Source organism: Sulfodiicoccus acidiphilus (assembly GCF_003967175.1).
GTDB classification, from domain to species: Archaea; Thermoproteota; Thermoprotei_A; order Sulfolobales; family Sulfolobaceae; genus Sulfodiicoccus; species Sulfodiicoccus acidiphilus.
Genome location: NZ_AP018553.1, coordinates 916,296 through 971,514 on the forward strand (window position 1 = coordinate 916,296; position 55,219 = coordinate 971,514).

61 protein-coding genes, 4 tRNA genes and 7 pseudogenes (2 of these 72 only partly in view) are annotated in these 55,219 nt (G+C 47.5%); 39 read left to right on the forward strand and 33 right to left on the reverse strand.

Annotated features, from left to right (window positions below; all coding sequences use genetic code 11):
• The 3 genes and pseudogenes from HS1genome_RS13300 to moaC all read left to right on the forward strand — a co-directional run.
• Nucleotides 1-15: pseudogene (locus tag HS1genome_RS13300) on the forward strand (ORC1-type DNA replication protein) (it extends 1,226 nt beyond the left edge of the window).
• Nucleotides 12-257 carry a helix-turn-helix domain-containing protein gene (locus tag HS1genome_RS04905; protein WP_126449853.1) on the forward strand — a complete coding sequence of 82 codons (246 nt, stop codon included), beginning with the start codon at nucleotides 12-14 and terminating at the stop codon, nucleotides 255-257. Before HS1genome_RS13300 ends, HS1genome_RS04905 begins: the two are co-directional and overlap by 4 nt.
• Nucleotides 258-477: 220 nt before the next feature.
• On the forward strand, nucleotides 478-915 hold the full coding sequence (moaC, locus tag HS1genome_RS04910) for a cyclic pyranopterin monophosphate synthase MoaC (protein ID WP_197721540.1): 438 nt from the start codon (nucleotides 478-480) through the stop codon (nucleotides 913-915).
• On the opposite strand, the gene HS1genome_RS04915 is transcribed toward moaC, so the two are convergent.
• Genes HS1genome_RS04915 through HS1genome_RS04945 form a run of 7 tightly spaced genes read right to left on the reverse strand, consistent with a single transcriptional unit; the run spans nucleotide 893 to nucleotide 5,234 of the window.
• Nucleotides 893-2,119, reverse strand: a complete 1,227-nt coding sequence (locus tag HS1genome_RS04915) for a replication factor C large subunit (protein WP_126449855.1) — start codon at nucleotides 2,117-2,119, stop codon at nucleotides 893-895. The two genes, moaC and HS1genome_RS04915, sit on opposite strands and share 23 nt — an antisense overlap.
• A complete protein-coding gene (locus tag HS1genome_RS04920) occupies nucleotides 2,116-3,096 on the reverse strand; it encodes a replication factor C small subunit (RefSeq protein WP_229768161.1) in 981 nt (326 codons plus the stop codon). The genes HS1genome_RS04915 and HS1genome_RS04920 overlap by 4 nt, the downstream gene beginning before the upstream one ends.
• Nucleotides 3,093-3,542, reverse strand: a complete 450-nt coding sequence (locus HS1genome_RS04925; RefSeq protein ID WP_126449856.1) for a YbhB/YbcL family Raf kinase inhibitor-like protein — start codon at nucleotides 3,540-3,542, stop codon at nucleotides 3,093-3,095. The genes HS1genome_RS04920 and HS1genome_RS04925 overlap by 4 nt, the downstream gene beginning before the upstream one ends.
• A gap of 31 nt (nucleotides 3,543-3,573) precedes the next feature.
• Nucleotides 3,574-3,804 carry a hypothetical protein gene (locus HS1genome_RS04930; protein WP_126449857.1) on the reverse strand — a complete coding sequence of 77 codons (231 nt, stop codon included), beginning with the start codon at nucleotides 3,802-3,804 and terminating at the stop codon, nucleotides 3,574-3,576.
• A 12-nt stretch (nucleotides 3,805-3,816) separates the two neighbouring features.
• Nucleotides 3,817-4,152, reverse strand: a complete 336-nt coding sequence (locus HS1genome_RS04935; RefSeq protein WP_126449858.1) for a hypothetical protein — start codon at nucleotides 4,150-4,152, stop codon at nucleotides 3,817-3,819.
• Between the two features lie 8 nt (nucleotides 4,153-4,160).
• Nucleotides 4,161-4,658 carry a CDP-2,3-bis-(O-geranylgeranyl)-sn-glycerol synthase gene (locus HS1genome_RS04940; RefSeq protein WP_126449859.1) on the reverse strand — a complete coding sequence of 166 codons (498 nt, stop codon included), beginning with the start codon at nucleotides 4,656-4,658 and terminating at the stop codon, nucleotides 4,161-4,163.
• Between the two features lie 30 nt (nucleotides 4,659-4,688).
• Nucleotides 4,689-5,234: a hypothetical protein gene (locus HS1genome_RS04945; RefSeq protein WP_126449860.1), complete on the reverse strand. Its 546-nt coding sequence runs from the start codon at nucleotides 5,232-5,234 to the stop codon at nucleotides 4,689-4,691.
• Nucleotides 5,235-5,294: 60 nt separating this feature from the next.
• Between HS1genome_RS04945 and HS1genome_RS04950 the strand changes: the two genes are divergently transcribed.
• Both HS1genome_RS04950 and HS1genome_RS04960 read left to right on the forward strand, forming a co-directional pair.
• Nucleotides 5,295-5,912 carry a LysE family translocator gene (locus tag HS1genome_RS04950; protein ID WP_373286768.1) on the forward strand — a complete coding sequence of 206 codons (618 nt, stop codon included), beginning with the start codon at nucleotides 5,295-5,297 and terminating at the stop codon, nucleotides 5,910-5,912.
• 687 nt (nucleotides 5,913-6,599) lie between these two features.
• Nucleotides 6,600-6,696 (forward strand) — tRNA-Pro (locus tag HS1genome_RS04960).
• Here HS1genome_RS04960 and HS1genome_RS04965 read toward each other — a convergent pair.
• From HS1genome_RS04965 to thpR, 5 genes are all read right to left on the reverse strand, one after another.
• Nucleotides 6,678-7,313: an ABC transporter permease subunit gene (locus HS1genome_RS04965; protein ID WP_338067372.1), complete on the reverse strand. Its 636-nt coding sequence runs from the start codon at nucleotides 7,311-7,313 to the stop codon at nucleotides 6,678-6,680. The two genes, HS1genome_RS04960 and HS1genome_RS04965, sit on opposite strands and share 19 nt — an antisense overlap.
• Nucleotides 7,314-7,452: 139 nt before the next feature.
• The gene (locus tag HS1genome_RS04970) at nucleotides 7,453-8,490 is read right to left on the reverse strand and encodes an extracellular solute-binding protein (RefSeq protein ID WP_126449861.1); all 1,038 of its coding nucleotides are present in this window, start codon (nucleotides 8,488-8,490) and stop codon (nucleotides 7,453-7,455) included.
• Nucleotides 8,491-8,511: 21 nt separating this feature from the next.
• Nucleotides 8,512-9,108 (reverse strand): serine/threonine protein kinase, encoded by a 597-nt coding sequence (locus HS1genome_RS04975; RefSeq protein WP_126449862.1) that lies wholly within the window; start codon nucleotides 9,106-9,108, stop codon nucleotides 8,512-8,514.
• On the reverse strand, nucleotides 9,063-10,319 hold the full coding sequence (gene cca / locus HS1genome_RS04980; RefSeq protein ID WP_338067373.1) for a CCA tRNA nucleotidyltransferase: 1,257 nt from the start codon (nucleotides 10,317-10,319) through the stop codon (nucleotides 9,063-9,065). Before cca ends, HS1genome_RS04975 begins: the two co-directional genes overlap by 46 nt.
• Complete coding sequence (gene thpR, locus HS1genome_RS04985) at nucleotides 10,286-10,822, reverse strand: RNA 2',3'-cyclic phosphodiesterase (RefSeq protein WP_126449864.1); 537 nt, start codon at nucleotides 10,820-10,822, stop codon at nucleotides 10,286-10,288. Before thpR ends, cca begins: the two co-directional genes overlap by 34 nt.
• Nucleotides 10,823-10,861: 39 nt before the next feature.
• Here thpR and HS1genome_RS04990 point away from each other — a divergent pair, with 39 nt between their 5' ends.
• Genes HS1genome_RS04990 through HS1genome_RS05000 form a run of 3 tightly spaced genes read left to right on the forward strand, consistent with a single transcriptional unit; the run spans nucleotide 10,862 to nucleotide 11,821 of the window.
• Nucleotides 10,862-11,230, forward strand: coding sequence for an AAA family ATPase (locus tag HS1genome_RS04990; protein WP_126449865.1), 369 nt, complete (start codon nucleotides 10,862-10,864; stop codon nucleotides 11,228-11,230).
• Complete coding sequence (locus HS1genome_RS04995) at nucleotides 11,227-11,424, forward strand: nucleoside/nucleotide kinase family protein (protein ID WP_126449866.1); 198 nt, start codon at nucleotides 11,227-11,229, stop codon at nucleotides 11,422-11,424. Before HS1genome_RS04990 ends, HS1genome_RS04995 begins: the two co-directional genes overlap by 4 nt.
• Nucleotides 11,393-11,821, forward strand: coding sequence for an RNA-binding domain-containing protein (locus tag HS1genome_RS05000; RefSeq protein ID WP_126449867.1), 429 nt, complete (start codon nucleotides 11,393-11,395; stop codon nucleotides 11,819-11,821). Before HS1genome_RS04995 ends, HS1genome_RS05000 begins: the two co-directional genes overlap by 32 nt.
• Here HS1genome_RS05000 and rnz read toward each other — a convergent pair.
• From rnz to HS1genome_RS05015, 3 genes are read right to left on the reverse strand one after another with little or no spacing between them, the layout of a single operon-like run.
• Complete coding sequence (gene rnz / locus HS1genome_RS05005; protein WP_126449868.1) at nucleotides 11,811-12,686, reverse strand: ribonuclease Z; 876 nt, start codon at nucleotides 12,684-12,686, stop codon at nucleotides 11,811-11,813. The two genes, HS1genome_RS05000 and rnz, sit on opposite strands and share 11 nt — an antisense overlap.
• Complete coding sequence (locus HS1genome_RS05010) at nucleotides 12,683-13,606, reverse strand: TRM11 family SAM-dependent methyltransferase (protein ID WP_126449869.1); 924 nt, start codon at nucleotides 13,604-13,606, stop codon at nucleotides 12,683-12,685. Before HS1genome_RS05010 ends, rnz begins: the two co-directional genes overlap by 4 nt.
• The gene (locus HS1genome_RS05015) at nucleotides 13,603-14,469 is read right to left on the reverse strand and encodes a ribose-phosphate diphosphokinase (RefSeq protein ID WP_126449870.1); all 867 of its coding nucleotides are present in this window, start codon (nucleotides 14,467-14,469) and stop codon (nucleotides 13,603-13,605) included. Before HS1genome_RS05015 ends, HS1genome_RS05010 begins: the two co-directional genes overlap by 4 nt.
• Before the next feature lie 58 nt (nucleotides 14,470-14,527).
• On the opposite strand from HS1genome_RS05015, the pseudogene HS1genome_RS05020 reads away from it, so the two are divergent.
• From HS1genome_RS05020 to HS1genome_RS05055, 8 genes and pseudogenes are all read left to right on the forward strand, one after another.
• A pseudogene (locus HS1genome_RS05020) lies at nucleotides 14,528-15,291 on the forward strand (ATP/GTP-binding protein).
• A gap of 26 nt (nucleotides 15,292-15,317) precedes the next feature.
• Entirely contained in the window at nucleotides 15,318-16,055 is a 738-nt protein-coding gene (locus HS1genome_RS05025) for a beta clamp domain-containing protein (RefSeq protein ID WP_126449871.1), read from the forward strand.
• Nucleotides 16,021-16,935: pseudogene (locus HS1genome_RS05030) on the forward strand (DNA primase small subunit domain-containing protein); the annotation flags it as partial. The gene HS1genome_RS05025 and the pseudogene HS1genome_RS05030, both read left to right, overlap by 35 nt.
• Nucleotides 16,925-17,368 carry a DNA replication protein Gins15 gene (gene gins15, locus HS1genome_RS05035; protein ID WP_126449873.1) on the forward strand — a complete coding sequence of 148 codons (444 nt, stop codon included), beginning with the start codon at nucleotides 16,925-16,927 and terminating at the stop codon, nucleotides 17,366-17,368. The pseudogene HS1genome_RS05030 and the gene gins15, both read left to right, overlap by 11 nt.
• Before the next feature lie 2 nt (nucleotides 17,369-17,370).
• Nucleotides 17,371-17,658 carry a 50S ribosomal protein L44e gene (locus HS1genome_RS05040; protein WP_126449874.1) on the forward strand — a complete coding sequence of 96 codons (288 nt, stop codon included), beginning with the start codon at nucleotides 17,371-17,373 and terminating at the stop codon, nucleotides 17,656-17,658.
• On the forward strand, nucleotides 17,658-17,855 hold the full coding sequence (locus HS1genome_RS05045; RefSeq protein ID WP_126449875.1) for a 30S ribosomal protein S27e: 198 nt from the start codon (nucleotides 17,658-17,660) through the stop codon (nucleotides 17,853-17,855). Before HS1genome_RS05040 ends, HS1genome_RS05045 begins: the two co-directional genes overlap by 1 nt.
• Nucleotides 17,856-18,632, forward strand: a complete 777-nt coding sequence (locus HS1genome_RS05050; RefSeq protein ID WP_126449876.1) for a translation initiation factor IF-2 subunit alpha — start codon at nucleotides 17,856-17,858, stop codon at nucleotides 18,630-18,632.
• An 11-nt stretch (nucleotides 18,633-18,643) separates the two neighbouring features.
• Nucleotides 18,644-18,790 (forward strand): nucleolar RNA-binding Nop10p family protein, encoded by a 147-nt coding sequence (locus tag HS1genome_RS05055; RefSeq protein WP_197721541.1) that lies wholly within the window; start codon nucleotides 18,644-18,646, stop codon nucleotides 18,788-18,790.
• Nucleotides 18,791-19,146: 356 nt separating this feature from the next.
• On the opposite strand, the gene HS1genome_RS05060 is transcribed toward HS1genome_RS05055, so the two are convergent.
• Complete coding sequence (locus tag HS1genome_RS05060) at nucleotides 19,147-21,417, reverse strand: STT3 domain-containing protein (protein WP_373286767.1); 2,271 nt, start codon at nucleotides 21,415-21,417, stop codon at nucleotides 19,147-19,149.
• Nucleotides 21,418-21,653: 236 nt separating this feature from the next.
• Between HS1genome_RS05060 and HS1genome_RS05065 the strand changes: the two genes are divergently transcribed.
• Together HS1genome_RS05065 and HS1genome_RS05070 are read left to right on the forward strand one after the other, a co-directional pair.
• Nucleotides 21,654-22,160 (forward strand): hypothetical protein, encoded by a 507-nt coding sequence (locus HS1genome_RS05065; protein WP_126449878.1) that lies wholly within the window; start codon nucleotides 21,654-21,656, stop codon nucleotides 22,158-22,160.
• The gene (locus tag HS1genome_RS05070) at nucleotides 22,093-22,704 is read left to right on the forward strand and encodes an N-glycosylase/DNA lyase (protein WP_126449879.1); all 612 of its coding nucleotides are present in this window, start codon (nucleotides 22,093-22,095) and stop codon (nucleotides 22,702-22,704) included. The genes HS1genome_RS05065 and HS1genome_RS05070 overlap by 68 nt, the downstream gene beginning before the upstream one ends.
• A gap of 1,274 nt (nucleotides 22,705-23,978) precedes the next feature.
• Here the strand turns inward: HS1genome_RS05070 and HS1genome_RS05080 are convergent.
• Together HS1genome_RS05080 and HS1genome_RS05085 are read right to left on the reverse strand one after the other, a co-directional pair.
• A tRNA-Arg gene (locus HS1genome_RS05080) sits at nucleotides 23,979-24,055 on the reverse strand.
• Nucleotides 24,056-24,062: 7 nt separating this feature from the next.
• Nucleotides 24,063-24,135, reverse strand: a tRNA-Gln gene (locus HS1genome_RS05085).
• Nucleotides 24,136-24,203: 68 nt separating this feature from the next.
• Here HS1genome_RS05085 and HS1genome_RS05090 point away from each other — a divergent pair.
• From HS1genome_RS05090 to HS1genome_RS11990, 5 genes are all read left to right on the forward strand, one after another.
• A complete protein-coding gene (locus tag HS1genome_RS05090) occupies nucleotides 24,204-24,950 on the forward strand; it encodes a hypothetical protein (protein WP_126449880.1) in 747 nt (248 codons plus the stop codon).
• A gap of 660 nt (nucleotides 24,951-25,610) precedes the next feature.
• Entirely contained in the window at nucleotides 25,611-26,837 is a 1,227-nt protein-coding gene (locus tag HS1genome_RS05095) for a phosphoglycerate kinase (protein WP_126449881.1), read from the forward strand.
• Nucleotides 26,834-27,838: a phosphorylating glyceraldehyde-3-phosphate dehydrogenase gene (locus HS1genome_RS05100; protein ID WP_126449882.1), complete on the forward strand. Its 1,005-nt coding sequence runs from the start codon at nucleotides 26,834-26,836 to the stop codon at nucleotides 27,836-27,838. Before HS1genome_RS05095 ends, HS1genome_RS05100 begins: the two co-directional genes overlap by 4 nt.
• Entirely contained in the window at nucleotides 27,838-28,236 is a 399-nt protein-coding gene (locus HS1genome_RS05105) for a universal stress protein (RefSeq protein ID WP_126449883.1), read from the forward strand. The genes HS1genome_RS05100 and HS1genome_RS05105 overlap by 1 nt, the downstream gene beginning before the upstream one ends.
• Nucleotides 28,237-28,428: 192 nt before the next feature.
• Complete coding sequence (locus HS1genome_RS11990; RefSeq protein WP_179950433.1) at nucleotides 28,429-28,671, forward strand: hypothetical protein; 243 nt, start codon at nucleotides 28,429-28,431, stop codon at nucleotides 28,669-28,671.
• 253 nt (nucleotides 28,672-28,924) lie between these two features.
• Here the strand turns inward: HS1genome_RS11990 and HS1genome_RS05115 are convergent, their stop codons facing one another.
• Nucleotides 28,925-30,106: a pyridoxal-phosphate-dependent aminotransferase family protein gene (locus tag HS1genome_RS05115; protein ID WP_229768159.1), complete on the reverse strand. Its 1,182-nt coding sequence runs from the start codon at nucleotides 30,104-30,106 to the stop codon at nucleotides 28,925-28,927.
• 131 nt (nucleotides 30,107-30,237) lie between these two features.
• Here HS1genome_RS05115 and HS1genome_RS05120 point away from each other — a divergent pair, with 131 nt between their 5' ends.
• Both HS1genome_RS05120 and HS1genome_RS05125 read left to right on the forward strand, forming a co-directional pair.
• Entirely contained in the window at nucleotides 30,238-30,558 is a 321-nt protein-coding gene (locus HS1genome_RS05120; RefSeq protein ID WP_126449884.1) for a hypothetical protein, read from the forward strand.
• Between the two features lie 119 nt (nucleotides 30,559-30,677).
• Nucleotides 30,678-30,986, forward strand: a complete 309-nt coding sequence (locus HS1genome_RS05125) for a MarR family transcriptional regulator (RefSeq protein WP_126449885.1) — start codon at nucleotides 30,678-30,680, stop codon at nucleotides 30,984-30,986.
• Nucleotides 30,987-31,030: 44 nt separating this feature from the next.
• Here HS1genome_RS05125 and HS1genome_RS12570 read toward each other — a convergent pair.
• The 3 genes and pseudogenes from HS1genome_RS12570 to HS1genome_RS05140 all read right to left on the reverse strand — a co-directional run bounded on the left by HS1genome_RS12570 (nucleotide 31,031) and on the right by HS1genome_RS05140 (nucleotide 33,372).
• A pseudogene (locus HS1genome_RS12570) lies at nucleotides 31,031-31,248 on the reverse strand (hypothetical protein).
• Between the two features lie 175 nt (nucleotides 31,249-31,423).
• The gene (locus HS1genome_RS05135; RefSeq protein ID WP_126449886.1) at nucleotides 31,424-32,125 is read right to left on the reverse strand and encodes a fibrillarin-like rRNA/tRNA 2'-O-methyltransferase; all 702 of its coding nucleotides are present in this window, start codon (nucleotides 32,123-32,125) and stop codon (nucleotides 31,424-31,426) included.
• Between the two features lie 2 nt (nucleotides 32,126-32,127).
• Nucleotides 32,128-33,372 carry a C/D box methylation guide ribonucleoprotein complex aNOP56 subunit gene (locus HS1genome_RS05140; RefSeq protein ID WP_126449887.1) on the reverse strand — a complete coding sequence of 415 codons (1,245 nt, stop codon included), beginning with the start codon at nucleotides 33,370-33,372 and terminating at the stop codon, nucleotides 32,128-32,130.
• Nucleotides 33,373-33,428: 56 nt separating this feature from the next.
• On the opposite strand from HS1genome_RS05140, the gene HS1genome_RS05145 reads away from it, so the two are divergent.
• The 4 genes from HS1genome_RS05145 (at nucleotide 33,429) to HS1genome_RS05160 (ending at nucleotide 37,957) form a co-directional block, all read left to right on the forward strand.
• Nucleotides 33,429-33,596, forward strand: coding sequence for a 30S ribosomal protein S30e (locus HS1genome_RS05145; protein WP_126449888.1), 168 nt, complete (start codon nucleotides 33,429-33,431; stop codon nucleotides 33,594-33,596).
• A gap of 28 nt (nucleotides 33,597-33,624) precedes the next feature.
• Nucleotides 33,625-34,953, forward strand: a complete 1,329-nt coding sequence (gatD, locus tag HS1genome_RS05150; protein ID WP_126449889.1) for a Glu-tRNA(Gln) amidotransferase subunit GatD — start codon at nucleotides 33,625-33,627, stop codon at nucleotides 34,951-34,953.
• Entirely contained in the window at nucleotides 34,943-36,835 is a 1,893-nt protein-coding gene (gene gatE, locus HS1genome_RS05155) for a Glu-tRNA(Gln) amidotransferase subunit GatE (protein ID WP_229768158.1), read from the forward strand. The genes gatD and gatE overlap by 11 nt, the downstream gene beginning before the upstream one ends.
• Before the next feature lie 93 nt (nucleotides 36,836-36,928).
• Nucleotides 36,929-37,957, forward strand: a complete 1,029-nt coding sequence (locus HS1genome_RS05160; RefSeq protein WP_126449890.1) for a hypothetical protein — start codon at nucleotides 36,929-36,931, stop codon at nucleotides 37,955-37,957.
• On the opposite strand, the gene HS1genome_RS05165 is transcribed toward HS1genome_RS05160, so the two are convergent.
• The 5 genes from HS1genome_RS05165 to HS1genome_RS05185 form a co-directional block, all read right to left on the reverse strand.
• Nucleotides 37,954-38,310: a transcriptional regulator gene (locus HS1genome_RS05165; RefSeq protein ID WP_126449891.1), complete on the reverse strand. Its 357-nt coding sequence runs from the start codon at nucleotides 38,308-38,310 to the stop codon at nucleotides 37,954-37,956. The two genes, HS1genome_RS05160 and HS1genome_RS05165, sit on opposite strands and share 4 nt — an antisense overlap.
• A gap of 80 nt (nucleotides 38,311-38,390) precedes the next feature.
• Nucleotides 38,391-40,847: an adenosylcobalamin-dependent ribonucleoside-diphosphate reductase gene (locus HS1genome_RS05170; RefSeq protein WP_126449892.1), complete on the reverse strand. Its 2,457-nt coding sequence runs from the start codon at nucleotides 40,845-40,847 to the stop codon at nucleotides 38,391-38,393.
• Between the two features lie 141 nt (nucleotides 40,848-40,988).
• Nucleotides 40,989-42,374 (reverse strand): Asp-tRNA(Asn)/Glu-tRNA(Gln) amidotransferase subunit GatA, encoded by a 1,386-nt coding sequence (gene gatA / locus HS1genome_RS05175; protein WP_126451325.1) that lies wholly within the window; start codon nucleotides 42,372-42,374, stop codon nucleotides 40,989-40,991.
• 5 nt (nucleotides 42,375-42,379) lie between these two features.
• Complete coding sequence (gene gatC / locus HS1genome_RS05180) at nucleotides 42,380-42,673, reverse strand: Asp-tRNA(Asn) amidotransferase subunit GatC (RefSeq protein ID WP_126449893.1); 294 nt, start codon at nucleotides 42,671-42,673, stop codon at nucleotides 42,380-42,382.
• Between the two features lie 50 nt (nucleotides 42,674-42,723).
• Nucleotides 42,724-43,092 carry a hypothetical protein gene (locus HS1genome_RS05185; protein WP_126449894.1) on the reverse strand — a complete coding sequence of 123 codons (369 nt, stop codon included), beginning with the start codon at nucleotides 43,090-43,092 and terminating at the stop codon, nucleotides 42,724-42,726.
• Between the two features lie 77 nt (nucleotides 43,093-43,169).
• On the opposite strand from HS1genome_RS05185, the gene HS1genome_RS05190 reads away from it, so the two are divergent.
• Complete coding sequence (locus tag HS1genome_RS05190; RefSeq protein ID WP_126449895.1) at nucleotides 43,170-43,925, forward strand: hypothetical protein; 756 nt, start codon at nucleotides 43,170-43,172, stop codon at nucleotides 43,923-43,925.
• A 158-nt stretch (nucleotides 43,926-44,083) separates the two neighbouring features.
• Here the strand turns inward: HS1genome_RS05190 and HS1genome_RS05195 are convergent.
• Both HS1genome_RS05195 and HS1genome_RS05200 read right to left on the reverse strand, forming a co-directional pair.
• A tRNA-Arg gene (locus HS1genome_RS05195) sits at nucleotides 44,084-44,158 on the reverse strand.
• Nucleotides 44,159-44,171: 13 nt separating this feature from the next.
• Nucleotides 44,172-46,037, reverse strand: a complete 1,866-nt coding sequence (locus HS1genome_RS05200; protein ID WP_126449896.1) for an arginine--tRNA ligase — start codon at nucleotides 46,035-46,037, stop codon at nucleotides 44,172-44,174.
• A gap of 54 nt (nucleotides 46,038-46,091) precedes the next feature.
• Here HS1genome_RS05200 and HS1genome_RS05205 point away from each other — a divergent pair, with 54 nt between their 5' ends.
• On the forward strand, nucleotides 46,092-46,298 hold the full coding sequence (locus HS1genome_RS05205; RefSeq protein ID WP_126449897.1) for a hypothetical protein: 207 nt from the start codon (nucleotides 46,092-46,094) through the stop codon (nucleotides 46,296-46,298).
• A 31-nt stretch (nucleotides 46,299-46,329) separates the two neighbouring features.
• Entirely contained in the window at nucleotides 46,330-46,668 is a 339-nt protein-coding gene (locus HS1genome_RS05210; protein WP_126449898.1) for a hypothetical protein, read from the forward strand.
• On the opposite strand, the gene HS1genome_RS05215 is transcribed toward HS1genome_RS05210, so the two are convergent.
• Entirely contained in the window at nucleotides 46,649-46,936 is a 288-nt protein-coding gene (locus HS1genome_RS05215; RefSeq protein WP_126449899.1) for a hypothetical protein, read from the reverse strand. The two genes, HS1genome_RS05210 and HS1genome_RS05215, sit on opposite strands and share 20 nt — an antisense overlap.
• A gap of 239 nt (nucleotides 46,937-47,175) precedes the next feature.
• Between HS1genome_RS05215 and HS1genome_RS05220 the strand changes: the two genes are divergently transcribed.
• Nucleotides 47,176-47,469 carry a hypothetical protein gene (locus HS1genome_RS05220; protein WP_179950439.1) on the forward strand — a complete coding sequence of 98 codons (294 nt, stop codon included), beginning with the start codon at nucleotides 47,176-47,178 and terminating at the stop codon, nucleotides 47,467-47,469.
• 53 nt (nucleotides 47,470-47,522) lie between these two features.
• Here the strand turns inward: HS1genome_RS05220 and thsA are convergent.
• Nucleotides 47,523-49,204, reverse strand: a pseudogene (gene thsA / locus HS1genome_RS05225) (thermosome subunit alpha).
• A gap of 218 nt (nucleotides 49,205-49,422) precedes the next feature.
• Here thsA and twy1 point away from each other — a divergent pair.
• Together twy1 and HS1genome_RS05235 are read left to right on the forward strand one after the other, a co-directional pair.
• Complete coding sequence (gene twy1 / locus HS1genome_RS05230; protein WP_126449900.1) at nucleotides 49,423-50,502, forward strand: 4-demethylwyosine synthase TYW1; 1,080 nt, start codon at nucleotides 49,423-49,425, stop codon at nucleotides 50,500-50,502.
• 39 nt (nucleotides 50,503-50,541) lie between these two features.
• Complete coding sequence (locus HS1genome_RS05235; RefSeq protein ID WP_126449901.1) at nucleotides 50,542-51,165, forward strand: DUF120 domain-containing protein; 624 nt, start codon at nucleotides 50,542-50,544, stop codon at nucleotides 51,163-51,165.
• Here HS1genome_RS05235 and HS1genome_RS05240 read toward each other — a convergent pair.
• Both HS1genome_RS05240 and dph5 read right to left on the reverse strand, forming a co-directional pair.
• Entirely contained in the window at nucleotides 51,158-51,811 is a 654-nt protein-coding gene (locus HS1genome_RS05240; protein ID WP_126449902.1) for a DUF357 domain-containing protein, read from the reverse strand. The genes HS1genome_RS05235 and HS1genome_RS05240 overlap by 8 nt on opposite strands.
• Nucleotides 51,775-52,557, reverse strand: coding sequence for a diphthine synthase (dph5, locus tag HS1genome_RS05245; RefSeq protein ID WP_158613723.1), 783 nt, complete (start codon nucleotides 52,555-52,557; stop codon nucleotides 51,775-51,777). The genes HS1genome_RS05240 and dph5 overlap by 37 nt, the downstream gene beginning before the upstream one ends.
• Nucleotides 52,558-52,602: 45 nt before the next feature.
• Between dph5 and HS1genome_RS05250 the strand changes: the two genes are divergently transcribed.
• From HS1genome_RS05250 to HS1genome_RS05265, 4 genes and pseudogenes are all read left to right on the forward strand, one after another.
• Nucleotides 52,603-53,349, forward strand: a complete 747-nt coding sequence (locus HS1genome_RS05250; protein ID WP_126449904.1) for a metallophosphoesterase — start codon at nucleotides 52,603-52,605, stop codon at nucleotides 53,347-53,349.
• A 287-nt stretch (nucleotides 53,350-53,636) separates the two neighbouring features.
• A pseudogene (locus HS1genome_RS13305) lies at nucleotides 53,637-53,927 on the forward strand (RNA-guided endonuclease TnpB family protein); the annotation flags it as partial.
• Nucleotides 53,928-53,987: 60 nt separating this feature from the next.
• Nucleotides 53,988-54,565: pseudogene (locus HS1genome_RS05260) on the forward strand (IS607 family transposase).
• A gap of 37 nt (nucleotides 54,566-54,602) precedes the next feature.
• On the forward strand, nucleotides 54,603-55,219 hold the 5' portion of the coding sequence (locus HS1genome_RS05265; RefSeq protein WP_126449905.1) for an RNA-guided endonuclease InsQ/TnpB family protein. The gene runs 589 nt beyond the window's last position; the window shows 617 of its 1,206 coding nt (coding positions 1-617); it begins with the start codon at nucleotides 54,603-54,605; its stop codon lies beyond the right edge, outside the window.

Here is a 55,219-nt window from a genome sequence, read left to right on the forward strand (position 1 = left end):
GCGTCTAGGCCTTGAGCCTCTCAGTTAGATTGAAACTGCTCATGGTGCTTTCAGAGGTAGGCGAGGTAAACATAACCAGGTTACTGAGACTAACGGGCCTGAGATATGACGTTTTGGAGAGAAACTTGAAGTATCTAGAGGAGAAAAGGTACGTGGAAGTCACGAGACTGGGGAGAAGTAGAATAGTGAGACTTAACTTCTCCAACCCACAGGTGATCGTAATAAGGGATCTGCTGGAAGAACTGTCAGAGCTGTGAACCGAATAAAGGTGATCGACGGCGAGAAAGCTTCATACTGGGCGGCTATCCCTAGAGGTGGTCTAGTACGTAAGGAATGTTATCCTCTTAATCTCCACGGGGTAAAGGGGCTCTGTATGCCGTGGCGAGCCCGTTTTCGATCCATAGGCGTTACTTCCACTTAATAACTAGGCCTCCTCATTTGGAAACGAAAGGGGAAAGGAAATTGAAAGGGGCCAAGATGGTGGACGTGTCCTCGAAGGAGTCCGTTGTAAGAGAAGCTGTAGCAGAAGGTAAGGTTAGGCTGAAGAGGGAAACAATACGAAAGATATTGGAAGGCAAAGTGGAAAAAGGGGACGTTATAGAGGTTAGTAGGGTTGCTGGGATAATGGCTGCCAAGAGGACCGCTGAGTTCCTTCCATTATGTCATCCCATTCCTCTCACATCTGTCGAGGTCGAAGTTAAGTGTGAGGAGGAATTCGTCAAAGCTATCTGCACTGTAAAGACAACTTACAAAACTGGAGTAGAAATGGATGCGCTCACTTGCGTCACCTCGACGCTTCTAACCGTGTGGGATATGGTGAAGAAACACGAAAAGGACGAGAATGGACAGTACCCAGTCACTGAGCTGACAGAGGTGAGAGTAGTGAGGAAGGTCAAAGAGACCACAAAGTCTTAAGGTACTTCAATTCGTCTTCAGTTAAGCCAAAGTAGTCTGCAACCTCCTTAGAGGGTTTCAGCCTTAGTGTGGAGAGGACGTCGTTCTTTACCTTCGACATAGAGCAATGAGTCTTAGAGGCGATCTTAGAGAGAAGAGAGTCTCTCACTTCCCTGCTCGACTTAGTTCTTGCCATTGAGGAAATGTATTGAGGAAACTGGTATTTTCTCCACTTTGCCTTCCACCCAGGCTTAGACTTACCTGCCTCGGCGAAGGCTAAACCAATCCCCATGATGTCGAAAACGTAGCTCAGGAGGTCCCAGGAAACATACCTAGCCCTAGAGGAGAAGAGGGAGGCCCTAGATAGAGCAGCGTAGGCCCTGCTTAGGTCTTTGAAGTCCTCGAATTGAAGTGGTAGGTTTTCGTCGAACCATCTTAATAACATCTCATAGTCCACACGAGAACTTGACACGGCGTTTCTGGCCTGCCAAGCGTAACGGGCCCAGAAGACACTTCTCAGCGTCTCGAATGGATCGAGCTCTCGTTCCTTTCTAATGGTGGCCTCTACAGACTGCCTAGTTACCGATCCTCTTCCTTCCGCTACCGCCTGGAGGGCATTGATCGCGTATCTGAGGTCTCCTTCGCTCTCCTCAATTATCTCATTAAGGGCGTCTTCATCGCACCTGACCTTCTCCATCTCACAGATCCTCTTGAGCACCCTCCTAGAGCTCACCTTGCCCAACTTCTTGAGCTCTATGAGTTGGCATCTAGCTCTGAGCTCCCTCATGGACGGGTCCCAAGGATCGTTGGCAGTGAGAAGCACGGGATTGTCAGTAGAGTCAACCAATTGAAGTAATGCCTGAAAGCCTCCCCTGTCCTCCTTTGAATCCATCCCGTCAACCTCATCTAGGAGAAGTAGCTTGCCCTTCTTTCCGAAGAGAGTTGAGGAGGTGGAAGCAACCTTCGCAGTCCTCTCGATCTCCTGAAGTCTTCTGGAATCGCTTGCGTTGAGTTCGAACAGTTCGAGATCGAAGTCCCTAGCTAACGCCTCTGCCAAGGTGGTCTTACCTACACCTGGTGGACCGTAGAGAAGTACGGACTTCTTGCCAGGTTTACCATGGAGCCAGCTAGTTATCCATTCCTTAAGTTGAGACTTAGCTTCTTCTTGGTTCTCGACCTCGGAGAGACTTTTGGGTCTATACTTGACGAACCAAGGTAACCTCAACCCTCCCCACCCACGTACTTGGCCCCGAAGACGCTGAGCTTGGCCAGAAAAGCGCTGAGTTGAATCTCATCATCCGCCCCCTCGACTATTCTGAACTCCGTCTCCCCCACGTAGTCAACTAGGAGGGCCCTCAACTCTTCGGGAATTGAGAGATCCCCAGACAAGACTTCCCTGTGGATCTGCTTAACTATGTCTTCACCTGAGAGACCGGAATTTACCATGAGGGACCTAACCTTCTCCCTCGCTTCGATAAACTTCCCAGCTAACGCCAGCTTCAGGGCGTCCCTAACCTCCTTGGGTTGAGACACACCAACTGCCTTGTAAATCGATTCTACTGTGATCTTACCGTAGGTGGAAGCGGATTGGAGGAGGTTTATGGACTTCCTCAGGTCTCCCATAGTGACGTTGTATATTTCCTCCAGTCCACCCTCGTCATAACTTACACCCTCTTTTTCAGCAATGAACCTCAGTCTAGCTATGACGTCTTCCTTCTTCAAGGGATAAAACCTGAAGAGGGCTGTCCTAGACTGGATCGGCTCAATTATCTTGCTAAGATAGTTGCAGGCCAATATGAAACGAGTTGTCTCGGTGTAAATTTCCATTATCCTTCTGAGCGCTTGTTGGGCGTCCGCCGTCATGTTGTCGGCCTCGTCTAGCAATATAACCTTAAACGGGACTTCACCCAACGTTACTGTGCGGGCGAAGTCCTTAACCTTAGTTCTTATGACGTTTATCCCACTTTCATCACTGGCGTTAAGCTCGAGGAAATACCTCTCATAGTCCTCCCCGTAGAGGTCCCTGACTAAGGCGAGGGCGGCTGTAGTCTTTCCCGTCCCAGGAGAGCCAGCGAAGAGGAGGTGAGGCATATTCCTTTCCTTTACGAACTGCTTCAGTCTGCTGACATTCTCCTCCTGATCCACGATGTCGTCGAGATGTCTAGGCCTGTACTTTTCACTCCACATTAACTCCTCGCTCACTTTCCTCCCCTCCTATACTTTCCCATGATCTCTCCTACGTCCACAGCGATGGACTCAGCCACTGTGGCCACCTCCCTCACTCCAATGCGCGCTGGTAACATCATTCTTTCCTTAAGCGCATAGACCTTGACGAAGTATCTGTGTGGAGGACCTCGTGGAGGACATGGCCCTCCATACCCCACTCTTCCAAAGTCGTTTATAGCTTGATCGCCGTACTGCGTAGAGGTCATTTTAGGTATCGCCTCAGGGAGTTCCGTGGTCGTCACGTTGTAAATCGCCCAATGATAAAAAGTTCCTCCAGGGGCGTCTGGGTCCTCCATTATGACCGCGTATAATCCTTTTCCCACCTTTTCCCACTGAAGATGGGGAGATATGTCCTCACCGTCGCAAGTGTACCTAACTGGTATGTCCGATTTGTCATGGAAGGAATTGCTAATTACCTTCACGTGAGCAATGAGAGTACCTTCGTTTTAAACTTTAAGACTGTGGTGTCGGTTCTTTCTTCTGAATTGAAAGGGGAACCCACATGAGCCAAGCTGGTATCTGGTTAATTAATTCATAGGCCTCCTCCCACGTTGCTAAGCTTAACTCCCTAGCTAACTCCTCCAACGTCATCATCGTCCTTACGTACTTGTTTAGAATGGCCACGACATCCTCATTTATCTCCAGCTCACGGCCGCTGCTGAGCTTTACCTTAAGTGCCTCCACAACTTAGCGGAATCAGGGTGAAGTTAAATAGTTAACCGTATTCACACCGTAGAGGGCCCAAATACTCAATACCGAAATTACGAGGACTGCTATAATGAGGGCATAACCCCACTCAACCTGTCTCCTCTCCAACAAATACACTCCGCCCGTCATGAGCATTAGCATGATAATGAATAGGGCGAGAAATCCTCCGCTTCCTGCCTTCTCAGCACCAGACACTAAGGGAGAAATGTAATAGGGGAATGCAATGATACCGAGGATCGCGAACGCCACCACTACGACTGTCACGAACACTACCAACGCGGAGATCGACTGCACGTAGAGCCTAGGGTACTTCTTACCCGACATCACACTTACTACCACGGGACCCTTTTAATCTTTAATCGATAGGCCACTGCATTAGTTCCCAAGTGCAGTACGAAGGCCAAAGCTGCAACGAAGAGAAACTCTGATAGAGATAATGGAACGCCTGTGGCCAGCATGAAAGCGGTGGCGCCTACGACGAAGTCCAACTGGTCCAACCCCAATGCCCTTTGTCCCCTCGTCATACCCATTCTTCTTTTAAAGAATGCGCCTACTAAATCTCCTACCATAGCCCCAAGTGCTCCCATGAACCCTTTCGTGATCCAAGGTTCTCCCAGAAACCTACTTATCCCAATCGAAACGGTCAACCCGAAAGATAGGGACAAGAGTAACCCTTCAAACGTTTTTCCATCCCCTAGAATCCTCCTTCCATCTCCCAAGCTCCTGCCGAAGTCGAGTGGAGTTCCCTCTCTGATGAACGTGGCTCCTCCGTTGGCTGCCAACGCGGGCGAGTAAATAACGAAAGCGTAAAGGAGGGTATACAGCTCCACACCTCGTTTTAAGTCGAACTGAAGAAAAAGCTAACTTCCTCTGGCTGCTCTCAACGCTATAGCACAGGCTGCCCTAACGTCCCTGTCCTTCACTCTTATGTAGGGGTTATTCTTACTTGTCATCTTTTCGTCGACTCTCTCCGCGTCGAATGAAGTAGTGAGCATTCGATAGGTAAATTCCCCTAGCTTATTTCCAACTCCAACTCCAATACGATGAACTCTGTGAGGGTAAACATTTATTACGTGCTGGATGAACTCTTCTATTCTATTAAAGTTAACTTTAGCGGACGTGAGCAACTCGCCGTCCCCGAGAACAGCAACTGTGAGTTCGTCGCTATTTGTATCAATTCCTATAAGTAGCTCGTCGTAGAGGCTCTTTCCCTTTAATAAACAGATAGCTCTCTCCACCCCAGGTTCAATGTCTTCTATCCTCCTAACTACGATATCTCCTTTAGTGTCAGATATGGTAACCTCTGCTACCCCTTCAGTAAGCGATACACCTCTGTCCCTCAGAGCTAAGACGACGAGGTGAAACAGTTTTGGGTCATTTATTTTCACGGCTAACCTGTTACCCAAGCCTCGCGTAGCGTTAACTATTACGGGCTTTAAGTTTTTAGTTGGTTTGATGTAGGTGGATTGAAGCTCGAGGAATTCAGAAAAGAACTTGAGGGGATGGGATTGGAAGATTTGCTGTTAGGTATAGGTCTAGGAGTAGCTATGGGGCTCTCCTTGGCTGCCCCTCCAGGTCCAGTCAATGCCTTGATAGCTACAGAGGCGGCCAAGTCTCCGTTACATGGAACTAGCGTCGGAGTTGGCGCTATGACTGCTGACGCGGTTTTCATGACAATCACGTTAATAATAGGGAGATTTCTGCCCAGTTTTGTAATACACTCTCTCTTCTTAGCTGGCGGCGGTGTGATGCTTTACTTAGCATACGATGTGTGGAGAAGCAAGGGACCGAGCGGGAGGGGGAAGAAGGGAAACTTCGTAGTGGGTCTAGGGATGGGTCTCAGTAATCCTTTTCAAATAACTTGGTGGTTAACCGCCGGCTTGTTCATGATTCGAGAAATTTCGCTCACGACAATACCGGGATTCTTTGCAGGTATTCTCCTTTGGATTTTCTCATTTCCTCTCACTATACACAAAATACGAGCAAGATATAAGTACATAAAGTATGCGTCGGCAACGATCTTGTTGTTATTCGGTGCCTACATGCTATACATCGGTGTCGCCTACGCACTCAAAACTACTTAATTTCATTGTTCTACGCGACTCGGAGGAGAAGTTAAGTCCACCTAAGGTCGACCCTTTGGGAAACAACTTAGGAATCATGCACAACAGAAATGACTTAGCCCTCCTAGACAAGTCGTGGAAGTCCTTTCCACTCTTGCCGAGACAATAAAATGTCCTCACTCCGTATCGCAAGTTAGACTTACGCGATCCCGCGAGAAGTAAGCGTGAGAAGAACAGGACGTGAAGTGAAAACGGCCACCAACTAACATCGACTGGAGCTTAGACTCTGGAAAATTCTTATGAGATCTCCAGTCACATTGCTCTAACGTTTAAACTACCGAAACCCACCCTTACCCTCTGGCGCAATAGTATGTCTGAGATTGACGGTATTTCCAGCTGTTTTCCACATTTAGGGCACTTATTACTATACATTCCCATTATTTCAGTAGGAGTTCTCACACCATAAAAGTCTTGTCCCACCCTTTCAAACTTAAATAGCTCGGACCCACAACCTTTACACTGATACATTATCATGGAAATCATTCAATTACTTCTAACACATAGATATAACCGCTGTTCCTTCTATACTAAATACTTTCAGCGACCTCTCTCCCCTTTTAATGCGGGACCAACGATGTGCAACTAAGATGCTTCCTGGAGGTATTAGGAGCTATACTATTTTTAAGCCAAACGCGGAGAGATTTCGCTGGGGCCGTAGTCTAGCTTGGTCCAGGATGCCAGCCTGGGGATGAATCCCCAACCACCAGACCGCTGGTGGTCCCGGGTTCAAATCCCGGCGGCCCCATAGGTTCTCTTATATATCCTCGTTATTATTAGTATCACTAGTGAAATAATTAGAAGGAAAGCCGCCTCTGGTATTGAGGACCTGAAATAATACTCGTATTGAGAATAGATGTATACTGAGGCTGGACTTACGAGGTTAAACGGACCCCCTTGAACGTAAAATGCTACTATAGCAATCGAGCCGAACTCGCTCATTGCTCGGGCCATTGCGGTTAAGGCCGCAGATACGAGGCTAGCCCTTGAGCTAGGGAAGACCACTCGAATAAACGTTGTAAGCTCGTCCGCCCCTAAGGTCCTTGAGAACATCTCTGGGCCTCGGTTCATTCCCTCAAATAGGTTCTGGGCTGCTCTCACGTAAATTGGAGTGGAAACGATTATGAGGGCGGTGACCAAACCTAAATAGGAGTCGAAAAGGTTGAGTCCAATAGAGTTCAGGAATTGGCCAGTTGGTGTATATGGGCTATCCAGTATGACTAAAGCTATTCCCACTATGGGGTGGGGGATTGATGCGGGTACGTCGACTAACCCTTCGAGGAATGGATTTCTTCGTCTAGATAAAAAGTAAGCCACGTGAGTGAAGAACAAGATTTCTATAGCTGCTGTCAAACCTGATGCCACTATTGTGAGCTCAACCGCTTTCAAGAAGGAAAGACCTAACGCCGAGAGGGAGAAGAAAGGCCCTAGGCCGTAAAAAAGTAGAACAACGAGCGGTGCTGCTAGTAATAGGAGAGGGATAACAGAAAGGGAGAATAGTCTATCAAAGCTCCGCGAGCGGCCCAGCGTAGGTCACTTCTCCAGAGCTCTCAAGCTCAGAGATTTGAGGCGGGAGAGTGTTATTAGAAGCGAAAAGTGGGGCAGGAATTGCAGGCGTCAGGCCATATCGCTCCAATTCGTCCACGTGACTGAGAACGAAACGCAAGAACGCGTATGAGGCCTGCGGGTTCTGCGGCTTAGTGGGAACGGTTATGTAGAGGTAGACAGGGCTGCCACTTACGTTGACGTCCTTTCCTTCTAGGTTAACTGGCCAAGAGAACTTTGAGTAGAACGATGAATACTGAGAACTCCCGAAATTCAACCAAGGTGGGAGCTGTAAGTAGGAGAATCCCTGCGCCATGGCGTAAGACCTATAGGAGAAAACTAACTGCACTTCCCCCTCCTCCAATGGCCCGACGTATTCTCCTGTGCTCGACCTCGTCACGTTCGCTCCAGTTTCTATCACCCTGTCGAGGAAGTAACTGGAGTTGTGAGCGTAAATCTTTCCCGCTATCTCTAACATAAGGAACGCATATAGTCCCTCTGGGTCCGTACTAGGATTGGATATACCAAGCTTCACACTGCCAGAGGTGATCGTTTCGAAAAAATCAAACCAGTAAGTAGAATCATTGGTGGACATGGCCTCGTGATAATAGGATAGAGCCTCCCTCACGGAAGGATTCTGGAGGGAAGCGTTAGAATAGACTATGGCCATTTGATCCGTGAAGATTCCTATTGCCCACCCTGGATTCCTCTGTCCCAACACGTCTACGGCCTGAGTAAACGCAACTGGCATAAATACGCTAGCTGGTTCTCCTGCGGCTATATCCGAAGCTAGCTTGAAGCTACCTCCCGGAATTACTGTAACCTGGACTCCAGTTGAATTATGAAAGGCTTGCGCCAAGAACTGCGCCTCAGCAGTATATGCCCCAGCCACATACACGGCGAGTGGTCTAGAGTGAGGAGCAAAAAGGCCATAGGCGGCTGCGGCGACCACAACAGCTACAACTAATCCGACAGCCAGATACTTTAAGGAGCTCATCACGTCTTCAAATATATTTAGCTATATATATTTGTTATGCAGGGAGGCGTTTAACAAACTTCTCCTGAAGGCCGAAAATAGCCTAACGAAGTTCGTAGGGGATGGGGACGGCCTAGCGTCCTCGAAGTCGATTATGAACGCCCTCTTATCTCCGATGAGGACGTTCCCCCAAGGTCTCGTAATCTCTCTGTGTTCGATCTCTAACTGATCCAGAGAAAATCCAGCACGTAAAACTTGGATAATGACGTCGATTCCCTCAGTCCTCATCAGCTCTCTTCCCTTGATATACTCCATCAAAATAAAGTGGCACCCGTAGTTTAACACTCGTGGGGCAACACCAATTGCCCTCTCTTGCATCCTAGCCTCAAACTTCAGGCATCTCTTAGGCGAATCGCTCCTCCTAATCTTGACAACGTTTAGATCCTCTGTGAGCGCGACTACACCACTCTTCCCCTTTCCTATCACATTCACTCCTCCCAGCTTTACCTTACCGAACGACAGTAGGTGTGCTAATCCAGCTTCTTGGAGTTCTTTTTCGGCCTCCGAATAAGGGTGAGGAAATATGAAGTCCCTTAGTGGAGCCACGTTGGGGTCTTCCTCAGAAATGCCGCGACGCAAGGATCGTCCCCCTTGGACACCCACTTAAAGCTTAGATCGAAGTCGAATTTGAAGGTGAGGCATCCCTTCACAACGTCCTCCATGACTCCTGTTCTCCTCTTGATGGAAAGTAACCTCCCATCCTCACCTATCCACACTTGGTCGTTGGATGCTATGAAGGAGGATACGTCGTCTCGCATATAGAAAGGTGGTCCCTGATGTAGCTTAAAACGTCCGATCTCCTTAGACTCAACTTGAACAAGTAGTTTCAACCCCTCGCAGGCCCCTACATCGATCACTCTGAATCCCGCTTCTCCCAAAGATCTCCTAACTTTAGTCAGCACACTATTAACCTGTCCCCAAAGTACTTCCTCAGCAACATATTCCCGAGGTTTAACTTCTACCACCAAAACATCACCAACCGCTGGGACGTCTGAGACAGTTGGGGGATAGAAGAAACGAAGTGAAGGAGAAGTTAGGTAATATCTGGCTGCTAGCGAAAACTCCGCCAACCTCTTGATCGAAACAGCCGCTGCAACGTTCCTGTGAGGATCTATGGGATCTGGAACAACTAAGGGTTCTGGAAAATTCCTTATAGGCTCGCCCAGAACCACCTTGGGGCCCCAGGAAGAGGCGGCGCTCAGAACTCCTTTGAAGTCCCTGAGGTGATAGATCAGTAGTTCCGCTAGATATCCCGAGAAGCCCTTGACTCGCTGTTCAGCACCGTAGACACCTATCCCCTTCATAAAAGCCTTGAGTAGTCTAACCTGATCCTTCATTTCAGGAGTGAAGTTACCTCTCACAAACACGGTGTGGAATCGAGTCCTGTCTACGGGAGTCACAGGCTTGGACCCCTCTTCTACAGCTACCGCTGGCACTACGTCAATCCAGATTCCATCCACTAGTACCTTTAGGTAGGGATGATCGGCGTACTCAATTTGCCAAGGCAGGTCACTTAACTTAGCCTTAATGAGAGACAGGGCCTGACTTCGAATCCACTCTAAGCTAGTTGTAGACGGAAAGAATACGAAGACGTCTACATCTGAAGCTCCAGAAAGCCAAGTGTCCTTAGCGAACGAGCCATGCACTTCGGGGTTAAATCCTTCTAATCTCTGGACAACTTTTCTAATTGCGTCATTGATCTTGACATATTCTTGCGGAGAGGGTTTAATCTTGCTTAGAACTTCATCCTCGACGTTCAGGCTCCCCTCACCTCTATTAAGCTGTCGTATATGGGTCCTTTCGGGGTTAGAATACTCCTCATGAGGTGAAAACTTTCAAGTTTAACTTTCCCGAAACTGGTAGAGCCATATATGTCTATAAGCTCTATAAGTTCCTTTGGTGGCCTACTCTTCACTCTACCAAGCGTAACGTGAGGCGAGAACTCCTTTTTGTCGTAATGGACGCGCAGTTCCCTTAGCAGGCCTTCTTGCTTTAACCTGAGCTCCCTTACCGGATCCAAATTTCCCGCTAGCCCCACCCAAACCACTCTTGCTGAGAAGGGTGAGGGAAAGACGCCCAGCCCCTTTAGTTCCACTTCAACCGACTTGAATTTCATAGACGATAGACCCTCCTTAAGTAGAGGTACAACACTTTCTGGAACCTCTCCTAGGAACAACAAGGTGACGTGGAGAGATTCTTTATCCACCGGTTTAATGCCAGGAATTTGCTCGATTTCCCTCAGAATCGAGATCAGAGGTTCTCCAGGTATTCTTAAGGCTGTGAACAGTCTCAATTCGAATCACTTTATATAACGTTTGTTCTAGCCTCTTGAGTGTCCTCAAAAAAAATCGTTTGTGTGACTGGGATGCCTGGGGCCGGGAAGAGCGTCGTATCTGAGGTCTTTCGAAATAAGGGCTGGAAGATAGTTGTTATGAGTGAACAGTTGAAGAGGAGGTACGTAAAAGAAGGGCTTCCTGGAGAGTCGTTTGAGAAGTTTGCCTCAAGGATGAGGGAGAAGTATGGACGAGACATAGTTGCTAGACTATGCCTCGAGGAAGTTAGGGAAGAGGACAAGTTAATAGTTATGGAGGGAGTGAGAAATTGGGAAGAAGTGGAGCTTTTTAAAAGAGTAGGAGAGACGCTGATATTAGCAGTCCACGCCCCCCAAAGCTTAGGAAGGAGAGGTTACTGTCTAGGATGAGGGACTCAGAGGAGAGCTCGGTGGAGGCGATAGAGAGGAGGGACAGAGAGAACCTGAAGTTGGGAATTGGAGAGGTAATTGCGTTGGCAGACTTCATGTTAGTTAACGACGGTGAGCTAGACCTTTTTAAAAGGAAGACGGAGGAGTTAGTTAAGAAGATCCTTGACCAAGGTGAGTGTGGAGACCGAGGTTAGACCCTCTGAGGTCCGGGATAAGGTCCTGAAGGCCGTGAGTAACTTCTTCGATCATGAGGAACTAAGAGAAGAGACTAAAGGCCTTGGAGTAAGTCTCATAGCGGAGGCTTCCTCTCTCAGATCCCTAATTAAATTGCACTCTGCCCTTAGACAGCAGCGCATACTAGACGCCGCTAGGAAACATATGCTAAATGGTAGGACGGCTAACACTGTCAGCTTCATGCTCCACAAACAGGCTGCAGCCGTGGGAAAACTCAGCTTCGTCGACGTAGAAAGTGAGTCACCCTGCGGTCCAATAAGGGTATTCATCTTGCACGATAATCCTACTGGTGTAATAGAGTGGCTAGCACCTAAAACCTCTAGAGGTGTACCAATAAGGGAGATCCCTATGCCCTAACGTCGTAGAAGGAGACGTCTTCGGCTAAGAAACAGTGTGGAAAGAACCTTCTAGCGTCCTGGACTAGAGGGGAAGCGTCTCTATAGCGAGCGCTTATGTGGAACAGAGCCAATGCTTTGACATGCGATTTTGAGGCTGTCGTGGCTGCGTCTCTGGCCAAAGAGTGTCCGAAGGAGTGTGCCTCCTTTTCGTCTAAAAAGGTGGAATCATGAATGAGGAGATCGGCCTCCTCTGCGGCTCTAATCACTTGTTCACAGGGCATCGTGTCACCAGTGTATACTACCTTCACGCCCCTCCGCGTAGTGAGGTAAGTCTCGGGATCCAATTTCACACCTTTCACCTCAACCGATTTTCCCTCTTTGAGGAGGCGGAACACCCTCCAATCCTTTACACCAGTTTCCCTCAGACGTTCGACGTTTAGGTTTACGCGATCTTTTTCCTTAACTACGTAGCCTAAGGAGTCTATTGTGTGGCAAGAGGGAAATGAAGATATGCTCATTCCTCCAACCTCCAAGCTATCGACGAATTCCAGTGGAAAAGGAGGATTAAACCTTGTCCACTTAAAGGACTCCGTCAGGAATTCCCTAAGACCTCTGGGCCCCCCAACATAGAGTTTCTTCTCCCTACCCAAGAGTCCCATGCTCTCTATCAGGCCTGGCAGTCCTAGAACATGGTCTCCGTGCATATGAGTTACGAATACCGCATCCAACGATGTCAACCCTAAGCCATACTTCATCAATCTCCACTGAGTTCCCTCTCCACAATCAAAGAGGACAGACCAACCTTCCCTTTTAACGAGAATTGCAGGCAGTCCCCTGAACGACGGAGAGCCTCCTCCACTTCCAACGAAGTAGACCCTTATCATTTCTTCTCCACCACATAAATAGCCCGGGATAGGCTTCTATGGGAATAAACGTAATGTATCCTTCTAGGGGTTAAACCCGTTGAGACTAGATCGTCGGTCCAATCGAACTTAGAGTCGGTCGAGAAGGACAGGAATCCTCCTTTCTTCAAGACCTCCGAAGCTGACAGGAAAAACTGTTGATAGAGTAAGCGCAGCTCTGTGCCCCACACTTTGGTCGACCTCCCGTAGGGAGGATCCGTTGCTATAGCTTCGACATGGACCAATGGGATCTGAGTAGCAGAACCGTTGAGCAGGAGACACTGGTAGTCCAGCGCCTCGAGGTTAGCCCTAGCTTTAATTAGCATATTTCTCTCAGCATCAATTCCGACACATCGAAAGCCTCTCCATGCAGCCTCGATTAGCAATGAGCCTGTACCCGCGAAGGGATCGAGGACCGTCCGTTTAGGTCTAGAGAGGTTAACTAGGGCCCTCGCCAGCTCCGGATTCATTATTCCAGACTGCACGAACGGCCTCCTGAGATGAGAGGCGAGGCTCTTGGTGTCTCTACTGGAGCTCCTCAAGCCCACCAGAAAGAGACCATCACTTACAATTAGGTCTGCCGGCCTACAACGACGGGAAAGCGACAAAGACCTACTGAGTCTCGAGACCTCACTCAACTCGTCTCTCCTAGACCCCATCACGACGTCTAAGTCCAAGGAGACACAAATCCCCCTCAGAGACGAGAGTGCCTCATCAAGATCTGAGGAAATCTTCAGTAAGAGTCCTGAGGACTTGAGAAAGGACGCCTTAGAGGCTACTGTGGGATCACCTTCGTATAGCGCAACTGCATTAAAATGGTGCAGAGGAGGGGATCCGTTCAAGGCTTCTAGTTCATCTAGCGCTAGAAACTGGTTGTCAGCCCTTAGTCTGGCGTAGTTCATAATCTCTTCGCTATCTCCTCCGATAAATCAACAACATTTATTCCGCTCACTGGAACCGTGTTTGTGCCTACCAGTCTGGATATCCCGCTCTCCTGCATCCTCTTTATGGAAGCTTGATCTGAGAGGAAGTGTATAGCAACAGCGGTAATACTTCTAGCGCCACCCCGAGTGGCCGCGGATGCCACCTTGGTCATTGTGGAACCTGTACTCACTATGTCGTCTATCAATATCACGTCCTTACCATGAACTTCCTTAGGTACCTCACCTATCTTCACTTCTCCAGTGTCTCTGTTCCTTTCCTTCTCCACATGGGCAAAAGAAGCGTTCAGTAGAGAAGCCAGTCTCCTAGCCCTGTCCAAAGCTCCTCTGTCTGGTGCCAAAACAAACGGGTGAGTTAAATCGCCCTTAAGACGATAGGCAATGGCTGGAGTGGGATCCACTATTCTCACATCTCCCCTGAAGTAATTCAGGGCTTCAGGCTTGTGGGGCTCCACCACTACAAGAGCATCGGCTCCGCTCCTCCATATTAAGTTGAGGATGGTCTTGGAACTTAGAGCTTCCCCTTCCTTGAAACGTCTGTCTTGCCTAGAGTAGGCGAGGTAGGGCACGACTGCCGTTACCTTGCTTGCCTTGAGGTCCTTCAGTGCTTCCAGCATGAGACAGAGCTCTACGATGTGTTTGTCCTGAGGATTGTAAGTGGATTGTACCACAATCACCTCCTCGCCCTCGACCGCCCTAGGGATCCTTATGTAGGATTCTCCGTCAGGAAAAACCTTGTGGTCGACTTTGACGAGCTCTACCGACAGGTTCCTAGCTATTCCATCGTCCAATCCGTTAGCCGCTGGTCCTCCTAGGACTATCATGGAGCAACTCTGCGGGCTCACAATTTAAAACTCTGGGGGTCCTGTCCTCCTATTGGGGATGTATTTCATTTTCGTGACAGGCACGGCCGGATCTGGTAAGACAACACTCACCGCCTCCCTAATTGATTTCCTGACTCAGGCAGGGATGGATGTGGCTGCGGCTAACCTAGATCCCGCTGTGGAGAGGTTACCTTATGTCCCTGACTTCGATGTGAGACAGTATGTAGATGCTGGCGAGATAATGAGAAAGTACGGGCTTGGTCCAAACTCCTCTCTCGTCGCCGCGACGGATATGGCGCTAACAAAAGCGACTGAGATAAGGGAAGAGATGGATAAGTTGAGGGCCAACTACGTAATAGTGGATACCCCAGGACAAATAGAGTTGTTCGCCTACAGGAATTCAGGAAGGATGTTACTAACACTCCTGTCAGAGGACTCTAAGAGCGTAAATCTGTTCCTTTTGGACTCCTTTTTGACAAAGGAACCTAGAAGTTATCTGTCCTTATTGTTGCTGTCCAGCTCAGTGAAATTCAGGCTTAACCTCCCACAAGTTAACTTACTGTCCAAAGTGGATCTCCTCACTCCCCAAGAGTTGGAGAAAATTACGGCGTGGAGCGAAGGAGAAGAACTAATAGACGCACTAGGAATAGTAGATGACAACTCCTACGAACTGGCCTCTTCAGTGATCCAGTATGCTTCCTCCCCTCCCACGCCTGTCTCTGCCATAGAAGGAAAGGGACTAGGGAAGTTTACGCTCAAGTTCAGAGAATTCTCGCAGGCGGAGAGGACTACTACACCGAGGAACCTAACCCCAATCTATAATATCCTGCTGACGAGGTTCTACACGAATGAAAGCAAAGGTAGTAGATGCCCCGGCCTTCAGGAGAATAATCGAGGGTGTAGCTGAGTTCTTAGACGATGTGACTTTCGTAGTGGATAAAGAGGGCATGAGGCTAAGGGGTGTAGATGGCTCTAGAGTGGCTCTCCTGGACGTCGAGTTGCGTCCAGGGTTCTTTCAGGAATATGAAGTAAGTGAAAAAGAGGCAATTGTAACCTTCAAATCAGAGGAAGTTACGGCCATCCTAAGAAGGGTGGGAAAGGAGGACCTGCTGTCCGTAATTTCTAACGATAAATCAGTCAAGCTAGAGTTGGAAGGAGAGTTCTTCAGAATGTACGAGCTGCCCTCTACTACAGCGAGAGTGGATAAGGGGCCAACTATAAATATACAATATCCCTTCAGAGCAAGACTTCTCTCAGCTACATTCGCTGAATTGGTAGAACAGTTCTCAGATGTGGGAGACACATTAACATTCAGAGGTGCGGGTCGGAAACTGATAGGCAAAGGCGGTGGAGATATGGTGGATGCGCAGGTAGAGTTGAGCTTAGATAACGGTTTGCTTCTGGAGTGCGAGGAAGGAGAGGGAGAGGGAACTTATGGAACCGAGTACCTGTCCAAGGTTACAAAGGTGGCCGAGGCATCTGACGTGGTTAACTTGATGCTCGGAAACAACGTCCCGTTGAAACTAAGCTACGAATTGGCCGGAGGGGGACACTTCGACGTCTACATCGCCCCTAGGACAGAATAATTTATTAAAGAAACTATTCTATGAATATTATCTAACAGCTCAACTTGAGATTCCCGACGACTTCATTCTTCGAGAGTTCGCACTACAACCCTTCGATACAGACTCCTATGTGAGACACCTTGCGTTCAGAGATAAGGAAGAGTTAATGACGGCATTAAGAGAGAACGTTCCAAGACACCTATACTATTCGTCAGCGAGATATTCTCTACCTGGAGCAAAAGATATGGAGGAGAAGGGATGGCTGGGTTCGGACCTTCTCTTCGACGTAGACGCTGATCACCTTTGCACTGGATTGAGAAAATTTAACTTCTGCCCGATATGTGGAGTCCCGGTTGAGGGTGTCTGTTCACACCACGGCCAAGCCGTTGAATTCCTTGAAATAAACGAAGTATGCCTTAAGGTAGCGCTAAATCACACTTTTAGACTGATAGACGTGCTTAAGGACGACTTAGGAATGCCAGGAAGGGCCTACTTCTCTGGGAATAGGGGCTTCCATGTTCACGTCGAGTGCAAGGGTGAGTGTGGTAGGCTAGGATCTAACGAACGTCGGGAGGTGGTATCTTACATAACTTCTAAGGGAGTTGTCCTAGATCAACAGGTCACAATAGACGTAAGGAGATTAACTAGAATACCAGGATCTCTCCATGGGAAGTCAGGCCTCCTAGTTAAAGAGGTGAAGAGTGAGAGTGAATTCACCTACGATACACAACTTTCTCCGTTCACTGGCATCACAATATTTGTGCCTAATGTTGACATAGAGGTAAGGGTACTGGACAGAGACATTAAATTAAGAAAAGGAACACCTACGAAAGTAGAGACGGCGGTGGGAGTTCACATGAGTCTTAAGGGGTTAGGGAGAATTGTCGCACATGCTAAGTGATGTCTTGGAGAAGGAATTGAAAGGGTTGAGACCCGAACTTAGCGAGGAGGTCTTGGAGGGATTGTTAAGGGATCTTTCACCTTCCGAGGACTTACCTTCTGAGGTGAGGAGAGCCCAAGAGGAAATCGTAATTGAGCTGGCTCTCTCACTATTCGACCTGAGATTAGGAAGGACGATAGAGGGCGACGAAGTCGTAGGTTTGGATTCTCAAATATTTGGGATAGTAAGAAAGTTACGAGAGCTTTACGCGAAGTTACTTAGCGGACAGTTGCTATACTCTAAGGGGAGGATTCTATGCAGATTGGAGAAGAATCTCGTAATGGATGGAAAGGACCTTTCTAAGGGAGATTTGCTACTAGTTGAAGTTGGTATCGCCTTTCCGTTAGTGTCCGCAGGATATTTAACCCCCTATAGCTCAACAACAGTGAACTAGAGATGAAGGTTCCTAAAGCAATGTCAACGTACTGCCCCAAGTGTAAGACACATACGGAACATGAAGTCACCCTTTACAAATCTGGAAAAAGGAGAAGTTTATCGGAGGGACAAAGAAGATACAATAGAAAGAACCTCGGGTACGGAAGCACTAGGAAACCAGAACAAAAGAGGTTCGCCAAGACTACCAAGAAACAACTCCTAAAGCTGAAGTGCAAGAAGTGTGGCTATACCATTTATAGATTGGGCATAAGGTTAAAGAAACTAGAGATTACAGAGGTGGCTAAGTGATGAGGAAGTCTAAAGTACTTGTACCAGAACCCAACAGCAAGTTCTTCAGGATCAAATGTGGAAACTGTGGAAACGAGCAAACAGTGTTCAGTCACAGTACCTTTCCTGTCAGATGCACGTCCTGTGGTCAGCAGCTAACCTCCTCGACTGGGGGAAAGGCAAAGGTTTTAGGGGAAGTAACTAGAGTACTTGCCTAAATGATAAAGAAGAGGAACAAAATACCCTCGGTTGGGGACTTGGTCATAGGAACGGTAAGGGACATATTCGACTATGGTAGTTATCTAGTTCTTGACGAATATAGCAATGTTCAGGCTTTCCTACCGTGGAGCGAGATAGCGAGCAAGTGGGTAAGGAACGTCAGGAACGTCATAAAGGAGGGTGAAAAGAAAGTGGTCAAGGTAATAAGAGTGGATGAAAAGAGAGGAACAGTAGATGTTTCGTTGAAGAAGGTGACAGATGACGAGAGGAAGAAAAAACTTCTCCTTTGGAAGAAGGAACAGAGAGCCGATAAGATCTTAGAGATCGTGGCAGTGAAGTTGGGGAAGACGGAGGACGAGGCTTACGAACAAGTAGGATGGAAACTAGAAGATGTATATGGTACCATAATGGATGGTCTAGAGAAGGGAGTAAAGGAAGGGGAGGAAGTTCTAGTTAAAGTCGGTGTGCCACGTGAGTGGGTAAAGCCTTTACTAGATGAGGCTAGTAAACATGTAGAGGAGAGGAAGGTAAAGTTATCGAAGGTTGTTAGTGTCAGAACCACGGAAAAGGAAGGAATAGAAGTGATAAGGAAGTTCCTGTCCACTGCGTTAGATAGCGAGGGTAATGTCAGGATATATACTATAGGAGCGCCACGCTACAAGATCGAAGTAACTGGGGTAGAACCTAAGGAGGTAAATAAAGAATTAGAGCGAATACTCGGAGAACTAAAGGAAGCTTCGAAGTCTGCTGGAGTTGAGTTCAAGGTGATCGAGTGAAGTTCCTTATAATGAAGTGTTATAATTGTGGCAAATATTCCTTAGGGGAAGTATGTCCTAATTGTGGCTTCAAGACGCGAGTTTGTCATCCTCCCCGCTTCTCACCTGTCGATAAATACGTAATGGAAAGGCTGAAAGCTAAGGGAATCGGTTGTTGAGGAAATGTAAGTCTCATCTACTGTGAAGCCTCCTCGATCCCGTTGAGCCATCGAACCAACTGGAGAGGACCTACTTCTCTTCTGTTTGAGGAGAGTTCTAATTCCTCGGGACCTGCTTACCCTCCCAGTCGATGTCGCAACGATTTCTTGCCCAGCAGTGGACCTCTCCTATAGGGGGTTCCACGAAACCGTTCAGAAGTGAAGTTGCTGACGGTTGACACCACGCTGGTACTAATCCCAGCCCGGAGGGTGTGAAAGCAAACTCCTGCGGCCTGGTTGTCGCCTCTGGTTAGAATGTAGGGCCATTACTCGAGGAGGTCTTACCCCCTCAACCCCTTTAAATTAAAAAGTAACTGTTATTCTGAAACTGGAGCAATATATCCAGGTTGAACAAACTGATATATAATTACCATGACATAACTAACATAGTTAGGACCACCGATAGGTGTGCCATTAGAGGACACCAATGGAGTCATTGCTATATACACAGGTTGGAAGTAGTGAAGTTGGACAGTCGGAAGTGGATTTCCTACCACTAAGATCTGACTACTCGTAATTAGGACTCGAGTAGAGAAGGGTTGTATAACTGTACCGCCTTGAGCTTGAAGCGCCTCTATGAACATCTGAGGCAGTAAAGCCTGATATGTCCTGTTGGTCCAGGCGAAGCTAGTAGCCTGCACTATGGAGCTCTCTATGAAGGAAGCCACCTGAGGTTCGTTGCTGAATTGGGCTTGAGTTTGATTTATTGCAGAGTAGATTAGAGTGTCATTCAGGAAGTCGGAAAGAGGATATCCAGCTATGGTCATCATAGCTCCCATCTTTGCTATGTCCCCAAAGGAAGTAGTATACCCAACGAATGGACTTCCATAGGAAGGTGGATAACCGAGGTACCATTGCGGACTCCCGCTAGCAGTGTACTCAGTTACGGTGTCATAAGCCACTATGTAAACTGGTCTGGTAAAGTTGGGATTTCCGTAGGGATAAAGGTGGAAATTCCTTTCTAATATGTTAGCAGCTACAGATTCGTTATTGAGGAACATGTCTGCCATTAGTCGTATCTGTGTGCCATTAAGTGTATTATTCTCGTCGATCACAGTTCGATTTCCCACAACTTGAATCCAGTAACCATAGTCCCACCACGAAAAGATCACCGAATCTGTCGGAGTGTGATTGTTTATCCAGTCTAATGCGTCTATCCACGCGTAGGATGGATAAGGGTACGGAGAGGCAGAATTAACTATGGCGTTGGGGATGTTGCTCTGCTGCACTGCGACGGCCGCATCCGCGGCCATTGAGAAGGCTACCAACGCTATGAAAACTGCAGGCAATGCCTTAGACATCCTTATGGTTCTATTGCTATAGAACGTGGATATTATATAGCCAGCTCCAACTCCTGCGGTAGCCGCCAGAACGTAAGCAGTGTAATTGAAGAGGTACGGTTGCTCTGAAGTACCGTAAACACTGACGACCGTCAATGCCAAAAGCCATAGTTCCGCCAGATTTCCTCTCCTTAAGATGAAATAGACTCCTGGAATGAGCAGCAAGAGTGAGGTACCGAAGCTCCTTATCATCGAAGTGACAGACTGGGGTATGTATTCGGCCACGGTCTTATCTATTGGGACTGTAGCTTGATAGAACGGGTTAATTATTGCGAAGTATCTTGTAGGTATAACGTCAACCTTCCCAGAGAAGACTAGCCCAACCAAGACCAGACCTACAAGAATCACTCCAAGGGCCCCCATAATGAGCGGGGTGGCGTCTATATATTCCTTGGGCAAATGTTTCTTTAAGTATAAATCGATGTATAATATTACCCCCACTAGTAGGAAACCTAGACCATGTGCTGCTCCAGACATGAAACCTATTGAGTTTGGAGCCAAAGAGGTTAGAAAAGCCGTTGTGACACCTGCGACGGTGTAGAGTTTGGCCGTCACTTCGTTATTTCTGTTGAGGAGCACCGTGAGTATTGCTGCAACTGCGAGTGTCCCTATGATGTATGTGTTTCCTCCCCAAGTAATCTCTGCCAAGAAAAGTACAACACCTGCGGGTATTCCATACCAAGCTTTCCCCTTCTTTGAACCCACGTACATCAAATAGATTGTAAAGAGGACTAGTAGACCTCCCCACGAGCTCTTTGGTAGGCCCCCAACTATGTTTTTACTGGTTAGCGCAGGAGAGAAGGCCACCAAGAGGGCTGCGATGTACCCACCTCCTTTGCTGCCGCTCAGGGCCTCCCCAACCAAGTAAGCAGCGACGACTCCCATACCAGCCAGAAATATATCAGCATACATAGTCACAGTATAAACCGAGTTTGCACTATTTCCAAGCAACATAGATACTAGCGCAACTAGAAAAGGAAGACCTATGGTGTCTCCCTTCTCTATGAAGTAGCCCCAAGGATACCAAGCATGCACGTCCGGAGGTACTGCGTACCAGTTTCCACCAGCGTGTGTTATCAAGAGGGCATTGTAGAACAGATACCAAGAATCAAAGCCGTTTATAGCTAAAGGATATCCAGCAGATAGGCCCCTTATTAACATGGAGATTACCACTATTCCAGTTACCACTAGGGCATCAGTCAAGCTTAACCTAGACAAGATGCCTCTCGCGGTCTTAGTAGCCTGCACGGACAGTGGGTTAAATGCACTAGATAAAAACTTATCCCAAAGACGAAGCTCATAACTAAGTTGGAGGAAAGGAGCTACAAGCTATTCAATATTTTAATTTATATCAATATAAATGAAAAACAAAAAAAAAATTAGGTTATATTAAGGATAGAGTTACGGAAAGACATACTACAGCTTGGTCGGACGGATCGGCGCCTTGAATAAGCTTTTTACTACTGCGGTTAACTGTTCTCTCGTTGGACTCAAGCAATAAAGCGCCCGAGATATACAGGATAGAATCAAAGAAACTGACCATAGGAGACGTGTCCTTGACTGTACTCTCCCCGTCGTTAACCTTGACCGGAGATGGGATCCAGATAAACGAGCCGACATTGAGAATAGTTGGGGAAAAGAATGAAACGGAAGTGAATGGAGTTAGAGGTATTCCCCTTTTTCCACATGTAGTTATGTTGAGAAGAATAGGAATTCCCATTTCGATTAACGGCGAATCAGTCACATTACAGTGGACAGAAGTAAATCTTCCATTCATGAGCTGGGAAGGAAAACTTCCAAATAACCTCCCCTTTATTATAATAGAAACAGATGCAGGAACCAGGATAATAACTAACGGGGATCTAGAGGAGGAAAGAGCTGTGCAAGAGAAGCCAAAAGTTAAAGAGAAAAAGAGGAGGAGACATGCTAAGAGGAGTTCTAAGAAACGCAGAGCTAAGGGCAAAAGTGCTAGAAAGGGCAGAAGAGTTTAGGCTCAATAATAAAGCAGGAGAGACCAGGTGGTTTAAAGAACTGGTTTTGTGTATCTTGACCGCCAACTCATCCTTCGAATCTGCGTATAGGAGTTTACAGGAAGCGTGGGAGACAATTCTAGATGGTTCAGAGAAGGAAGTAAGCCTTGCCCTAAAAGAGAGTGGCTATCGATTTCCTAACCTCAAGGCCAGATATATCGTGGGGGCAAGGGGTAAACTAGGAAAACTGAAACGCTGGATTAAGCCAATAGCTGATAGAGATCAGTTTAGGGCGAGAGAAGAGCTGCTTGTGATCGACGGGATCGGTATGAAAGAAGCAAGTCATTTTTTGAGGAACGTTGGCTACTTCGATTTAGCGATAATAGATAGACATATTCTCCATTTTTTAAGAAGAGCAGGCGCAGCAAACGAGACAAAGATAACACCGAGAAACTACTGGTATCTTGAAGGAGTAGTGAGGTCGATTTCGTCGGCTGTCTTAATGCCACCTGGTTTACTAGATCTATATTTATGGTACCTAGAAACTTCAACCATCTTGAAGTGAGTTATAAGCACTAAGAGACCTCAAAACTCCATAGATTCTAAATGATAGCACCACCTTTCTTGGGCCAAGGGTCTCGCGATTTAAGGGTGGACAGAATAAATAAGGTGCAAATCTCCCCTTATTAACAACTTTTCGTTAGTTCTACGGGGCGCTAGCGTTCTGTCCTCTTCGTATATGATCAGCCTCGATTTATGAAATACAATGCCTTTTTCGGTATTCGTCTCACAGTTTTGAGCTGAATACGTACGGGTAAACAAGGAGTTTACGTTGTGGCTTATTTCATATATGCTCAAGTTTCTTCAACATACCAGACTTTTTAATTCAATAGTAATAATGTATTAAGTAGGGGATTTAAGTTCTATTTCTTTGACTGACCTAGCATGCAGTTTACGAGTTTGCTTTGAGAGGAAGTTTCTTGAACTATTATAACTATAAACCAAAATTTATAGATAGATCCTTCTAGGGTTTTTAAATTCGGGTTCTTAAATTTGTGTAAATTTACGGAGGACTATCCATTTCCGTTGGCTGAGTCTTACATCTTCTTTGAACCCACAATTTCTGCGAGAGTGGAAGTTGAAGTTACCATCTTCTATCGAGCTTCCTCTGACTTCCTCTCCGCCCTGGAAGGGCGAGGGTTCCCTCCCAGAGGGATCGTCGTTCCCACCATCGGTTCGGGTTTACATGTCTCGTTTGGTGGGCAGTCGAGTGGATCAGAGATCCACTCCCATTTGAAGAGGAGGGGACTTTCACCCATTACGTCTAGTCCCTTAAGAGAAGAGAGACGATAGTTGCTCCTCCCACAGTCCCGTTAAGCCCTCGATCGAGCTGGGGAGGAGCGTCGTTAGTACCACTAAGAGAAATTTTAACAAAGAAGTATAAATACAAGGGGGCTATCCGTCCCCGCCGTGAAGGGCGAGACTTTACGCCCCCTTTGAACCCCCAATTTTTGTAAGCTACGTCTAGCTAATCAGTGAACTACCCCATCCTTAAGGGCGGGGCATTCTCACCTTACGGATTTCCAGTTTCCCTGAGCGACCTCGATCCCCCTCACCATAGCGGAGGTTCCGTGGAACCGTTCTATGAACAGTATGGGAGGGAGGTCACGGAGGGTTTCCTCTCCACGGGCGTGAGTTCTCCCAGTAGCTAGGGTACGACCAAGCTTTTGCAGCCGATATCAAGAACAGTCATTACTTCACGCATAAAAATTTCCTGAGGAGCTATTCGTCCCTGAGAAGGGGACTTTCGCCTCATCAAACCCCAAAAAGGTTAAAAGGTGGCGGACCCGGGGGATTCGAACCCCCGACCACTGGCTTAGGAGGCCAGCGCTCTGTCCTGGCTGAGCTACGGGTCCAGTAGTCTAGCCGGGCTGGGATTCGAACCCAGGTCCCAGGGGCCAGAGCCCTGGATCCTTGACCGCTAGACTACCCGGCTAAGCGCTGCTTCCTTTTCTCAAAATTTAAAGCTTTCACAGGCTAGGTGATAACATTCAGTGATGTGTCGTGAAACTAGGACTTTTCAGAAAGACCGGTGATGAGGAGCCAAATCTCACAGTACGCGATGAGTTGGGAGAGTGGCTGCTAGTAAGGAGAAATCCATTCCTCTCTCAGATTTGCGGTGCTGTTAACTCAGTCACCTCTAAAATAGGTCTGAAGAGGTACGGAACTTACGTTTTGTATTATAAAGGTGAAACCGAACTTAGAAATCTTATAAGTGCCAAACTGATGTTAGTAACTAACGCCAAGGTAGATGAATATAAGTTCTTAGAAAAACTACATACACACTTCAAAAGATATGGAGATTTATTTAACTCTAACCTTTCGTCTCTCAAAATGTCAAGCTTCTTCTATACATTCGTTAGTGGAGACTTCGTTATAAAGAATGCCAAGAGATCAAACGTAAGCGTTAAGCTCTTACTTCCTCCCTTGGGAGTCAGGGGAGAGGAGATCCCCTATGACATGAACTCTCTCTTCACTTCTATCATAAGGAGAACGTTAAATTCGCCATCATGTGTGCTGCAAAACATCTCATTTTCTCCTCCTCAGTTAGGAATAGCGGCCTCATGCTCTAGGGTTGAGGACGTCCCTGACTCATTTAAAATTGCCCTAGCTTACTTCGAGTCCGACAGTGAATTAAAGATGGAATTTAAACGTGTTTCCGCGAGACAGGTAGAGATAAATCTACTTATGAATGATTTCAATCTGGCTTCTGTGATACCTCTAGTATGGGACAAATTACTAATAGCGTAAAGCGAGCTACCCTCGCTGAGGGTGCTTCCTACTTCACTATCACACCTTCCCATAAGGGTGGATGGGATAACATGCGAGGGCAACTCCCACCCAATACTACGCTCTGGACCTTGACGTTCACGGTCAAGGTAGATGCGTCTAGATCCTCGTCTACGCGACTCGGAGATGCTCACCGGCGATGGAGTGACACGCTCTTTAGAATTATCTGACTTCATCCCCGCCCCTAAAGGGCGAGGCTTTCAAATTTACGTAAATTTATAGCATGACTATTCCATCTACGTCTTGAAAGGTGAGGCCTTCTGCATTTTATAATATGAAGATCCTTCGTGGCACATGCGTGACGGGAGACATTCTGCTAACTATGCACGATTCACCCTCTTAGCCTCCCATCGTTCTGATAGTACCTACATTAAGAGAAACCATGAGTTCCTAAAACTGTAAAAATGTCAAAAAGGAGGGCGCCGTATCATGGTGGTGCACTCTCTATCTGATATTCTAATTTTAATTAAATGTTTATATCTTTAATAAAATTATGAAGACGTTGTCTTAGATTTTTCTAAAGACTGACTGTCTAGGCACTGGTCTTGAGGCCCAAATTCTTTCACATTCGTTGACCTTACATCTTTATAACGGCAGGGAAATTCTTAACCTCGATAAACTTTGATCCGTGTTGGAGAGCTCTCGATTCCGACACTAGATGATCTCTCCTTCTTAAACAAGAAGATACTAGTGAGATTAGATATAAACTCGCCAATAGAACCTAAGAGCGGAAAGCTGCTCGACGACTCTAGAATCAAGGCGCATATACCCACCTTAAGAGAACTGATTGAGAAGGGGAACGCATTAGTTTTACTATCTCATCAAGGAAGGCCAGGAGATAGCGACTTCGTAGGCCTAGAGGAACACTCGAAAGTTCTATCAAGGTATTTAGGCCAAGAAGTAGAGTTCGTGGAGGACGTTATGGGTCCCTATGCTCTAAATAGAATAAGGGAGCTCAGGTCTGGGGAAGTGATTATGTTAGACAACGTTAGACTGGTTTCTGAGGAATTAATAGAAGCGCCCCCAGATCAGCACGCTAGGAGCTTCCTAGTAAATAGGTTGTCGAAAGTTGTAAACTCGTTCGTCAATGATGCCTTTGCCACCGCCCACAGATCTCAACCTAGTTTAGTGGGCTTCCCAGTGGTGATTCCATCGAGCGCTGGCAGATTGATGGAGAGAGAAGTCTCTGCTCTTGCCAAGATCTTCAATTCAGAAACTTCTCCTAAGGTATTCGTCCTAGGGGGAGGGAAGGTACAAGATAGTATAAGAATAATTGAAAATCTCTCTAAAAGGAGGTTGGCTGATAGGATCCTCACAGGGGGGCTTCTAGCGGAGGTCTTCATGATTGCTAAAGGAATGAACCTAGGAAAGGAGAACCTACAAATTCTAGAGAGACATGGTATACTTTCGTTGGTTCCTAGAGCAAAGAAGGTGTTGTTGGCGGGAGCCCCAGTTGAGGTGCCTGTGGACTTCAGAGTCGAGAGTCAAGGTAATGTAATTGAGGAGAGTTCCACAAGGATAAGCGGCATTATAAAAGATGTGGGTCCTACAACTGAGGAGATCTACTCCTCGTTCATAAGGGACGCGGGATTAACGGTTCTTAGGGGACCAATGGGAGTAATAGAAGATGAGCGCTTCAGGAGAGGGAGTAGCTCTTTACTCAGAGCGGCCTTGGAAAGTAAAGGCTATGTTATTGTGGGTGGAGGACATATGATAAGTGTTATAGGTGAAGCCCAACTAGATCCCGCGAAGGTGCACGTTTCCACGGGCGGAGGTGCCTTACTCCTTTTCTTGGCGGGAGAGAGTCTACCAGCCCTAGAAGCGTTGTCAAGAGGTGTGAAAGCGTGATCAAGGTTGCAGTAAACGGGTACGGGACTATTGGAAAGAGGGTAGCAGATGCTGTGTCGAAGCAGCCAGACATGAAGCTTATTGGAGTAACCAAAATGACACCTAACTTCGAGGCTGTTCAAGCCATCAAGAAGGGAATAAGGCTCTACACATCCAAGGAAAACATGAAGGTATTTGAAGGTGTCGGAATAAAAGTCGAGGGTGACGTAGAGAGTCTACTTGAAGAGGCCGACGTCATAGTGGACGCAACGCCTAACGGTGTAGGAGCAAAGTATAGACAGACGTATCAGAAGCTAGGTAAGAAGGCAGTCTTCCAAGGTGGGGAGAAGGCTGACGTGGCCCAGCTCTCATTCTCGGCCCTCTGTAACTTCGAGGAGGCGCTGGGGAAGGATTCGTTGAGAGTAGTCTCATGCAACACGACTGGCATACTCCGGGTGTTATGCACTACAATGAAAACAGGTAAGATAGCTAAAGTGAGGGGAGTAATAGTGAGGAGGGCTGCAGATCTGAAGGAAGTAAAGAAGGGACCTATCAATGCGCTGGTGGCGGATCCTGCGTCAATTCCCAGCCACCACACATTAGATGTGAAGAGTGTACTAAGGGATCTCGATATAATGACTGCTGCTGTGGTAGCTCCAACTAACCTAATGCACCTTCACACTCTATATGTTACAATGGCAGAACGTCCTTCCAAGGACAGACTAGAAGAAGTTCTGGTGAGAACTCCTAGAATAGTGCTCTCAAAGTCAGTGACGAGTACCGCAGAGCTATTCGAGGCAGCTCGAGACGCGGGAAGAGAAAGAGCGGACATACCAGAAGTCGTGATATTTCAGGACTCAATAAACGTGAAGGACAACGAGGTGACTTTCATGTACGCAGTCCATCAAGAGTCCATAGTCGTACCAGAAAACGTAGACGCTATAAGAGCCCTCATGGGAATTCGTAACTCTATGGAACTTACAAACGAAACGTTGGGAGTATTAAAGGGGGTGTTTCCTTAATGGAGTCGAGTTACAGAGTAAGCTTCTGGCTCAGGAAAGTTTTAGTTCCTGTTGACGGTTCGGAGAACGGATTTAGAGCGCTGGAGCTCGCAGTAGATTTCGCCAAGAGATACGGTTCAAAGATAACTGTAGTTCACGTAAAAGGTGAAGGTACGGATGAAGTGAGGAAGTCAGTACAATCAAAATTAGAGAGGAAGGTCGACTATGAATTTAAGTTGTTAGAGGCGGGGACGGATAGTAGTGTTCCTAACGAGATCCTGAAGGAACTCTACGACGGCTCGTACGACGCAGTCATATTAGGAGCACGGGGCACATCCATAAACCAAGAGCTCAATATAGGATCTACGGCCCTAGCTATAGCCGCAAACTCTCCCACGACTGTAATAATTGTAAGGTAAGTTATATAATAGCGCAATATAGACTATTTTAATAGTTTCAAGCCTAGTAGGTTACCCCACCTTCACGTACAAGACTCCCCACTTCGATACACACCTTGCCCAACAATGGAGGGTAAAGTTCCACGGGCACCGCGGCCCCCGCACCTAGGTGCGGAATAGGTTGGTGACAGGATCGTAGTTAAGGGCGCTAAGTTGAGGACGGAGATCGGAACTGCAGTTGTCACTTCTAGGCCAGGACGGCGTAGTGAACGCCGTGCTGGTGAGGCAGTGACCCTCCACGATCTAGAGGGGAACAGGTTAATACTTTGGCTCTCCTACTTTCAAGAGGGCCCAAGGTCCAGAGGTAGGAGAATTCCTAGGAGTTCGGCGCACTCCAAGATCAGTCTGGAGGACTTGGTGAGGGCAGCTCAGGCCTTTGGACTAAATCCCGAATAGGTTAGTGACTACGAAGGGCTTCTGTTGGAGCAGAGGTGCACCACGTCGACCCTCGTCTTCGACAGAGGCATCTCACTGATCACTCAGGCCGCGACTGCCATCGGTCTAGTGTCTTGAGGACCGGTATCTAAATGAGGGCTCAACCTATCTCCTCAAGGGAGCGGTCTTCAGTCTTGGTAAATCCCGATAAAATAAACAGCTACTTCTTTTAAAGAATAAAGTTAGTATAGCTCTCAATTAATACGGCTATCAGCTAAAGTCCTACAAGGCGACTAGAGAGGTATTCCTGCGTGGCTCTGACACCTTCTCCGACCTTCACGGACTCACCTAAGGAGTTCAGGGTCCTCTCAAGGGTGGCTACCGTGGCTATAGCGTCATTAGGCGTAATCCATCCCATATGACCTATCCTGATATACTTATTGGCTAAATCGGGGTGAACTCCTGGCGCTAATTCTATACCTGCGTCTGCCATAGCGTTCAGGACATCCGAAGCCGGTACCTTGCTCAATTTAACACCAGTCACAGTGTTACTATAGGAGCTAGGATCCCTTGCCACTATCTCCAGCCCCATTGCCTCTACACCTCTTCTAATTGCTTCTGCTACCATCTCGTGCCTTTTTATTCTGTTTTCTAGTCCCTCCTCTTCAACTAGGGCGAAGGCCCTAGCGAGCATGAGTATTAAGTGAACTGGAAGGGTAGCGAAGTAGCTTGCCTTGCCCTCCTCTAAGGCTCGCATAACGTTAAGCCAATTTCCTAAGTGTAGATAGTAACCACTTAACGACTCTTCTGAGATCCTAGAGAGGGCGTCTGGAGAAATGGCTAGAAGCCCTGCTCCAGGGGGACAGCCTAACGCCTTTTGACTGGCAGTTAAGATCACGTCCACCTTCCATTCCTCGGCCCTAGTTTCCTCTCCCGCGACACTAGCCACTCCGTCCACCACGACTAACTCCACGTTGTCTCTTATCCTTTCCACCACTTCTTTGATAGGTTCCCTTACACCAGTGCTGGTCTCCACGTGGGTCAATGTAACAGCGGTGTACTGGTTACTCTTCACGGCCTGTTCCACTCGCTCGGGCTTAACGTAATCTCCAGCTCCAGCCTTCAGGCTGTCGACTTGAACTGGATACCTCTTGAATATGTTGATCCATCTATCTCCGAAAACCCCGTTGGAAACCACTAAGACCTTCTCGCCCTTCTTGAGCAAAGAGGTCACACTCTCCATGGCAGAAGTTCCCCCGCCAGGAATGATGAAAGGTTGGTAGTGTGGAGTTCCCATAACTTTCCTTAACCCCTTAAGCGCCGAAGACATAGCGTGGACGAACTCCTTAGAGGTGAACCCTACGTTCTCCCTAACTCCTGCTAACAGGACGTCCAATTCTATCTCTACAGGGCCCACATGCATGAGTACCCTACGATCTCTTACGACTCTATCCATAGCAGATTCTTAGGACATAAGTTGGTAAAAAATGAAGAAGCTCAGTCCGCTGAAAGAAGCTCACCCCTCGCTCTCCCCGAAATATCATCACGTCCTCCACCTTTTATCCGCTAGGAATTAAAGTAAATCTTGTGACCCTAGAGTTCCACGATTTCTTAGAGGTGAAGCTGCTGAGGGCTTCCTATGCTAGGCTCTCGGAAGAGCTCTCGGCTAGGGAGCTAGTGAGAGTCCGCTCCGCTGTGAGGAAGTTGCTTAACGTAATCGAGAGAGCTAAACTTGTTCTCAAGTCCTCTCGTTTGAGGAACCTCATAGAAAAACTGGAAAGGGTAGGGAAGGAGTTGCTTACTGTCATAAGGTTCAGGTACTTCCTAAACGTCTTCTTCAGGTCCTTGTACAACAAGCTAGTAGAGAGGCTAAGTAGTCTCATTGCCCTTGCTTCTATTATAATTTAATTTTTATTTTCACTTTCTATAATTAGTCGTTGAAAATAGGTGACTGTATTTGGATTATAGGGAATTGAGTGGCTCCATCATTATACTAACTTATATTTGAGGCAATCCTTTCGTCTATTATGGAAGGTTGTGTAGATTTGATGGAGATAATGCGACGGTATCAAGAAATGAACGCTATCCGTCTACGTTTGTTGCTGGCAATATATGCGAGGCCTAGGTCAACTTTAGACGATCTTGAACAACTCACTGGACTGAAGAGGAACGCCACCATATCCAACTTGAGGGTTCTAGAAGCCCACGGACTAGTCGCGAAACAAAGAGGACGAAAGATGCGCTACAGATTAACTCTAATGGGAGAGGAAATAGTGAAGAAGATCAAGACCGCAAAGGCTACCCAAGAGTCTCAAAGCAGTAGCGTGAAAAGCTGAGCTAAATCTAAGCTGGCAAGAGATCGCTAACATGGGCAATTCTTCTACAGTTCGCTGACTTCCTCCCCGCCCTGGAAGGGCGAGGGTTCCCTCCCAGAGGGATCGTCGTTCCCACCATCGGTTCGGGTTTACATGTCTCGTTTGGTGGGCAGTCGAGTGGATCAGAGATCTACTCCCATTTGAAGAGGAGGGGACTTTCACCCATTACGTCTAGTCCCTTAAAGGAAATCGAAGCCGCTGCTCGCTCCTCCCACAGTCCCATTAAACCTTAGATCGAGCTGGGGAGGAGCGTCGTTAGTACCACTAAGAGAAATTTTAACAAAGAAGTATAAATATGAGGGGGCTATCCGTCCCCGCCGTGAAAGGCGAGACTTTCCGCCCCCTCAACCCCCGACTTTGTAAAGGCTAGCGATGAAAGAGAGAGAAGAGTATACTCTCTATTTCCCTTCATATTTGGCCAGAACCATTACGTGATCCTTGTCGTAAGGATCTAAGTTAACCACTTGTCTGACGTCGAAGCCATTTGAGCTAAGCTTCTCTACTTCCCTCTTATATATCTCCTCCGGCTCCTTAGTTACATCTATGCTCCTTGCCTTTATAGCAAGTAGCAAATGTCCTTCCTTCTTTAAGTACAACGAGGCGTTGTAACTGGCTATCTCTGCCTGATCTGGTTGGGCTATGTCAACGTAAAGTACGTCCACCGCCTCCACTAAGGTCCTGAACCTCTGAGGAAACCTCGCATCAGCTAGAATAGTTATGACGTTCGGTCTACGTTGAGCAACCATTATGAGTTCCCTGACCACTCTGGGCGAGAACTCCACTGCGTAAACCTTACCACTGGCTTCAACTATATCGGAGACGTGACTAACAGTGGTGCCGGACGCTGCTCCTAGATACAGCACCCTAGACCCAACACTAAGTGGAGACTCTTTAAGGCCCTTCATTATGGCTCCAGCCAGCTTACTCCTGAACGCGTTCCATTCCCTGTACTCGATCTTATTGTACCGAATTAGTCTCTCGCCATAGACATTATGCCCTGGAGACAAGTTTTTAGTACACAGTCTGACCGTGCCGTCCTCGAATTCACATCTAAATATGTTAAGCATGTTAGTCTCATAGATAGAGACGACCTCTGACATGGTTACCTCCTCCTGCCTCCTCTCCGTCTTCTATCTCCTCTTCCCCTTTCTCTCTTTCCCTTCTGCCTCTGTGATTCTTGCTTCTGTGATTCTTGCCTCGGGGGAGCAGATGGATATTTTGTCTTTATTTCTTCTATCCTTTTCATAAGCTGATCTACCAACTGATCTGAGGAGAGCCTACCCGTGAAGGCGTCTATCTTGGCTGCTATAGCTAATTTTGACGCCAAGGCCCTCGCTATTTTACCCCTCTGCCACCGAGGAGAACTATGAATGGCTGGATATTGATATATGATCCCATGTTTAGGAGGTCTAGCTCCAGAGCGAAGTGCCCTGAACAGAGCCTTCTCGGCGCCAAGGACCTGTATGGTGCTAGCCGGCATCTTAGCTAGCTCGTCGAGCCCATTAGCTAAACTGAGCAGTCTTGCACCTAGTGAGGAATCCACTAGGGCAGTTATGTTAGGTGCGACCTCTCTCATCACCGAATCCACGTACTCGTTTAGTTCGTCCCTTATTTGGAACAGTCTAAGAATGGAGTCGGACAGGGAAGTCAGGGCCCTTATGTCGGCCTCCGAGAGTTCAGCTCCTATACTTTTCCTTGCGACGTCAATTATTCTAGAGGCCTTAGCTTCCTGTATTCCGAGCTCAACGAGTTCATCCTTATTACCTATGGCGTCCCTATAACCGAACCTACTAACAACACTCGCATACTGTCTATGGTCCTCTAGCATTTTATCGAGCTCAGGAAAATGGACACTGTACCATTCCCTCAATCTCTCTGAGAAGAGATTTATCGTCTTGTCTATGTCGTCCATGGCTCTTACTGCCTGGATCGCAAGGAGGTCGCGACGTTGGGCAGCTTTCCTCAACTTCCTTCTAGTGAGTTCGAGTGAAAGTTGATGAAGGTAATTGTAGAGTTCATCGGTTGAGGCGAAGTGTGTAGAGAGTGCGAAGGACTCAAGCGACTCTCTGAACTTCCTTGCTCCTACGTGAGAAGTGGCGTAGGTTACCTTGACACCGGCCTTGGCTTGAAGTTTCTGAACTTCTCTTTCATCTTCAACAACTACCTCCTCTGCTCCCACCTTCTTGACGAGCTCTAGGCTAGATGGGAGGGGCTCTCCCTCCTCGTTCTCCAGAAGGTAATCAACGACCTTGCCTATTTCCTTGTTATTGTGCACGTAGTCTACTAACTCTCCGCGATCATTGAACGCGAAGGCACCTATGGCGTGCTCGACGAGGTATATCTTCATCGTGTTCAGTGCGACTAAATGCTTTTAAGTTATAACCTTTTATGCGTACTGATAGTATGCCGTCTCACGGCTCGTTAACCAAGGCAGGAAAAGTAAGGAGTCAGACTCCGAAAGTTCAGGCTAAGGAAAAACATAAGGAAGTTCCTCGTGTTAGGAATAGGGAGGAATTCGAAAAGAGATCCAAGCCTCCCGCTAAGGCTGAGGCTAGGCCTAGAGCTAGATAGCTTTTTTCCCCGCTTCGAAGTCAGCTGTGTGGTGGAGAGTTACAGAGGAGAGGCTTCGGCTTTCCTGTCGAAATACGGGATTACAGAAGGTGATCAATTACTTTTGGCCCTAAAGAACGGCAAGGAACTACGCGGTACACTGATGCCGTCATATTCCAACGACGAATCTATTTTGGTCATAAAACTAGAGAACGGTTATAATGTTGGAATATCATACAAGTATGTTGAATCGGTTAAGGTTATAGAGAGGAGAGGGAAAGGGGTAGGGGAGAGAACTACTGTTCTCGCGACAGGTGGAGAAGTCAAAATTATAAGTACGGGGGGAACCATCGTCAGTAAAATTGAATACGAAACTGGTGCTGTTAGACCTGCACTTAGCACAGAGGAAATACTACAATTCGTGCCCGAGGCCAAGGAGTTCGGCACAGTGTCGGCAGAGATCCTGTTCTCCATTCTGAGCGAAGAAATGAAACCTACGTACTGGGAGAAGATAGCGGAGGCAGTGAAGAAGGCCTTCGATGAGGGGGTTAGGGGCGTGGTAGTTGCACATGGGACAGATACCATGGCATACACCGCGGCCGCATTGAGTTTTTCCCTAAGGACCCTGCAGGGGCCGGTAGTGCTGGTGGGTTCGCAGAGAAGTAGTGATAGGCCAAGTAGTGACTCCGCTATAAACCTTCTCAGCTCCATCCTTCTGGCTAAACAGGGGGAGTTTGGAGAGGTGGTCGTAAATATGCACGGTGAGACCTCCGATACCTATACGCTTGCCCACAGGGGAGTGAAGGTAAGGAAAATGCACACGAGCAGGAGAGACGCTTTCCAAAGCATAAACAGTCGACCCTTAGCTAGAGTGTGGTGGAGGGAAAGAAAATTGGAAATGATAGAGGACGAGGTGAGACAAAGGGGAGCGTCTACAGTATTAGAGACTGGTTTCGACGACAGGGTCTTCCTCCTTAAGTATTGGCCTGGACTGAGACCTGAGGTGGTAGAACAGATCGTGAGTAGTGGTGTCAGGGGAATAATAATAGAGGGGACAGGTCTAGGCCACACGTCTAAGGAATTCGCCCCCTACCTTAGAAAGGCCGTAAAGGAGGGGGTTTTCGTGGGAATGACTTCACAATGTCTCTTCGGAGCAGTGAACATGAACGTCTATACCACGGGAAGAACATTAATGGAGGCTGGTGTTACTCCTCTTCTAGACATGCTACCGGAAGTGGCCCTGGTGAAGCTGATGTGGGTATTGAAGAGGGCAAGCGACTTAGAGGAAGTGAGGAAATTAATGATAAATAACCTTGTAGGAGAGATTAACGTGAGGCACACGGTTGAGATGTACCCGAGGTGGGACAGTGGACGATGATGTAGTAGTACATGGGCTGGGCCTAAAGGTGGGGCTTGAGGTTCATCAACAACTCAACACTAAATACAAACTCTTTTGCTCCTGTCCCACCAAGCTAGAAGGCGGCGCGGGACCTAGATTGGAAAGGTACCTCAGACCCTCGATAAGTGAGCTGGGAGAAGTTGACGCGGCCGCCCTCTTCGAGTGGCAAAGAGGAACTAAGTTCACGTATGTGGCGCCACCCGACTCCTCCTGCCTAGTTGAGGCGGATGAAGAGCCACCACACGCTCTTAACAGGGAGGCGCTGGAGGTAGGACTAGCAGTTTCCATTGCGTTAGGAGCATCAATAGTCGACGAAGTTTACGTTATGAGGAAGATAGTAATAGATGGGTCCAATACTACGGGTTTTCAGAGAACAGCGCTAATCAGCCTAGGTGGAAAAGTGAGTGATGAGGATGGAGATGTAGGTATACTTTCAATAACAATTGAGGAGGATGCTGCCAGAAGACTCGATGAGGAAGGATCTTTCTCGCTTGATAGATTAGGAGTTCCGTTAATCGAGATATCCACCGCCCCAGACATAAAGACGCCGGAACAAGCTGAACGTGTTGCGAAGAAGATAGGCCAGCTGCTTAGGCTCACTGGAAAGGCTAAACGGGGCCTAGGAACAATAAGACAGGACCTAAACGTGTCAATCAAAGGAGGAACTAAGGTCGAGGTTAAGGGAGTCCAACAGTTAGAGCTCATACCTAAGGTCGTAAGGAATGAGGCATTAAGGCAAAGGGCTCTACTAGAGATTAGGGAAGAATTGAAGAGACGGGGAGTTTCCGAGATCGATATAATTAATGCCAGTCAACCAGTTGACCTTAGCCAAGTATTGGGAGGAAGCGCCAACAAACTAATTTCTTCCCAGTTATCTCAAGGGGGCGTGGTGATTGGAGTCAGGCTTCCCATGTTCGCCGGTATCCTAGGAAGAGAGGTAAACCCAGGGAGGCGGTTAGGGACTGAAATGGCAGACTACGTCAAGGCCTTTGCTGGACTCGGGGGACTCTTCCACTCTGACGAACTACCAAAGTATGGGATAACGAAAGAGGAGGTGGAGAAAGTGAGAGACGCTCTCAAGTTAATGGATGCTGACGGATTCGTTCTATTGGTTGGTCCAAGGAACAAGGCATTGAGAGCGGCAGAGGTGATAAGGGCTAGGGCTGTTCAGTGTCTTCAAGGGGTTCCGAAGGAGACTAGGGGGGCAAATGAAGACGGAACGACGAGGTTCCTGAGGCCACAGCCAGGATCAGCTAGAATGTACCCAGAGACTGACGTACCTCCAATCAGAATAACGGAAGTCGAACTTCAGGAGGCCAAGGGATTGGTTCCAGCGGATCCTTCTATGAAGTTAAAGTGGATGCTGTCCTTAGGACTCAGCGAAGAGTTGGCCAGAACCATGCTGGACAGTGTCAGACTTGACCTGTTTGAGGAGCTAACTAGGAAGTACCACCCCAAGGTCCCAGCTACGTTGATAGCGAGCACCATAGAGAACACAGTGAAGTACATTAAGAGTAAAGGTGGGGAGCTGTCCAAGATAACCGACGATGTCATAGAGGAGGTGTTAAAGGCTGTCTATGAGGAAAGGGTACCTAAGGACTCCGTTCCAGAGGTTCTGATGGCAGTAGCAATAGAAGGGACTCCAATTAGCGATGCCATAGCCCGCTATTTGACCATCAGTGATGAGCAAGTAGCGCAGGTAGTGAAAGCCGCAGTCGAGCAAGCGGACCTCTCTGACCCCAGAAGGGCATTTAACGTGGCCATGGGAAGGGCAATGCAGGCACTTAGGGGTAGAGTTGATGGAAAGAAAGTCGCGGAGGCCGTGAGGAGAGAAATTGAGGAAAGAACTAGAAAGAATTAAAACACGGAAAGGAAAGCTAGAAGTACCGTCGATGATTGAAAGGCATTTGCCTGATCGTTGATGAGCTTGACCGCTGATGACGGTGCATCCACTATGATAGAACCCTTACTTAGATTTCCGGCCTCGAGTACTCCGCCATTGGAGCTCACAGATGAAGACCTGAAGTTGGAGCAACTACCTCTCATCCTGACACAACTCTCCCCTAGAGAAGTAACATGGAAGTATGGCGGTGAGCTGTTAGGCCCTGATGGGACGAGAGTTAAAGTGAGAGGGGAGGGAAACTACGTAATCAGGACTCCAGTAAATAGGTCACCCATACCTTGGAGCTTTCCAGAGTTAGACCCGAACCACTTTAGGCTCTTAGTGAGGGATCTTATTCCGTGCAGGGAAGGGGAGGCCATACTTAACCCCAGTCCTTGGCGTAGGAAGTGGGTGGAAAACGGAGAATCCGTGATAATGGAACCCGGAGAGATCACCGAAGCTCCCAAAAAGAAGGACCACGGAATAGCTTTTCTTGATGGAGAAGTAAAAATATCTACTAACTTTTACAATCCTTTAATATATTACCAAAATCCATACTATGTCAACTACGGTGAAAAAATTGGGGGTCCTTCCACTTGGTTCTCAGTGGAGCTAGAGAATGCATTGCTCTTGGCTTCTGCTCACCCTATCCACATCCAGTTAGAGAGAGGCGTATTGTTAGCTAGTTCAAAAGGGAAGATCGCTAGTTGGAGTGGGTTAAATTGGAAGGAAGCAAAGCCGTTTCAGGTGAGTTGGGACATGCAAAACGAGCCCGTATCAGTGGAATGCGTACCTCCCTCACCAATCTCAATCTACAGACTTGAGCCCTCAACAGTGATTCCCGTCCATTTAGAGTACAGGGGCGGAGAACTCACAATGGGGCTACTTAACCTAAGCGATTCACCCGTTATGTCTAAACTTACGGTAATAGCCAGAATACTAGAAGCGTCAACTCTTGGCCCCACTGGACAGGAGATGGAAAAGTTGTTTCCAGAGCTGGACACACTAAGAATACCTATTCGGAGATGGGGAGTAGTTTTCTTTAGGGCTAGGCTCAAGAAGTTACTCAATGTCTTCCTCAGAAAGTACTACGTGGCTTAGCGAGCTCGCGTCTCTTCATAGAAACAGCTTCCTATGAAGCGACCTTCCTTCCGAAGGTAGCCTTTGCTTTCTGAACACAACATGCAGTAATAGTCAGATATGTCTCCTCTGCCCTTCTCTAATATATTCAGCATTTCTTCTATCATTTGAGATATTTTAGGGTCGGTCTCCAAGAACTCCTTCATGTAACTTCCTCTCCTATTCTTTACGTAATTCTGGACAGCGGCAGGCGTTATGCCTAACAACTTAGCTGTCCTATATATAGATAAGCCCTTCTCCTTAACTAGCCTTTCAGCTAACACACATCGTATCGCAGGCAATATGTCCCTAGCCGCCACTTCACAGGGAAGCAAGTATGACAAACTATATCCCTATATAATAAATGTAGCACGAAGTGCTATAAAAGCAGTTCATATAAAAATGTAATGGACTTCTATAGGTCACACGTGGAGCATCCTCCGGCATAGGTTTCAGAGGCTTCCACGAAGCTACTCAGCCTGAGCTTGACTGGTTCCTTAGGTTTCTCAGCCCTCTTCTTCTCTTCTATTTTCTCTTTCTCTTCCTTTATCCCGAAGTAAATCACCTGCTTGGACTTGCTCCTGTCCCTGTAAACGGTTATGCCCTTTATACCTAATCTCCAGGCGGTGACGTAAACGTTCCACACCACATCTTCTGGTTCATCGCTTCTGAGATTTATGGTCTTTGAAACTCCAGAGTCGTTCCACTGCTGCCAGCAGGCCTGATGAAGGAGATGGTAGATCGGGTCTACCTCATGAGCTGTCCTGAAGAGTCTCCTTATTGTCTTAGGTACGAATGGCTGATCCGAAACTGTTCCACTCTCCGCAATTTTCTTTATTACCTCAGGATCGTCCATCTCGTACTTCTTAAGGTACTCTAGAAAGAGAGGATCAATCTCTATGAACTTCCCCACGGCAACGTTTCTAACGAAGGCGAGGGCGAAAAGGGGCTCTATCGCTGAAGACGTGCCCGCTATTATGGATATAGTACCTGTGGGGGCAACAGAGACCACTGTTGCGTTCCTCAGTCCATACTTTAGCCTCAACTCCTTGAGGACAGAGAAGTCTAATGATTCGGCCTTAGCGGCCATCTTCCTCACTTGTTCAGAAGGCTGTCCACCTAGCCCTGCCACCTTCAGTATCTCTTGAAAGTCCCTAGCGTTCTCCCACACATCCTTATAGAGTGTAGGGTCATAAGCTGGGAAGGACCCCTTTTCCTTGGCTAACTCTATGGAAGCTAACATGGCGTTATAGTAGATGAACTTCGCTAACTGATACGATATGTAGAGGCCATCGATCGAGTCGTACTGGACGCCTAGCCTAACTAGAGCCCTAGCCAGACCCATTACGCCTAGGCCGACCTTCCTAGTCCTCTTCGTAGCTTCCTCTATCTGCTTTAGAGGATACCTATTGGCGTCTACTACATTATCTAAGAACCTCACAGCGTATTTGACTGCCTCAGCGATCCCGTCCCAATCGATCTTCCCATCTACAACGAATTTCTCAAGGTTAATAGAGCCCAAGTTGCAGGACTCCCAAGGTAATAGGGGTTCCTCTGCACATGGATTGGTGGCCTGTATTTTGCCTAAATACCATACTGGATGTCTTCTATTGACTTCATCAACGAATATAAGTCCTGGGTCACCCGAGTCCCAAGCCGATTTAACTATCTTAGTCATTAGCTCCCTCGCATTAACATATCCTGTAACGGCGCCCTCTGTCTCAGCGATAGCTAGCGCCTCATCCACTGTCACTATTCTACTTTCATCCAAGGGGACTGCCTCCCTTTCCTCTAACTCCCTCAGGATCTCCTCCTGCACCCATTCCTCCCACATGTAGTTCCTCGCTCTCACCACGTAATAGTCCCAATCCTTTATCCTAGTCTTTCTCGGATTCACTAGAGGGAACGGTTCCCCAGAGTCGACCTTTCGCATGAACTCGTCGTACACCGCCACAGATATGTTGAAGTTCTGAAGTTGGGCGTCCTTCAGCTCCCCCGTCTTGGCCCTTATGAAATCCTCGACGTCTGGGTGCCAAACATGCAGTATGCCCATATTTGCACCCCTCCTTTTCCCTCCCTGCTTCACCACGTCAGTTGAAACGTCAAATATCCTCATGAACGAGACAGGCCCGGAGGCCACACCAGCAGTGGAGGCGACTACATCCCCTTTGGGCCTGAGCTCCGAGAAGTCGAAGCCGGTCCCACCTCCCTGTTGATGTATCACGGCCATCGCCCTCAACGAGTCGAATATCCCATCGCCTTGTGGTGTGACCATGGAGTCCCTGACGGGGATTACGAAACAAGCGGAGAGTATGCCGAGCCTCGTATCGGCATTCATGAGGGCTGGTGTATTTGGAACGAACTTGAGGCTAGACATGAGTTCATAGAACTTCTCCTCCACATCCTTTCGTTCTCCCCTAGCCAAGAACCTAGCTACTCTTCTGAAGAGCATTTGTGGTGTTTCGACGTAGCGTAGAGTATCTGGATCCTTCAGGAGGTACCTAGCCTCTAACACCTTTAGGGCATTGTATGTGAGGAGGAGATCTCGCTGGTCGAACTCGGTCCACTTCCCCTTACCGAAGACATGGTTGTATATCCTTGCGAGCACGTACCTCTTAGCTACCTCCATGAGGCCTTGGTCCTCTATTGACTTCTCTATCAAGTTCCGTTCCACTATGTCGGCCAAGGTCCTAGTATCTACTGTGCTATCCTTAGAGTTAGAGACAACGTCCTTAACTATGGCGTCCAAAACGTCCGAAGAGAGAGGAAACTTGGAGGAGATCTTCTCGACCCTAAACTCCTCTACCCTCCCATCCCTCTTCAAAACCTTTAGCCTCCTAGCTACTAACAGATCGACAGCGGTAGATTCCATCAAAGTAACTCACCCTCCGTGTAAAATACTACTTACTCACATAAATAGGGGTATTACCTCAACCGGCGGAGAAGGGAGTATTGAGCCATCTAGAAAAGAGATAGATAAGATTGCTAAGGCGACAATTCTTAAAAGCCCAAACTAAGCGCCTATTCCAGCCTCTCGCAGGGACCTAGCGATCTGAATTAGATAGAAGTCAGAGAGGTGGGGTCCAGTGAGCTGAACGCCTACGCTCAACTTTCCGACTTTTCCGGCAGGAAGAGAGAGAGAGGGAGCTCCTGTTAGATTCGCCACGACGGTGTTAACGTCCATCATGTACATCCTGATGGGGTCACTAATAACTTCGCCCAGCTTGGGAGGAAGGATGGGCATAGTTGGAGAGAGCAATACGTTGACCTCCTTGAGAAGGGAAGTGAGTTGTTTGATAACTAGCGTCCTGACCTTAAGTGCCTTAAGGTAGTACTGTTCATAGTAGCCTGCACTGAGAATGAAGGAACCTAGGAGTATCCTCCTTTTCACTTCAGTTCCGAATCCCTCTCCCCTCGTCTTTCCGTATACCTCCTTCCAAGTCCCATCTGTCCCAGTCGAGTAGCCGTATCTAACACCATCGTACCTAGCCAAGTTCGAGCTAGCTTCTGACATGGCGATTATGTAGTACGCCGGAACCAAGTAATCTGTCAACCCTAACGTTACTTCCTTCACTGACGCGCCTTCGTCGCTCAGTTTGTTAGCCACGGTCTCGGTTACACTTCTAACAGGCGGCTCCGACGCTCCAGTAACGTCCACTAGGAGGCCAACCCGTAGACCCTTCATGTCCACTTGAGCCGGAGATTCTGGTTGGTCGCTGATGGTAGTAGAATCCTTGGGATCGGGACCTCGTATTACATCATATAGGAGTTCAAGGTCTTCTGGGTTCTGAGCGAAAGGCCCTATTTGTTCCAAGCTGTTTGCGTAAGCAACTAACCCATATCTACTTACCGTTCCGTATGATGGTTTTAGGCCGTAGATTCCAGTGAATGACGCAGGGGCCCTTATTGATCCTCCGGTGTCGCTTCCCAAGGCCAACTTTACTACGTCTGCCGCTACTGCTACTGCGCTCCCTCCTGAAGATCCACCAGCTATCCTCTCTGGGTCCAAGGGATTCCGCACCGGCCCGAAGTAACTCGTCTCAGTGGTGGAACCCATGGCGAACTCATCCATGTTGGTCTTACCTACCACAACAGCGCCTTCCTCTCTCAACTTCCTTATGACTGTAGCGTCGTAGGGAGAAATATAGTTCGAAAGCATCCTAGAACCACAAGTGTTAGGCATCCCCCTAACTGAAATGTTATCTTTAATCGCTATCAGCAGTCCAGTAAGCCGTCCTCTACCCTCAGCTAACCTCGCCTTTACCTCCTTGAGGACCACATCTGCTTTTTCGACGTAAGTAAACGCATTGAGCTCCTCAATCTTTTCTATCTTTTCATACGTAGAGTAAACATATTCCTCTGGACTCAACCTACCTTCCTTAAGTTCTCTAACGGACATCAACTTCACTCACCAAAGGTCTTAGGCCCTACTATGTAACCTTCTCTGGTACGTTTGGCGTTAGAGAGGGCTAGGTTGACGGGGAGCGGATCTTCCGGCTCGTCCTTCCTCATCTTTCCGCCACTCACAGGATGAAAGGTGGGCTCCACTTCACTGAGATCAAGTTGATCTAGTTTTGAAAAGAAAGCTAATATTTTTTCTAGATCTTCCTTTATTTCTTCTCTCTCCTCGCCCTTCAGCTCGATTAGGGAGAGGGACTCTAACCTCTTCACTAGCTCCTCGTCAACCTCGATTTTCATGGTAGAAACCCCGTTCGCCTGAGTAATATATATGTCTGCTTCTAAGCCTTCTAAGAGGTTAAGATGAATTCAAGGAAGTCCTCAAGCTCACCATTAGCCAAATGATAGGACTCAACCGAATTAAGGAGCTCCACTGCATACTCCTCGTCCAATACTTGATAAATATACTTCACCTTTCCCTCATTATCCTTGAATAGTGCCAAAAACTTTAGCCGTGCGTTGCTTGTAGAGGAAGGTATTGAAAGATAGAAGTCGTAAATCTCCTCAGTAAATGGATTAAGGTAAAGGATCAATCCTATCCCCATCTTACTTTCAAGCACGAGAAAGTTCTTACCCAGCTCCTTCGCTTCAGCAGTCCCTAAAAGCATTGCTCTTCTTCCTACTTCGTCGAGTTTACTGAGATACTCCTTCAGTTTCACAGTCTAAAAATACTCTGAGGTTGTAATAAGTGATAAGCAGAGGAACATAATTAAAGCCAGAGTGTATTAATCGTGCGTTGCCAAGGAGAAAGAAAGAACCAGAGGAGGTTCAGAAGAAGACCAGAAAGAGACCGGAAAAGAAACTCGACGTAGAGGAGTTACTCGAAGAGTACTTAGATGAGGTGGTGGATGGGCTTAGGTTGTCTAACTTGGGCCTTCCTCGGGACATGTACTATGAGATATTGAGAGAGCCTTTCTTCGGCGCGGTGGGTGAAGTCAAAACTAAGCCAAAGGCTAGAACCATAATAAACAGGTTGAACAATGTTAAACGAGATCTGTTCGATTACATAGCAGTGAGAATCACAAGAGAACTAGATCACTTAAATAAGGAGCAACTCGACTTCGCTGCACAGTACGTCAACAGGGGAATAGTAGAAGTAGCTTCGAAGTTATATCGAGAAGCAATAAGGCTAAACGCCACAGAGAATTTAGAGTTCCTCAGGTCGACCTGGAGGTTGAATGGGATCAATTCGCCAGTGAGCTGTCCCAAGTGCGGTTTCAACTCCGTCATGCCCGACGGGATATGTATGGTCTGCGGAAAGGAAGTAAGTGAATCAGAAATAAAGAGACAATTAAACATAATAAGTAAGTTAAGGGAACTAAAAATTGAAGATCCAGAGGCCTATAGGGAAATAGTTTCATCCAACTACTTCTATTACGTTGACAATAGGATAATTCCCCCCAGCAGAGTTAAACACGAAGAGGGGCGTTTGAGGTTTGAGATCGTGCTAACTAAGCGTGATAGAGAGGAGCTTGAAGGGCTAAGTTCCTAAACTTCCTTCAATGTAACTGAAAGAAGTCTAGCGTTGTTGGCGACGAATTAGTTCCTTAAGTATCAACATAAGGTAAAAATTCAACAACACAACCGTATCGATCTTGAACCATGTAAGATAATACCTTGCTGTACGAAGTGCTTTCCTTCAAGCTTAAGCGGACCCGCCGGGATTCGAACCCGGGACCATCGGCTCCGGAGGCCGACACTCTGTCCTGGCTGAGCTACGGGTCCGCTAGCGGCATTCTTAGACCTTGGATAAAGGCTTTATTCTTAAGGCTGATAATCCGTTCCTCAGAACAGTCTCAACTCCACGCACGAGCCATAACTTCAACGCTCTCTTACCTGGGATAGGATCCTGCAAGATCCTTTCGGTGTCGTAGAGTCTGTTGAATACGTCAGCTAACTTGTTCAAGTAGGTGGTCATCACTTCTGGCCTCATGTCGTCGGCCGTTGAAATGAAGATGTCGGGAAACTTGGAGATGAGGATCAGTAACCTTCTTTTATCATTTTTCAGATCCGAAAAGTCAACTTCCTCCAAAGAGGGGAACGATTCTACCTTGGAAAGAACACTACTTGCTCTAGCGTAAGTGTACTGCAGGTAAGGCCCACTGTTTTGGTTGAAATCTATGGCTCTCTGAACACTGAAGGAGATTGGTTTGTTCGGCGCCACAGCAATTATGGCGAACCTCACTGCACCTCTGACTAAATCCTCCACTCCCTCTCCACCTCCCCTCTCCTTAACCCGGTTGGATACTGCAGCTCGCACCTGCTCTATAACTTCGTCGACAGAGAAATACCTCCCTCTCCTTCCACTCATTTTCATACCCTCAACATTCACCATGGAATACGAAAAGTGAAGTAGGTTGACGGCCTCACTCTTGAATCCCATAAGATAAAGGGCGGCTCTTAGCTGAATCTGAGGGGTTGTCTGCTCCTCAGCAATAACATTTATCACCGTGTGGGCATTGAAGTCTCTATACTTGAGTAGTGTATATGCTAGGTCCCTTGTGGGATAGAGAGTAGTCCCGTCTGCTCTAACTAATATGAGGGGTGGAACGTTAAGACCCTTCGGAATTCTGAGAAACTTACGCTCATCTTCAGTTAACAGATCAAACGTGATAGCCGTAGCTCCTTTGTGCACTGTGACTACTTTCTTCTCCCTAGCCATCTGGATTATTTTCGACACTGACCCGTCCCAAATGAGGTCGCTTTCGTAATCAAATGAATCAAAGTGTATGTCTAATGAACTAAGCGTCTGGCTTATACCTTCAAGGGCGGCATTTGCCACTCTCCTAACGAGCTCCTTTGTAGGCTCTTTTCCCCACTCATAACTGAGCATGAGTTCTTGAACCGATCTATCGGGTTCTGGGTCTTTTCCTATTTCTTCAGCAAGTCTATCAAATAAACTTGAATCCCTTTCTCTAAGGCCTTCGGCCACGGAGACTAGGTCGTCGAGCTCTCTCACTTTAGCTGAGTACTCCTCTGGCTTATCTTTAAGGGTCTCTAACTGTCTCTTTAGTTTGTTCACTTCTATAATCACGTTAGTGCAAGCGTAGACCAGCCCTAACCACACATCCTTCTTAGCGTTTGATGGTGGAGAAGGCCATCCCAGCTTGGCCATACCATAGGCCAAAGTAGCGCTCTGTCTACCAGCATCGTTTACGTAAAAGCGAACATTTACCGCATGTCCTCTCAACTTCAGCAGGTTGGCTATAGTGTCTCCAAGCACTGCATTTCTCAAGTGCCCTATGTGAAGGGGATGCACCGGATTAGCGCTAGTATGTTCCACGACGACCCTCTTAGGGGAATCCGTTTTCTCTAGGCCATAGTTTGGACCAAGGAAAGAGAAGGTTAGTTTGAACAACTCCTTCTCGTTCACGAATGCATTGAGGTAGATCCCTACTACCTGAGTAGACCTTATCAGTTTACCCTCGAACTTCAGCTCGTTATATCTGTCGCGTGGAGCGATTTCCCGAAGAGGAACTGCGACGTCGCCCAAGTCCTCGCTAGGAGGGGTCTCGATCCTTTTCTCTATTTTCTCCGCGTCAGTGTTGATTCGAGAAGCTAGCTCTCTCGCGAACTCCTTTCTGACCTCAGCGAAGGGATTCACGGGCCCACCATCAGCCCCTCCACTTTTAAACTAAATGACTTGAAGGGGAAGAACATGTCGGGAAAGAAAGTAGAATTGTTAGTAGTTGAGGACTATAGTGGTAACTCTTCCCAGCTAGAAGCCGAACTTCTTCGATTGATCGTGGAAGCTGGAGGAGCAGAGGTTTCGGTGGTGAAGTTACACGTTCCCATATGGATACAGGAGAAGAACGACGTAGTGGGAGTTCACGTAGTGGAGAGGCCGACTGTTGCAGAAGCATAAACCATGTCCTTACTATAGGGGAGGCTACTGTGTGTCCCCCATGTTAGGTACACCTAGCGATCTAGTCACCTCGGCAGACAGATGTAACAACAACTACACGGCCTGTAGGTTTTTTACTCAGAAGGTAGTAGAGGGTCTAGAACTTCACATGAACCAATCTGAGGAGGTGAAGTTTTACTCTGGTGTTAACATTATAGTGCCTGGCATAACTAGCGAATGCTCCTTCTTCGTGAAAGCTAGGTCAGAGAGAGGTACAGTAGCTCATTGCAAGATTATGGAGAGAGTTATTACGGCCACTCAAGCTCAACTATGCAGCACGAGTTGGCAGACTTGCCCACTAAGGACTTATTTCAATCAGTTCCAAGCTTAGCATATTTCCCCTCAGGCAGGAGAGTAATCAGATTTCTCTCAGTGAGGTCTGCCAATGCTTTCCTTATTTTATCCTCACTTGCTATTCCAGACAAGATCGTGTGGAGCTCCTTAAGGTTCATAGGCTTGTCCGACAACAGTCCCAATAGAATTTCCTTTAGTTCCTCCTCGTTCGGTGCCGTCATTACCACAACGTCCCTATCGGTATAAACCACCTTCAGTTTCTCTTCCACGCCCTGCTCCCTGTCTTTTCTTTGTTTCTTGGGCATAACTCTCACTTCGCGTGAAGGATACGCAGTCACAACTTTTAAAGATTAACTGAAGGGTGTTGAATTTTTCAGTTCTAGGCCCCCTCTATGGGGCTTCCGCCGTTGGGACCTATCGCTTCTCACTTTCCCTCTACTCACGTTTATATAGGGGACGACGGTAAGATATGTTTTAGGCGTTGGCTTTGCCACAACCTGACTTCCTCCGACAGGTCGCCAGCCGGCTATTGGGCCCTACTGTAATGGACTCCAAGAGGTTGGATGAAGCAAGGAGATTACTCGCCAAGGCTGAGACCAAGTACAAGTTTTCTACGTACGGCGGAGACTATAGGAGGCTCTTGGATTACCTGCTGAGCCCAGATTTCACTGAGTTACTCTTAGTGTTAGGAGTTGACCTAGCGAAAAAGCTTTTGCAAGCCATAGCGGAGAATTATCAAGACCAAGACATAAAGGAGTGTGTAGATAAATTACTGAACGAAATAGACGGGTATGAGAGTCAATCCGAAGAGACCACGAGTAGGATGCTAACCTACTAGGGTGGGGGCGCACAGCGCAGACAAAATACAAGGTAAATATGGAAAAACTAGTTTTAATCAAACGAAGGAGTCTTAGGAGTAGACCCCTCCTCTCCCTCTCCTCCTTTCTCGCCCTTCTTCTCGGTCTTCAGAGCCGAGGCAGCTACCACGTCGTCTATCTTAAGTATGGCAGTAGCGGCCTCGGTGGCACTCTTTATCACTTGGGCCTTGACCCTCACTGGATCTATGACGTTGATTGACATCATGTCATCTATTAGCTTTCCTTGGACGGCATCGATTCCAGCGTTGACTAAGCCCTTTGCATGTCTGGCCCTTAGGTCCATCAGAGTCGCTATAGGTTCCATTCCACTCGTCTCTGCTAATATCATGGGGATCTCTTGCAGGGCATCAGCATAGGCCTCTATGGCCAACTGCTCCTTTCCTCCAACCTTTCTAGCGAAGTCCATGAGTCTCATGCTGAGCTCGGCTTCCATTGCTCCGCCGCCGGCTACTATCATAGGCTCCCTTAATATGTTCCTCAGGGAATGGAGACCGTCATTTATGCTCCTCTCAGCTTCATCTAGGGCCATGTCGGTTGATCCCCTTATCAATATATTGACGGACCTCGGGTTCTTGGCTCCTTCTATGAACACCATCTTGTCGTTACCTACCTTCCTCTCCTCCACGAGGTCAGCGTAGCCTAGGTCGTCTGGAGATGCGTTCTGTATACTGCTTATTATCCTCGCTCCAAGTGCCTTCTCCAGCTTCTCGATGTCGCTCCTCTTCACCCTCCTAACGGCCATTATGCCCTTCTTGGCCAGGAAGTGCTGGGCTACGTCGTCTATACCCTTCTGGCACACCACCACGTTCGCCCCTATTGCGGCCAGTTTGTCTACCATCTCCTTGAGGTACTTAGTCTCCTCGTCCAAGAAGGCCTTTATTTGCTCAGGAGAGGTAATGCTTATCTTGGTCGAGATCTCTGGTTTCTCGACCTCCAGTGCCATGTCGAGGACCGCTATCTTGGCCTTCTCAACTCTCCTGGGCATGCCAGCGTGTACAACCTCTTTATCGAGCACTAACCCGTTGACTAGCATTGAGTCCTCAATAGTTCCACCTTTCTTCTTGTCGATCTTAATGTTATCCAGACTTACGTTGTAGCCTCCGCTAGGTAGTGGTTCAGCGACCTTCACTACAGCGTCTATTATAAGGTCCATCAATCTATCGAAGGATTCACCACTTGCCACGAATTTGCTACTCATTGTTGTATACAATATTTTCTTCAAGCTCGACCTAGTGGACGGGGAGGTGAGGTCCTTCACATCGACCTTAGTGGCGACCTGGTAAAGGGCCTCCAACGCCCTCTCCTGGGCCCTCTTGTACCCCTCTATTATTATCGTGGGGTGGACGTTCTGGTCGAGGAGCCTCTCCGCCTTCTCCAGGAGGAGGCCGGCCAGCACCACCGCGCTGGTGGTGCCGTCCCCCACCTCCGAGTCCTGGGCCTTGGCCGCCTCCACCAGGAGCTTGGCCGCAGGGTGCTGTATCTCCATGTCCTTGACTATTGTGGCGCCGTCGTTGGTTATGGTGACGTCGCCGAAGCTGTCTATGAGCATCTTGTCCAGCCCTTGGGCCCCAGGCTGGACCTCAGTATCTCGGCCAAGGTGCGGGCCGCTATTATGTTGTTCCTGAGGGCGTCCCTGCCAGTGGACCTGGAGGTGCCTTCCTTGAATAGAACCACCGGAGCACCTGCAGCTGGCATCTTAAACCACCTTTTCGACTCCTCTTAAGAACCGCTTCTATATAAATCTAACTCACTTATAGGCGAGTGGAAATGAAGTGCTCTTATCGATAAAGTACAAAATAATATAGGTTAACTAAAGGGAGAACGCCTTCAAATCTCCTTAAGCATGACCTACTCAGATAACGTTCCTGAACCTTCATCTTTATAAACTACGTAGAGGTTCAGAGTGGTGATCCATGAGTCAAGAACAGCGAATACAGATCGACACGTTCACACTCCTGAACAAGGAACTAGAGAAACAGAGATATCACCTAATAGGTGGCCACAGCGCGTACAAAAAGTGTCACTGGACCCACGAGGCCCTCACGAGCGGAAGGTACTGCTACAAAGGAAAGTTCTACGGAATCGAGAGCCACAGGTGTGTTCAGATGACGACTTCCTCCCTATGGTGTTGGTTCAGATGTGTGCACTGTTGGAGATTAGAGCCAGAGGATGTAGGAATAGAGTGGGACGAGACGAAAATGCCGATGATGGACGACCCTGACTTCATTGCCGAGAAGAGTATCGAGGAACACAGGAGGTCGCTTTCAGGTTACTTCGGGAGGGAAGGAATAGACAGAAAGATGTTGAACGACGCAACTAAGCCCAAGCATGTTGCCATAAGTTTGACTGGAGAGCCTACCCTCTACGACAGGATAGGGGAACTAATTAGAGAATACCACAAGAGAGGAATGACCACATTTCTGGTTACTAGTGGAGTCAGACCAGACGTACTTGCTTCTCTTGATGAGGAACCGACCCAACTCTTCGTCTCCCTCCAAGCCCCAAACGAGAGAAAGCACAAACTCATAAATAGGTCAATAGTTGCCAACTCTTGGAATCTCTTTATGAAGACGCTGTCCATCTTACCTAGCTTCAGTTCTCCGACGGTTCTGAGACTCACGTTAATGAAGGGGATGAACATGGGGGAAGAGGATGTGAAGGATTTCGCTAAGCTAGTGGAGATAGCTCAACCGACGTACATAGAGGCTAAGGCCTACATGCATGTGGGCCCGTCTACCCTGAGGTTAACGAGAGATGCGATGCCCAGACACGATGAAGTGAGGCAGTTCTCGAGGAAGCTGGCCGAGTTGACGGGGTATAGAGTCCTCTCAGAACATCCGCCGAGCAGAATTGTACTGCTAAGTAGGCTAGAGCGGCCCTTTAAAATAGGGGAAGCATGGACTCCAGAGTGGAATTGGAAGACTCCAGAGAATAACGACGACATGAATGGAGAGTACAAGTCAGCAGAGAGCGGGTGCACGGAGGCTGAGTGAAATTGAAAAGACTTTGAGACTTCTTGCCTTCTAGCTCAGGTGATAAGCCTGGCCGTAAACGGTCAAGTGACACAACAACAAATAGCCAAGGCCATGGGTATATCACAGCAGACCGTCTCTAGGAAGTTAAGGGAGTTAGAGCTCGCGGGGTACATCCAGAGAACGATCGGACCAGACGGTGAGAGCATTAAACTCACAAAACAGGGTGAAAGCAAGCTAATGGAGTGTTTAAGGACAATAAGGGGGACAATGGTAGATAATAACGTGGTGAAGTTTAGGGGAAAGGTTGTATCTGGTCTTGGAGAGGGAAAGATCTTCCTAAGCATGCCTTATTATGTTGACTCTTTCAAAAGGTTACTAGGCTTTCAACCCTTCCCAGGGACGCTAAACGTAATGCTATATGATAAGGAGTTCCTTGAGGCTAGGTTAGAGCTAGAGAGTGTGAGAGGAGTAGAGATCCCAGAGCATAGAGAGGAGAATAGGGTGCTTGGAGCCGTTAAGGCCCTCCCTGCTTCGATCCTCGGAGTAACGCCGGCAGCCCTTGTGTTCCCCATACGTACGGTCCACCCGCGTAGCGTCATAGAAGTCATTTCACCATACCACCTTAGAGAAAAGTTGTCTCTCAAAGACGGGGACGAGGTAGAAATCGAAGTATTCACTTAGTATCACAATACTTGCTTACGATTTTACGTATAATAGACGTAGTGCTAGAGTTCTGCCACGCATTGACCCTCTCCTTCATCCTAACTATTCTAGGTGAAAGTCCGCGCCTTTCCAGTTCCATTGAGAGCGTCGCCTCATCAACGTGCTGATCTGGTCCTAAGAAGACCACATCAGGCCTAACCTTCTCGACACTCTTTAAGAGATCATTCTCATCGCCAAGAAAAGCGTCATAAACATACCTTATTGCCCTCACTACTTCTAACCTCTGTTGCTCATCGTTCACGGGATCCCTGCCCTTGGCCTTTTTAGAGTTGGAGTCTCTAGCCACAGCAACGTAAACTTTCCCGTACTTAGAGGCCTCTCTTAGGAAGGCAATATGACCTGGATGAATTATATCGAACGTGCCACCTACGAATACCTTACTTTCAGGCTCCTTTAAACTCTTAACCGCGTCGATCAACCCCTCGGCATAGGATGCACAGACTAAGGCAGTCTCGAGATCCCCAGTTTTCATGTAGTGTTCAGCGTCCTCTCTGTATTGCCTTGCTAAAGTGTAGAGTTTGTCGAATTTAGGATCGTGTGCTTCGCTTAACTCTCTGTCCAAGTTCGCTATGTACTTCTGTACTCTCTCTTGAAGCGAAGCCATTTCAGAGCGTCAACCTCCATGAAGTGCAACCTGCTAGGGAAAATAATAACATATGGCGGAGAACCTACATCCTCGTCGGCCTCATTCACGGAAATTACACTGACTTTCTCATCTGGACACCCTAGTCTCGACTCGACAACCACGTACTGAAACTGTCCTAACACGTCTCTACCTAACCGGCTTTGCTGCTCCCTAAGAACATCGAAAGCCTCACTGACCCGCATTGGTTTATCGTCTTTTATGTCAAGGAAAGTGAGGGTATGCAGCCCCTGCGAAAAGTTAGACTCTATGACCTTTATGGCGGTAACGTCCGCGATGCCCGTAGGGTAAGTTATTGTTACTGATCTTCCGAATTTATAAGAGGAGAGCATAGACTTCGACACCGCGTAACAGAACACCGAAATTCCAGGAACTATCTTAACTTCAATACCCCTACTCATTGCATCTACTGCCAAGGCTGCGTGGGTCGTCGCTATCATCGGATCCCCTATAGAGGCTATAGAGACCACATTTCCTAGCTCTGCTAACTTTAGCAACTGCTTCGCCTCGTCCTCTAATTGGCTCCGTTTAGCGACTATTACTTCCTTTGAGGTCAGCTTCGAAATCAGTTCTGCATTCAGATCGCAGGAGATCGATGTATAGCCGTCCAAGAAAATTACGTCTGAAGATCTTAGGGCATCTAGAGTGGCCTGCGTTAGGAAATTGCTGGATAGTCCCAGTCCCACAAGATAAAGTCTTCCAGGCATTAACATTACATCTCTTTTTAACCTAATATATGGTATAGTAATACCGTGCTACAGATCTTGCCCAACATTTACATTGAGTCCGACGTCCCGGCTGTCTATTACGCTGGCCTCGATGCCATAATTCTTTCTGACGTCCACATCGGCTTTGAAGAGGACATGCAGAGAAAGAAAGTCTATCTACCACGAGTGCAGAAGAAGCGTTTCTTGAAGATCTACAGAAGGGCACTCGAAGTCTTCAAGTCAAAGAGGTTAATAGTGGATGGCGACATGAAACATATTTTCGAGAAGATAGGTTCTCAAGAGAGAGAGGACCTGCTTGAGATTTTCTCGGCGCTTAAGGAAGATGGAATCGACGTCAAGGTGGTAAAGGGAAACCACGACAACTACATTACTGTGGTGACAGATAAGTTCGATAATGTAGAATTGGTTGACGAGTTAATTGATGGAGACATATTAATAACACATGGTCACAGACCATTTAAGCTGTCAGAGGGGAAGGTTGCAGTAGTTGGCCACGAACATCCTAGAATATCCCTGAGGGATAGGTTAGGGTTTAATAGGAAGCTACAGTGTTTCCTTGACGTTCCGCTAAGAGACGGGGGCAGGGTGTTGGTTCTCCCAGCGGTGGGAACGTACCAAGCGGGAAACGACGTTTCATTAATCCACAACAACTTCCTTTCACCTACTTTGAGGAATTCGGCCGTTCTCGAAGATGCCAGGCCGTATGTCATTATCGAGAACCAAGGGATTATGGAGTTCCCACCCATGGGTGCGTTGAAGGACATACTGTGACAAAGCGAAGCCGAGCCCCACCCCCAACGGTAGTGGGAAAGTTGGTCTCATCAAGTCTACGGTAATGAGAGGACCTTTAGACATTTAGGGTCAAAGTTCTGTTCCCCACTTCCCCACATTTCAGTCTAGTAATTCGTATGAGGAATCTTAGGCCTGAGCTAGTCCATTAAATTACAAAAATTGAAAGCTTTCCTCCCTCCGGGGGCGAGGATGATAATTTAAATATTTATTTTTACTTAATTTCTCTAACGGCTGGGAGGATTAATACGATCAGAACGACTGTTTCGATGAAGATCGCCCTCTCAGATTCCCTTCTAGCCTTAGTAACAACTATGTGAAAACCCTACGTTTCGTCATGTTCTAGTTTTAAGGAGAACGTAGAAAACCCAGAAGAGAAGGAAGTCTCAAGAAAAGTCCATCAGGAGTTATATGAGAAATTAAGGAGTGAATATAATCTGCCTTCAAAGGCTGCTGAGGATTGTTATAAAAATGTGTTGGTAATCTATAAAGGATGGTTTAATAATTCTAAAAGTGGTAGGTTTACCCGCGTATATAAGCAAATTGTCTGGCTAAAGCCGTTGTCAACAGTTTTCAATATACCGTAAAGTTTATATTATTTCATCATAAACTCTTATACAATGCTAAGACCTAAAGAAGTCTGCCAACGCTTAGGGATATCCTATGCGACACTTAGAGAATACGTTAAGAAGGGTTACATTAAACCAGTCTAGAGACTGGAAAGTGGAGGTTCAGAGAGGAGGACGTAGAGAAGTTGATGGGGATTGTAAGAAAGAGGAAGATCCTTTACGCCAGGATATCATCGAACACACGAAGAGACGACCTGGTAAACCAAGTGAAATATTTACAAGAGCAAGTAAAGGACTACGACCAAGTGATAACGGACGTAGGTTCCGGGTTAAACGCGAAGAGGAAGGGATTCCTAAAGCTGTTGAGGATGATACTGAACAACGAGGTGTCGAAAGTAGCTATTGCATACTCGGACAGACTTGTGAGGTTCGGTTTCGAAATAGTTGAGGAGGTCTGTAAAGCACGCAACTGCGAGCTCGTGGTGTTGAACAACGAGGACGAAACACCAGAACAGGAACTAATCGAGGACTTGATCTCTATACTAGTATCGTTCGGCGGGAAGCTATACGGAATGAGGAGTCATAAGTACGAGAAGGTGAAGGAGTGCGTCGAGGAAATTAAGGCTTAACTCGTTTCAGGAGGAGTACGTTTACCTAACGTACTCCATGAAGAACGATGAGAGGGAGGAGAGTGAAGTACTACTAGAGAACTACAGAGTCCTACTACAGAAAGCATTGGACTGGTTATGGGATAGGACTAAGGTTGAGAGGAAAGAAGTGAAGAATGGTGAGAAAGCCACGAAGGTCAAAGTAACCTTACTAAAGAAGAAGGAGGTGTACAAGACGTTGAGGGACGAGTTAGAGAGGATTAACGTACTAGCTTCCCACTACGTTGACGAGGCAATAAACGACGCTTATTCCGTGTTGAGGAGTTGGAGGAGGGCCGAGAAGGGAAAAGCGTTGAGGAAACCTAGACTGAAGGAGGTTTACGTTAGGGTGAAGTCGACGCTTAGGAAGGTTGATGGTGAGAGCGTAAGGATCACCGTGAGACCTTACGAATACGTGAACTTCTCTTGGTCTCGCACTTGGTTTTCACGAAGAGTTAAAGGGCTTGAACTAGGTGAGCCCGTGATAAAGGAGGACAAGGTGTATTTACCGTTTCGTTACAAGTTACCTCGGTTTACTCCCATAGATTTCCTAGCAATCGATAGTAACCTCTACACGTTGGACGCATATGACGGAGAGAAGTTCGTCACATTTTCCTTGAAGGAGTTGTACAGTTT

Bases quoted from the DNA above. Each gene is read 5' to 3' on its own strand.
- moaC (WP_197721540.1), top strand. From the start codon at position 478: ATGGTGGACGTGTCCTCGAAGGAGTCCGTTGTAAGAGAAGCTGTAGCA.
- HS1genome_RS04935 (WP_126449858.1), bottom strand. From the start codon at position 4,152: ATGTCGGGTAAGAAGTACCCTAGGCTCTACGTGCAGTCGATCTCCGCG.
- HS1genome_RS04970 (WP_126449861.1), bottom strand. From the start codon at position 8,490: ATGAGCTCCTTAAAGTATCTGGCTGTCGGATTAGTTGTAGCTGTTGTG.
- HS1genome_RS04995 (WP_126449866.1), top strand. From the start codon at position 11,227: ATGAGGGACTCAGAGGAGAGCTCGGTGGAGGCGATAGAGAGGAGGGAC.
- rnz (WP_126449868.1), bottom strand. From the start codon at position 12,686: ATGATAAGGGTCTACTTCGTTGGAAGTGGAGGAGGCTCTCCGTCGTTC.
- HS1genome_RS05010 (WP_126449869.1), bottom strand. From the start codon at position 13,606: ATGAACTACGCCAGACTAAGGGCTGACAACCAGTTTCTAGCGCTAGAT.
- HS1genome_RS05015 (WP_126449870.1), bottom strand. From the start codon at position 14,469: ATGATAGTCCTAGGAGGACCAGCGGCTAACGGATTGGACGATGGAATA.
- HS1genome_RS05025 (WP_126449871.1), top strand. From the start codon at position 15,318: ATGAAAGCAAAGGTAGTAGATGCCCCGGCCTTCAGGAGAATAATCGAG.
- gins15 (WP_126449873.1), top strand. From the start codon at position 16,925: ATGCTAAGTGATGTCTTGGAGAAGGAATTGAAAGGGTTGAGACCCGAA.
- HS1genome_RS05040 (WP_126449874.1), top strand. From the start codon at position 17,371: ATGAAGGTTCCTAAAGCAATGTCAACGTACTGCCCCAAGTGTAAGACA.
- HS1genome_RS05045 (WP_126449875.1), top strand. From the start codon at position 17,658: ATGAGGAAGTCTAAAGTACTTGTACCAGAACCCAACAGCAAGTTCTTC.
- HS1genome_RS05050 (WP_126449876.1), top strand. From the start codon at position 17,856: ATGATAAAGAAGAGGAACAAAATACCCTCGGTTGGGGACTTGGTCATA.
- HS1genome_RS05055 (WP_197721541.1), top strand. From the start codon at position 18,644: ATGAAGTGTTATAATTGTGGCAAATATTCCTTAGGGGAAGTATGTCCT.
- HS1genome_RS05070 (WP_126449879.1), top strand. From the start codon at position 22,093: ATGCTAAGAGGAGTTCTAAGAAACGCAGAGCTAAGGGCAAAAGTGCTA.
- HS1genome_RS05105 (WP_126449883.1), top strand. From the start codon at position 27,838: ATGGAGTCGAGTTACAGAGTAAGCTTCTGGCTCAGGAAAGTTTTAGTT.
- HS1genome_RS05115 (WP_229768159.1), bottom strand. From the start codon at position 30,106: ATGGATAGAGTCGTAAGAGATCGTAGGGTACTCATGCATGTGGGCCCT.
- HS1genome_RS05125 (WP_126449885.1), top strand. From the start codon at position 30,678: ATGGAAGGTTGTGTAGATTTGATGGAGATAATGCGACGGTATCAAGAA.
- HS1genome_RS05135 (WP_126449886.1), bottom strand. From the start codon at position 32,125: ATGTCAGAGGTCGTCTCTATCTATGAGACTAACATGCTTAACATATTT.
- HS1genome_RS05140 (WP_126449887.1), bottom strand. From the start codon at position 33,372: ATGAAGATATACCTCGTCGAGCACGCCATAGGTGCCTTCGCGTTCAAT.
- HS1genome_RS05145 (WP_126449888.1), top strand. From the start codon at position 33,429: ATGCCGTCTCACGGCTCGTTAACCAAGGCAGGAAAAGTAAGGAGTCAG.
- HS1genome_RS05160 (WP_126449890.1), top strand. From the start codon at position 36,929: ATGATAGAACCCTTACTTAGATTTCCGGCCTCGAGTACTCCGCCATTG.
- HS1genome_RS05170 (WP_126449892.1), bottom strand. From the start codon at position 40,847: ATGGAATCTACCGCTGTCGATCTGTTAGTAGCTAGGAGGCTAAAGGTT.
- gatA (WP_126451325.1), bottom strand. From the start codon at position 42,374: ATGTCCGTTAGAGAACTTAAGGAAGGTAGGTTGAGTCCAGAGGAATAT.
- gatC (WP_126449893.1), bottom strand. From the start codon at position 42,673: ATGAAAATCGAGGTTGACGAGGAGCTAGTGAAGAGGTTAGAGTCCCTC.
- HS1genome_RS05205 (WP_126449897.1), top strand. From the start codon at position 46,092: ATGTCGGGAAAGAAAGTAGAATTGTTAGTAGTTGAGGACTATAGTGGT.
- HS1genome_RS05215 (WP_126449899.1), bottom strand. From the start codon at position 46,936: ATGCCCAAGAAACAAAGAAAAGACAGGGAGCAGGGCGTGGAAGAGAAA.
- HS1genome_RS05220 (WP_179950439.1), top strand. From the start codon at position 47,176: ATGGACTCCAAGAGGTTGGATGAAGCAAGGAGATTACTCGCCAAGGCT.
- twy1 (WP_126449900.1), top strand. From the start codon at position 49,423: ATGAGTCAAGAACAGCGAATACAGATCGACACGTTCACACTCCTGAAC.
- HS1genome_RS05240 (WP_126449902.1), bottom strand. From the start codon at position 51,811: ATGGCTTCGCTTCAAGAGAGAGTACAGAAGTACATAGCGAACTTGGAC.
- dph5 (WP_158613723.1), bottom strand. From the start codon at position 52,557: ATGCCTGGAAGACTTTATCTTGTGGGACTGGGACTATCCAGCAATTTC.